General features: G+C 68.3%; 51 protein-coding genes (2 of these 51 running past the window's edge). 34 read left to right on the plus strand and 17 right to left on the minus strand.

Annotated elements, in window-relative coordinates; all coding sequences use genetic code 11:
- The 4 genes from AB4083_RS06920 to rph all read right to left on the minus strand — a co-directional run.
- A protein-coding gene (locus AB4083_RS06920) for a DUF1631 family protein (RefSeq protein ID WP_441607034.1) crosses the window boundary here: on the minus strand, positions 1–1,374 show its 5' portion. The gene continues 831 nt to the left of window position 1, outside the view; the window shows 1,374 of its 2,205 coding nt (coding positions 1–1,374); the start codon lies at positions 1,372–1,374; the stop codon falls past the left edge of the window.
- A 106-nt stretch (positions 1,375–1,480) separates the two neighbouring features.
- Positions 1,481–2,647 carry a radical SAM family heme chaperone HemW gene (hemW, locus tag AB4083_RS06925; protein WP_441607035.1) on the minus strand — a complete coding sequence of 389 codons (1,167 nt, stop codon included), beginning with the start codon at positions 2,645–2,647 and terminating at the stop codon, positions 1,481–1,483.
- A gap of 2 nt (positions 2,648–2,649) precedes the next feature.
- Positions 2,650–3,258, minus strand: coding sequence for an RdgB/HAM1 family non-canonical purine NTP pyrophosphatase (gene rdgB / locus AB4083_RS06930; protein ID WP_441607036.1), 609 nt, complete (start codon positions 3,256–3,258; stop codon positions 2,650–2,652).
- Between the two features lie 2 nt (positions 3,259–3,260).
- A complete protein-coding gene (rph, locus tag AB4083_RS06935) occupies positions 3,261–3,992 on the minus strand; it encodes a ribonuclease PH (RefSeq protein WP_441607037.1) in 732 nt (243 codons plus the stop codon).
- 92 nt (positions 3,993–4,084) lie between these two features.
- On the opposite strand from rph, the gene AB4083_RS06940 reads away from it, so the two are divergent.
- The 7 genes from AB4083_RS06940 to AB4083_RS06970 all read left to right on the plus strand — a co-directional run bounded on the left by AB4083_RS06940 (position 4,085) and on the right by AB4083_RS06970 (position 9,239).
- Positions 4,085–4,945 (plus strand): YicC/YloC family endoribonuclease, encoded by an 861-nt coding sequence (locus AB4083_RS06940; protein WP_441607038.1) that lies wholly within the window; start codon positions 4,085–4,087, stop codon positions 4,943–4,945.
- Entirely contained in the window at positions 4,942–5,595 is a 654-nt protein-coding gene (gene gmk, locus AB4083_RS06945) for a guanylate kinase (RefSeq protein WP_441607039.1), read from the plus strand. The genes AB4083_RS06940 and gmk overlap by 4 nt, the downstream gene beginning before the upstream one ends.
- A gap of 119 nt (positions 5,596–5,714) precedes the next feature.
- A complete protein-coding gene (locus tag AB4083_RS06950; RefSeq protein ID WP_441607040.1) occupies positions 5,715–6,548 on the plus strand; it encodes an ABC transporter ATP-binding protein in 834 nt (277 codons plus the stop codon).
- The gene (gene mlaE / locus AB4083_RS06955) at positions 6,545–7,312 is read left to right on the plus strand and encodes a lipid asymmetry maintenance ABC transporter permease subunit MlaE (protein ID WP_441607041.1); all 768 of its coding nucleotides are present in this window, start codon (positions 6,545–6,547) and stop codon (positions 7,310–7,312) included. Before AB4083_RS06950 ends, mlaE begins: the two co-directional genes overlap by 4 nt.
- A gap of 58 nt (positions 7,313–7,370) precedes the next feature.
- Positions 7,371–8,243, plus strand: a complete 873-nt coding sequence (gene mlaD / locus AB4083_RS06960) for an outer membrane lipid asymmetry maintenance protein MlaD (protein ID WP_441607042.1) — start codon at positions 7,371–7,373, stop codon at positions 8,241–8,243.
- A 34-nt stretch (positions 8,244–8,277) separates the two neighbouring features.
- Positions 8,278–8,946 (plus strand): MlaC/ttg2D family ABC transporter substrate-binding protein, encoded by a 669-nt coding sequence (locus AB4083_RS06965; protein WP_441607195.1) that lies wholly within the window; start codon positions 8,278–8,280, stop codon positions 8,944–8,946.
- A complete protein-coding gene (locus AB4083_RS06970; protein WP_441607043.1) occupies positions 8,943–9,239 on the plus strand; it encodes an STAS domain-containing protein in 297 nt (98 codons plus the stop codon). Before AB4083_RS06965 ends, AB4083_RS06970 begins: the two co-directional genes overlap by 4 nt.
- A 58-nt stretch (positions 9,240–9,297) precedes the next feature.
- On the opposite strand, the gene AB4083_RS06975 is transcribed toward AB4083_RS06970, so the two are convergent.
- Positions 9,298–10,143, minus strand: coding sequence for an MlaA family lipoprotein (locus AB4083_RS06975; protein ID WP_441607044.1), 846 nt, complete (start codon positions 10,141–10,143; stop codon positions 9,298–9,300).
- Positions 10,144–10,353: 210 nt separating this feature from the next.
- Between AB4083_RS06975 and rpoZ the strand changes: the two genes are divergently transcribed.
- The 7 genes from rpoZ (at position 10,354) to AB4083_RS07010 (ending at position 18,473) form a co-directional block, all read left to right on the plus strand.
- Positions 10,354–10,644: a DNA-directed RNA polymerase subunit omega gene (gene rpoZ / locus AB4083_RS06980; protein ID WP_441607045.1), complete on the plus strand. Its 291-nt coding sequence runs from the start codon at positions 10,354–10,356 to the stop codon at positions 10,642–10,644.
- Between the two features lie 130 nt (positions 10,645–10,774).
- Complete coding sequence (locus AB4083_RS06985; protein ID WP_441607196.1) at positions 10,775–12,961, plus strand: RelA/SpoT family protein; 2,187 nt, start codon at positions 10,775–10,777, stop codon at positions 12,959–12,961.
- 57 nt (positions 12,962–13,018) lie between these two features.
- Positions 13,019–13,402: a RidA family protein gene (locus AB4083_RS06990; RefSeq protein ID WP_441607046.1), complete on the plus strand. Its 384-nt coding sequence runs from the start codon at positions 13,019–13,021 to the stop codon at positions 13,400–13,402.
- Positions 13,403–13,483: 81 nt separating this feature from the next.
- Positions 13,484–15,586: an ATP-dependent DNA helicase RecG gene (recG, locus tag AB4083_RS06995; RefSeq protein ID WP_441607047.1), complete on the plus strand. Its 2,103-nt coding sequence runs from the start codon at positions 13,484–13,486 to the stop codon at positions 15,584–15,586.
- Positions 15,587–15,656: 70 nt separating this feature from the next.
- The gene (locus AB4083_RS07000) at positions 15,657–16,589 is read left to right on the plus strand and encodes a nucleoside hydrolase (RefSeq protein ID WP_441607048.1); all 933 of its coding nucleotides are present in this window, start codon (positions 15,657–15,659) and stop codon (positions 16,587–16,589) included.
- 92 nt (positions 16,590–16,681) lie between these two features.
- Positions 16,682–16,927 carry a type B 50S ribosomal protein L31 gene (locus AB4083_RS07005; protein WP_441607049.1) on the plus strand — a complete coding sequence of 82 codons (246 nt, stop codon included), beginning with the start codon at positions 16,682–16,684 and terminating at the stop codon, positions 16,925–16,927.
- Between the two features lie 250 nt (positions 16,928–17,177).
- A complete protein-coding gene (locus tag AB4083_RS07010) occupies positions 17,178–18,473 on the plus strand; it encodes a citrate synthase (protein ID WP_441607050.1) in 1,296 nt (431 codons plus the stop codon).
- A gap of 69 nt (positions 18,474–18,542) precedes the next feature.
- On the opposite strand, the gene AB4083_RS07015 is transcribed toward AB4083_RS07010, so the two are convergent.
- On the minus strand, positions 18,543–19,217 hold the full coding sequence (locus AB4083_RS07015) for a hypothetical protein (RefSeq protein ID WP_441607051.1): 675 nt from the start codon (positions 19,215–19,217) through the stop codon (positions 18,543–18,545).
- Between the two features lie 92 nt (positions 19,218–19,309).
- Positions 19,310–21,817, minus strand: coding sequence for a penicillin-binding protein 1A (locus tag AB4083_RS07020; protein WP_441607052.1), 2,508 nt, complete (start codon positions 21,815–21,817; stop codon positions 19,310–19,312).
- Between the two features lie 277 nt (positions 21,818–22,094).
- On the opposite strand from AB4083_RS07020, the gene AB4083_RS07025 reads away from it, so the two are divergent.
- The 11 genes from AB4083_RS07025 to AB4083_RS07075 all read left to right on the plus strand — a co-directional run bounded on the left by AB4083_RS07025 (position 22,095) and on the right by AB4083_RS07075 (position 34,603).
- Complete coding sequence (locus AB4083_RS07025; protein ID WP_441607053.1) at positions 22,095–23,153, plus strand: pilus assembly protein PilM; 1,059 nt, start codon at positions 22,095–22,097, stop codon at positions 23,151–23,153.
- Entirely contained in the window at positions 23,153–23,947 is a 795-nt protein-coding gene (locus AB4083_RS07030) for a PilN domain-containing protein (protein WP_441607054.1), read from the plus strand. Before AB4083_RS07025 ends, AB4083_RS07030 begins: the two co-directional genes overlap by 1 nt.
- Complete coding sequence (locus AB4083_RS07035; RefSeq protein ID WP_441607055.1) at positions 23,944–24,597, plus strand: type 4a pilus biogenesis protein PilO; 654 nt, start codon at positions 23,944–23,946, stop codon at positions 24,595–24,597. The genes AB4083_RS07030 and AB4083_RS07035 overlap by 4 nt, the downstream gene beginning before the upstream one ends.
- Positions 24,594–25,124 carry a pilus assembly protein PilP gene (locus AB4083_RS07040; protein ID WP_441607056.1) on the plus strand — a complete coding sequence of 177 codons (531 nt, stop codon included), beginning with the start codon at positions 24,594–24,596 and terminating at the stop codon, positions 25,122–25,124. The genes AB4083_RS07035 and AB4083_RS07040 overlap by 4 nt, the downstream gene beginning before the upstream one ends.
- Positions 25,125–25,180: 56 nt before the next feature.
- Positions 25,181–27,433, plus strand: a complete 2,253-nt coding sequence (gene pilQ / locus AB4083_RS07045) for a type IV pilus secretin PilQ (protein WP_441607057.1) — start codon at positions 25,181–25,183, stop codon at positions 27,431–27,433.
- A gap of 174 nt (positions 27,434–27,607) precedes the next feature.
- Positions 27,608–28,603, plus strand: a complete 996-nt coding sequence (locus tag AB4083_RS07050) for an AAA family ATPase (RefSeq protein ID WP_441607058.1) — start codon at positions 27,608–27,610, stop codon at positions 28,601–28,603.
- Entirely contained in the window at positions 28,600–29,538 is a 939-nt protein-coding gene (locus tag AB4083_RS07055; protein WP_441607059.1) for a DUF58 domain-containing protein, read from the plus strand. The genes AB4083_RS07050 and AB4083_RS07055 overlap by 4 nt, the downstream gene beginning before the upstream one ends.
- Positions 29,535–30,059 carry a DUF4381 family protein gene (locus AB4083_RS07060; protein WP_441607060.1) on the plus strand — a complete coding sequence of 175 codons (525 nt, stop codon included), beginning with the start codon at positions 29,535–29,537 and terminating at the stop codon, positions 30,057–30,059. Before AB4083_RS07055 ends, AB4083_RS07060 begins: the two co-directional genes overlap by 4 nt.
- Positions 30,052–31,038, plus strand: coding sequence for a VWA domain-containing protein (locus AB4083_RS07065; protein ID WP_441607061.1), 987 nt, complete (start codon positions 30,052–30,054; stop codon positions 31,036–31,038). The genes AB4083_RS07060 and AB4083_RS07065 overlap by 8 nt, the downstream gene beginning before the upstream one ends.
- On the plus strand, positions 31,035–32,921 hold the full coding sequence (locus AB4083_RS07070; RefSeq protein WP_441607062.1) for a tetratricopeptide repeat protein: 1,887 nt from the start codon (positions 31,035–31,037) through the stop codon (positions 32,919–32,921). The genes AB4083_RS07065 and AB4083_RS07070 overlap by 4 nt, the downstream gene beginning before the upstream one ends.
- The gene (locus AB4083_RS07075) at positions 32,921–34,603 is read left to right on the plus strand and encodes a BatD family protein (RefSeq protein WP_441607063.1); all 1,683 of its coding nucleotides are present in this window, start codon (positions 32,921–32,923) and stop codon (positions 34,601–34,603) included. Before AB4083_RS07070 ends, AB4083_RS07075 begins: the two co-directional genes overlap by 1 nt.
- Here AB4083_RS07075 and AB4083_RS07080 read toward each other — a convergent pair.
- On the minus strand, positions 34,590–35,111 hold the full coding sequence (locus tag AB4083_RS07080; protein ID WP_441607064.1) for an O-acetyl-ADP-ribose deacetylase: 522 nt from the start codon (positions 35,109–35,111) through the stop codon (positions 34,590–34,592). The two genes, AB4083_RS07075 and AB4083_RS07080, sit on opposite strands and share 14 nt — an antisense overlap.
- Before the next feature lie 108 nt (positions 35,112–35,219).
- On the opposite strand from AB4083_RS07080, the gene AB4083_RS07085 reads away from it, so the two are divergent.
- From AB4083_RS07085 to AB4083_RS07095, 3 genes are all read left to right on the plus strand, one after another.
- Complete coding sequence (locus tag AB4083_RS07085) at positions 35,220–35,684, plus strand: MarR family winged helix-turn-helix transcriptional regulator (RefSeq protein WP_441607065.1); 465 nt, start codon at positions 35,220–35,222, stop codon at positions 35,682–35,684.
- A 199-nt stretch (positions 35,685–35,883) separates the two neighbouring features.
- Complete coding sequence (locus AB4083_RS07090; protein ID WP_441607066.1) at positions 35,884–37,017, plus strand: efflux RND transporter periplasmic adaptor subunit; 1,134 nt, start codon at positions 35,884–35,886, stop codon at positions 37,015–37,017.
- Positions 37,018–37,021: 4 nt separating this feature from the next.
- On the plus strand, positions 37,022–40,117 hold the full coding sequence (locus AB4083_RS07095; RefSeq protein ID WP_441607067.1) for an efflux RND transporter permease subunit: 3,096 nt from the start codon (positions 37,022–37,024) through the stop codon (positions 40,115–40,117).
- 165 nt (positions 40,118–40,282) lie between these two features.
- Here AB4083_RS07095 and AB4083_RS07100 read toward each other — a convergent pair whose 3' ends face one another.
- The 3 genes from AB4083_RS07100 to AB4083_RS07110 all read right to left on the minus strand — a co-directional run bounded on the left by AB4083_RS07100 (position 40,283) and on the right by AB4083_RS07110 (position 43,123).
- Positions 40,283–41,725, minus strand: coding sequence for a M20/M25/M40 family metallo-hydrolase (locus tag AB4083_RS07100; protein ID WP_441607068.1), 1,443 nt, complete (start codon positions 41,723–41,725; stop codon positions 40,283–40,285).
- 194 nt (positions 41,726–41,919) lie between these two features.
- A complete protein-coding gene (gene mscL / locus AB4083_RS07105; RefSeq protein ID WP_441607069.1) occupies positions 41,920–42,333 on the minus strand; it encodes a large-conductance mechanosensitive channel protein MscL in 414 nt (137 codons plus the stop codon).
- A 103-nt stretch (positions 42,334–42,436) separates the two neighbouring features.
- Entirely contained in the window at positions 42,437–43,123 is a 687-nt protein-coding gene (locus tag AB4083_RS07110; RefSeq protein ID WP_441607070.1) for a fumarylacetoacetate hydrolase family protein, read from the minus strand.
- A gap of 267 nt (positions 43,124–43,390) precedes the next feature.
- Here AB4083_RS07110 and AB4083_RS07115 point away from each other — a divergent pair, with 267 nt between their 5' ends.
- The 4 genes from AB4083_RS07115 to AB4083_RS07130 all read left to right on the plus strand — a co-directional run bounded on the left by AB4083_RS07115 (position 43,391) and on the right by AB4083_RS07130 (position 47,933).
- The gene (locus AB4083_RS07115; RefSeq protein WP_441607071.1) at positions 43,391–44,632 is read left to right on the plus strand and encodes an efflux RND transporter periplasmic adaptor subunit; all 1,242 of its coding nucleotides are present in this window, start codon (positions 43,391–43,393) and stop codon (positions 44,630–44,632) included.
- Between the two features lie 92 nt (positions 44,633–44,724).
- Positions 44,725–45,414, plus strand: coding sequence for an ABC transporter ATP-binding protein (locus AB4083_RS07120; protein ID WP_441607197.1), 690 nt, complete (start codon positions 44,725–44,727; stop codon positions 45,412–45,414).
- An 11-nt stretch (positions 45,415–45,425) separates the two neighbouring features.
- Positions 45,426–46,589, plus strand: a complete 1,164-nt coding sequence (locus AB4083_RS07125; protein WP_441607072.1) for an ABC transporter permease — start codon at positions 45,426–45,428, stop codon at positions 46,587–46,589.
- Between the two features lie 12 nt (positions 46,590–46,601).
- Positions 46,602–47,933: an ABC transporter permease gene (locus AB4083_RS07130; protein ID WP_441607073.1), complete on the plus strand. Its 1,332-nt coding sequence runs from the start codon at positions 46,602–46,604 to the stop codon at positions 47,931–47,933.
- Between the two features lie 47 nt (positions 47,934–47,980).
- Here the strand turns inward: AB4083_RS07130 and AB4083_RS07135 are convergent, their stop codons facing one another.
- Complete coding sequence (locus tag AB4083_RS07135; protein ID WP_441607074.1) at positions 47,981–49,411, minus strand: MFS transporter; 1,431 nt, start codon at positions 49,409–49,411, stop codon at positions 47,981–47,983.
- A gap of 92 nt (positions 49,412–49,503) precedes the next feature.
- Here AB4083_RS07135 and AB4083_RS07140 point away from each other — a divergent pair, with 92 nt between their 5' ends.
- Positions 49,504–50,382: a LysR family transcriptional regulator gene (locus tag AB4083_RS07140; protein WP_441607075.1), complete on the plus strand. Its 879-nt coding sequence runs from the start codon at positions 49,504–49,506 to the stop codon at positions 50,380–50,382.
- 102 nt (positions 50,383–50,484) lie between these two features.
- On the opposite strand, the gene AB4083_RS07145 is transcribed toward AB4083_RS07140, so the two are convergent.
- The 4 genes from AB4083_RS07145 to AB4083_RS07160 all read right to left on the minus strand — a co-directional run bounded on the left by AB4083_RS07145 (position 50,485) and on the right by AB4083_RS07160 (position 54,407).
- Positions 50,485–51,900, minus strand: coding sequence for a short-chain fatty acid transporter (locus tag AB4083_RS07145; RefSeq protein WP_441607076.1), 1,416 nt, complete (start codon positions 51,898–51,900; stop codon positions 50,485–50,487).
- Positions 51,901–52,119: 219 nt separating this feature from the next.
- Entirely contained in the window at positions 52,120–53,040 is a 921-nt protein-coding gene (gene yedA, locus AB4083_RS07150) for a drug/metabolite exporter YedA (RefSeq protein ID WP_441607077.1), read from the minus strand.
- Positions 53,041–53,186: 146 nt separating this feature from the next.
- Complete coding sequence (locus AB4083_RS07155; RefSeq protein ID WP_441607078.1) at positions 53,187–54,044, minus strand: methylated-DNA--[protein]-cysteine S-methyltransferase; 858 nt, start codon at positions 54,042–54,044, stop codon at positions 53,187–53,189.
- A 78-nt stretch (positions 54,045–54,122) separates the two neighbouring features.
- Positions 54,123–54,407 (minus strand): hypothetical protein, encoded by a 285-nt coding sequence (locus AB4083_RS07160; protein WP_441607079.1) that lies wholly within the window; start codon positions 54,405–54,407, stop codon positions 54,123–54,125.
- Positions 54,408–54,485: 78 nt separating this feature from the next.
- Between AB4083_RS07160 and AB4083_RS07165 the strand changes: the two genes are divergently transcribed.
- Positions 54,486–54,827 (plus strand): Rieske (2Fe-2S) protein, encoded by a 342-nt coding sequence (locus AB4083_RS07165; RefSeq protein WP_441607080.1) that lies wholly within the window; start codon positions 54,486–54,488, stop codon positions 54,825–54,827.
- 1 nt (position 54,828) lies between these two features.
- Here the strand turns inward: AB4083_RS07165 and AB4083_RS07170 are convergent, their stop codons facing one another.
- Positions 54,829–56,602, minus strand: partial view of an SLC13 family permease gene (locus AB4083_RS07170; RefSeq protein ID WP_441607198.1) — the 3' portion only. The gene runs 44 nt beyond the window's last position; the window shows 1,774 of its 1,818 coding nt (coding positions 45–1,818); the start codon falls outside the window, past its right edge; its stop codon occupies positions 54,829–54,831.

A 56,602-nucleotide genomic window follows, 5' to 3' on the forward strand; every position in this document is an offset into this window, starting at 1 on the left:
ATGGTGTTCGATATCGGTCAACAGGCTGGCGTACAGCGTGGCGCTGGGCGGCTCGCGCTGCGCGCGCTCGGACAGTTGCGCCAGCTTGGTGGCGAGGGAGCGGTCGACTTCGTTGTCGCCGCCGTCCAGCCAGTCGTGCGCGGCCTCGGACATCGCCGCCAGCAGGCGGCGTGCGGGATGCTCGCGCTGGTCGAACACGTCGTGGTCGGCCAGCGCCATGCGCAGCAACGGCACTTCCCATTCGCCCAGCACGCGTTGGGCGTGGCTGCCGCGCTGCATGGTGCCGGCCATCTGGTCGAACAGCAGGGCCACCAGCTGCACGGTGTCGTCCTGCCGCGCGCTGAGCGACAGTTTCGGCGTGGCGTGCTCGGTGCCGGCATTGAGCAGGGCCAGCAATTGATCGCGCAGGCGCGTGGCCTGGCCTTCGGCGCTGACCTGCTGCGCCGCGTGGGCCAGCGGCAACTGCAGCGCCGCCAGCAGCTGCTGCAGCTGCTCGTCGCTCAGCGCCTGGCCCGCGGTTGCGGGCAGCGGCGCGACGGCGCGTTGCAACGACAGCAGTTCGCGCAGCATGTCGAGCATGTGCTCGCCCAGCTCCACCGGCGGCGCGCCCATCGCGGCGGGCATGCTGCCGGGCGTGGCGGGGGTGGGAATGCGCAGTCCGCGGCCGTCGCCCGGACGGGCCACGCGATAGGCGTGCAGGTGCGGCAGGATGCCTTCGCTGGCCAGGTGCTGGTTGACCGTCTCGTACAGCGAGGCCAGGTGGCGCACCACCATATGGTCGAACGCGTCCAGCAGCAGCAGGCGATGGCGCACCGGCAGTTCCCAGTCGCGCAGGGCGTCGAGGAAGGAGTGCGACAAGGCCTGTGCGCCCAGCGGCAGATCCTCGCCTTCCAGCGGCGGCAGGCTGCCGAGCGCGCCGTAGCGGTAGCTCAGTTCGAACAGCGCCGGCGCATGGCGCGCTTCGCTGCGCACGCCGGATTGCTCCAGCGCGGCGCGCTCGTCGTCCTCGCCGTCGTCCAGCAGCGACAGGGTCAGCGGCGCGCTGTCTTCGGGCTTCGGGCCGATCCGCTCGAAGCGCCTGGCGACTTCGGTGAAGAAGCGTTGTTCCAGCATCTCGCGGTGGCTTTGCAGCCGCTGGCGCACGCTCATGTGGACTTGCTGGTCCAGATGATTGCGGGCCTGCTCGGCCTGGGCGAACAGCTTGTGCTCGGCGTCGAGCAGGCAGGCGCGCAGCGGCGCTTCCAGCCAGCTGTCGCAAAGTGCATGGGTTTCCCCGATCAGCCGGCGCGCGCGCGGGCTCCAGGCCCCGTGGCCGTCAGTCTGGGCGCCCTGGCCGGGCGCAAGCGATTGGCGTCGACCCTGTTCGACATCCATGGCAGTTCCGCCGTTTTCCCCTGTGGACGGGGGGCAGTCTAGGCTCGCGGCGGCGGCCCTGCCATCGGCCGAAGGTGCAGGCCGGTCGCCCTAGGGACGCTTCTGATCAGTCCAGGAAGGCGGCGATCACGTCGTTGAGAAAGCGCTGGCCCAGCTCGGTGGTGCGCAGCAGGGCCGGATCGTCCACCAGCCAGCCGCGCTCGCGGCAGCGCGCCAGGGCGGGGGCGATCTGTTCGGCCGGCAGGCCGGTGCGCGAGGCGAAGTCGGCCATCGGCACGCCGTCGACCAGGCGCAGCGCATTGAGCATGTATTCGAACGGCAGCTCGGCCACGTCCACCGCCTGGTCGCCGCCGATGCGGCCGGGGCCGCCGGCCGCGTCCATCCAGGCGCGCGGGTGGCGCGTCTTCCAGCGGCGGCGCACCGCGCCGGCGGCGGTGTCGCTGAGCTTGCCGTGGGCGCCCGCGCCGATGCCCAGGTAATCGCCGAAGCGCCAGTAATTGAGGTTGTGCACGCAGCGCCGGCCAGGGCGCGCATAGGCCGAGATCTCGTACTGGCCGTAGCCGGCGGCGGCCAGCGCCTGCTCGCAGGCTTCCTGCATCGCCCAGGCGTGGTCGTCGTCCGGCAGCGGGGGCGGGTTGGCGGCGAAGGCGGTATTCGGCTCCAGCGTGAGCTGGTAGTGCGAGATATGCGTGGGCGCCAGGGCGACGGCGCGCGCCACGTCGGCGAGTGCGCCGTCAAGCGTCTGCTCGGGCAGCGCGTACATCAGGTCCAGGTTGATGTTGGCGTAGCCGGCGTCCTGCGCGGACTTCACCGCGGCCTCCGCTTCGGCGGCGGAATGGATGCGGCCCAGGCGGCGCAGCTTGTCGTCGTCGAAGCTCTGGATGCCGAACGACAAGCGATTGACGCCGGCGGCCAGATAGCCGTCGAAGCGGCCGTGTTCCACCGTGCCGGGATTGGTTTCCAGGGTGATTTCCGCGTCGTCCGCCAGCGGCAGCCGTTCGCGCACGCCGCCGAGGAAACGGTCGATCAGCTCCGGCGCGAACAGGCTGGGCGTGCCGCCGCCGAAGAAGATGCTGTGCACCGTGCGGCCGTGCAGCGCGGCGGCGAAATCCGCGCGGTCGGCGTCGAGATCGGCCAGCAGCAGATCCACATAGCGCTCGTACGGCGGCGGCTCGCCGCGCAGGCCGTGCGAGTTGAAGTCGCAGTACGGGCACTTCTTCACGCACCACGGCATGTGCACGTACAACGACAGCGGCGGCGCGAGCAGCGGCATGCTCAGGTCCGGTCGCGCTGCCAGTCGGCCAGGCGCGCGTGCAGCACGGCGAGCGCCTGGCCGCGGTGGCTGAGGCGGCTCTTGGTGGCCGCTTCCAGCTCGGCCGCGCCCTGCGTCATGCCATGCGGCAGGAACAGCGGGTCGTAGCCGAAGCCGCCGGTGCCGCGCGGCGCGGTGAGCACGCGGCCGTGCCAGCGGCCCTCGGCGATCAGCGGCGCCGGGTCTTCGGCGTGGCGCACCAGGGCCAGCACGCAGATGAAGAAGGCGCCGCGCTGTGCGTCGGGCAGGCCGTCCAGTTCGCGCAGCAGCTTGGCGTTGTTCGCGGCGTTGTCGCCGTGCGTGCCGCTGTAGCGCGCCGAATACAGGCCCGGCGCGCCGCGCAGGTGGTCCACGCAGATGCCGGAGTCGTCGGCCAGCGCCGGCAGCCCGGTCGCCGCGGCGGCGTTGCGCGCCTTCAGCAGCGCGTTCTCGACGAAGCTCAGGCCGGTCTCGTCCGCGTCGGCCACGCCCAGGCTGCCCTGGGTGACGACTTCCAGGCCGACGTCGGCGAACAGCCGGTTGAATTCGGCCAGCTTGCCGGGGTTGCTGCTGGCCAGGACGATGCGCTTCACGATCAGCCCTGTGCCAGCGCGGCGCGCTGCGCGGCGACCAGTTCGCCGATGCCCTTTTCGGCCAGCAGCAGCAGGCTGTCCATTTCCTCGCGGCGGAAGGCGTGACCCTCAGCGGTGCCCTGCACCTCGATAAAGCCGCCGCCGTCGTTCATCACCACGTTCATGTCGGTGTCGCAGTTGGAGTCCTCGGCGTAGTCGAGGTCCAGCACCGGCAAGCCCTGGTAGATGCCGACCGAGACCGCGGCGACCGCGCCGAACACCGGGTTGCGGCGCAGATTCTCGCGCTTCATCAGTACGTTGACCGCGTCCACCAGGGCCACGTAGGCGCCGGTGATGGCGGCGGTGCGGGTGCCGCCGTCGGCCTGGAGCACGTCGCAGTCCAGGGTGATCACGCGTTCGCCCAGGGCCTGGCGGTCCACGCAGGCGCGCAGGCTGCGGCCGATCAGGCGCTGGATTTCCTGGGTGCGCCCGCCCTGGCCGCCGCGGGCGGCCTCGCGCTGGGTGCGGCTGGTGGTGGCGCGGGGCAGCATGCCGTATTCGGCGGTGACCCAGCCCTCGCCCTTGCCGCGCAGCCACGGCGGCACACGGTCTTCGACGCTGGCGGTGCATAGCACGCGGGTGTCGCCGAAGCTGACCAGCACGGAACCTTCCGCGTGGCGGGTGAAGTGGCGTTCGATGGTGACGGTGCGCAGCTGGTCGCTGGCGCGGCCGCTCGGGCGGCTGACGGCATTCATGGGTAGCGGTGGCCTGATTGGGCAAGGCAGGGCAGTAGAGTTTACCATTGCGCCCTTTCCGGCCGCCCGCGGCTGCAGATAAGGCTCCTTCCATGATCCGCAGCATGACCGCCTACGCCTTTGCCGAGACCACCGGTCCGGTCGGCACCCTCAGCTGCGAGCTGCGCACGGTCAACCACCGCTACCTGGAACTGAGCCCGCGCCTGCCGGATGACCTGCGCGTGTTCGAAAGCGCCCTGCGCGAACGCATTGCCAACCGCCTGTCGCGCGGCAAGGTCGACCTCACCGTGCGCCTGCGCAGCGAAGCGCGCGGCGATGCGCTGCAGGTCAACCACGCCGTGCTGGGCAAGCTGTCCGAGCTCTCGATGGACCTGGAAGCGCGCTTCCCGCGCCTGCAGATCGAGTTCACCGAATTGCTGCGCTTCCCGGGCGTGCTGCAGCAGGCCGAGGTCGACCAGGACCAGTTGCAGGTCGCGCTGTACGGCGTGCTGGACGACGCCCTGGACGCGCTCACCGCCACCCGCGAACGCGAGGGCGCCAAGCTGGGTGAGATCCTGGGCGAGCGGCTGGACCAGATCGACCGCATCGTCGGCGAGGTGCGCGGCTGGATGCCGCAGATCCGCGCCGGCCTGCGCACGCGCCTGGAGCAGCGCCTGGCGGACCTCAAGCAGCCGGCCGATCCCGGCCGCCTGGAGCAGGAACTGGTGCTGCAGATCACCCGCGTCGACGTCGACGAGGAACTGGACCGCCTGGCCACGCATATCGCCGAAGTGCGCCGCGTGCTGGGCCTGAAGGAACCGGTCGGCCGCCGCCTCGATTTCCTGATGCAGGAATTCAATCGCGAGGCGAACACCCTTGGCTCCAAGTCGATCGACGCGCGCAGCACCAATGCGGCGGTGGAGCTGAAGGTGCTGATCGAGCAGATGCGCGAGCAGGTGCAGAACATCGAATGAGCACGAGCGACACCGCCAGCACACTGGAAAGCCCGCTCCTGGAGGGCACGCTGTTCGTGGTCGCCGCGCCTTCGGGCGCCGGCAAGTCGACCCTGGTCAATGCGCTGCTCGAGCGCGAGCCGGCGATCTCGCTGTCGGTCTCGCACACCACGCGGCCGCCGCGGCCGGGCGAGCAGTACGGGCGGCACTACTACTTCGTCGAGCGGGTGGAGTTCGAGCGCGAGATCGCCGAAGGCATCTTCCTGGAACACGCCGAAGTGCACGGCAATCTCTACGGCACCTCGCGCACCACGGTGTCCGACCTGCTGCGCCAGGGCCGCGACGTGCTGCTGGAGATCGACTGGCAGGGCGCGCGGCAGATCCGCAAGAGCAAACCCGATTGCGTCGGCGTGTTCATCCTGCCGCCGTCGCGGGTGGAACTGGAACGGCGCCTGCGCGGGCGTGCCTCGGACAGCGCGGAGGTGATCGAGCGCCGGCTGCACAATTCGCGCGAGGAAATCGCGCATGCCCACGAGTTCGACTACATCATCGTCAACGACAACTTCGACGATGCGCTGGGCGACCTGCAGTCGATCGTGCGCGCGGTGCGCCAGCGCAGCGAGCTGCAGTGGCGCCGGCACGAGACGCTGATCGCCGAACTGCTGGCATGAGGGCTGGGCTGGCGGCGCGCCTGAACGGCAGGCATCAAACCAAGGCGCGGCGCGGCTTCGCGTAGCCTTCATGGCCGTCTTCGGCTAATTTGGGCGTCTTTCCCCTGGCCACTTCGCCCATGACCGACTCCGTTCGCGCCAAGCCAGACGACAGCGCCATCGTGCGCGTCCGTGGCCTGACCACGGTGCTCAACGGCAAGACCATCTTCGATGCGATGGACCTGGACATCCCGCGCGGCAAGGTCACCGCCATCATGGGCCCCAGCGGCACCGGCAAGACCACCCTGCTCAAGCACATCACCGGCCAGATGCGCGGCCAGGCGGGCGAGGTGTGGGTCGACGGCCGCAACGTGTCGGCGCTGCGCCGCGACCAGCTGTTCGAGCTGCGCGAGCGCATCGGCTATCTGTTCCAGAATTCGGCCCTGCTGACCGACTTCGACGTGTTCGAGAACGTGGCGTTTCCGCTGCGCCAGCACACCGAACTGCCGGAAGTGCTGATCCGCAATATCGTCCTGACCAAACTGCAGGCGGTCGGCCTGCGCGGCGCCGCCAAGCTGATGCCGACCGAGCTTTCCGGCGGCATGGCCCGGCGCGTGGCGCTGGCGCGCGCGATCGTGTTCGACCCGATGCTGATCCTGTACGACGAGCCCTTCGTCGGCCTGGACCCGATCGCGCTGAACCAGGTGCTGAAGCTGATCCGCACGCTCAACCAGACGCTGGGCATCACCAGCGTGCTGGTGGCGCACGAGCTGGCGGCGGTGCAGCAGGTGGCCGACCACGTGTATCTGATCGCCAACGGCAAGGTGGTGGCGCAGGGCGATCCCAAGGCGATCGCCAGCGACGGCTCGCCGTGGACGCGGCAGTTCTTCGGCGGCGAGGCCGACGGCCCGGTGCCGTTCCAGTATCCGGCCGGCGATTACGCCGCGTCGCTCGGCTTCAAGGGGGGTGCATGAGCGCGCCACGCGACAATATCGTCACCCGCTCGCTGGCCCAGATCGGCGACTGCGGGCTGTTCCTGCTGCAGATCCTCGCGGCGATCCCGCGCAGCCTGCGCCACTCGCGCGAGACGGTGCGGCAGCTGTGGTTCGTCGGCGCGATGAGCCTGATCATCATCATGGTCTGCGGCCTGTTCGTCGGCATGGTGCTGGGGCTGCAGCTGTACGACGTGCTGTCGATCTTCGGCGGCACCTCGGCCACCGGCACGGTGGTGGCGATCGCCATCTACCGTGAACTGGGGCCAGTGGTGACGGCGCTGCTGTTCGCCGGCCGCGCGGGCACCTCGGTGACCGCGGAGATCGGCCTGATGCGCGCCACCGACCAGATCGCCGCGATGGAAATGATGGCGGTGGACCCGATCGCCTACGTCGCGGTGCCGCGTTTCCTCGCCGGCGTGATCGCCATGCCGCTGCTGTGCTGCGTGTTCTGCGCGCTGGGCATCTTCGGCGGGCACCTGGTCGGGGTGAACTGGCTGGGCATCGACAACGGCACGTTCTGGTCGAACATGACCGCCACCGTCGACCTGGTGAAGGACGTGGTCAACGGCGTGCTGTGGAAGAGCATGGCCTTCGGCGGCGTGGTGTCGCTGATCGCCGTGTTCCAGGGCTACACCACGCCGCCCACCAGCGAGGGCGTGGCCTATGCCACGACGCGCACCGTGGTGGCTTCGTCGATCGCCATCCTGGCGCTGGACTTCGTGCTCACCGCCTTCCTGATGTGACTCCCATGACTACGCCACTGACTGTTGCAACCATCCATTCGCCTGTGAGGATCGTGCCGTGAGCCAGAGACCGTCCTATGCCGTCGGCACCGGCCTGTTCATCGTGCTCGGCTTCGCCGCGCTCGGTTACCTCGCCACGCAGACCACGTCCGTAGCCAACACCAGCCGCGGGCCGAGCTACACGGTCGAAGCGCACTTCGCCAACATCGGCCAGCTCAAGGAGCGCGCGCCGGTGAAAGTGGCGGGGGTGCGCATCGGTCAGGTGCAGTCGATCGTGCTCGATCCGGGCAAGGAGACGGCCGACGTGAAGCTGGCCATCGAGCAGCGCTACGACAAGATCCCCGCCGACTCGGTGGCGACCATCTTCACCAGCGGCCTGCTCGGCGACCAGTACGTGGGCATCCAGTACGGCAGCTCAGGCAAGCCGCTGGCCAACGGCGGCACCCTGGCGCTGACGCGCCCGGCGCAACAGCTCGAGGAGATGCTCGGCAAGTTCTTCGGCGCCGGCGGCGCGGCCGACAACCTCGGCGGCAGCTATACCGTGAAGGCACGCTTCACCAACGTGGGTGCGCTGTCCGCCGGTGCGCCGGTGAAGATGGCCGGCGTTGCCATTGGCAGCGTCAAGTCGGTGCAGGCCGATCCGGTCAAGCTGGACGCCCTGGTGGAGCTGTCGATCGACAAGAAATACGGCCAGATTCCGGACGATTCCGCGGCTGCGGTATTCACCAGCGGTTTGATCGGCACGCAGTACGTTGCGATCCAGCCCGGCGGCTCGCCGGACGCGCTCAAGGAGGGCGACGAGCTGGTCCTGACCCAGTCGGCCCTGCAGCTCGAAGACCTGATCGGCAAGTTCCTGGTCAACGGCTCGGGCGACAAGAAACCGGATGGCGCCCCTGCTGCTTCCTCTTCCTCCCCGGCCGGCAAGCATTGAGCCGCCCGCCACTTCTTTCAGGAGTTTCACCATGATGCTGCGCAGTCTGGCCCTCGCCACCGCCATCGCATTCACCGGCGTCGTCGCCGCCCCGATCCACGCCCAGGCCGCCGCCCAGGCGCCGGCCGCCAGCCAGACGCCGCAGCAGGTCGCGCAGACTATCGTCGACCAGCTGGGCAAGGCCATCAATGGCCACCAGGCGGAGCTGAAGAAGGACAAGGAAAAGCTCATCTCGGTGATCGACGATGTGTTCCTGCCGCACTTCGACATCGACTACGCCTCGATCCTGGTGCTCGGCCAGCACGCCCGCGAGACCACGCCGGAGAAGCGCGCCGAGTTCGCCCGCGCGTTCTACAACTCGATCACCCACCGCTACGCCGAAGGCCTGCTCAGCTACACCCAGGGCCGCGTGAAGGTGTTGCCGTTCAGCGGCGACCTCAACGACAAGCGCACCGTGGTGCGCACCCAGGTGGTGCTGGACGACGGCAAGACGGTGTCGGTGGACTACGCATTCCGCAAGTCGCGCGAAGGCGACTGGAAGGCCTACGACGTGATCATCGAAGGCATCTCGTACATCACCAACTACCGCAACCAGGTCGACGCCGAGATCCGCAAGGGCGGTCTCGATAACCTGATCACCGACCTGAAGAACAAGGGCGCCGACGCGCTCAAGAACATGGACAAGGACGGCAAGCAGGGATGAGCGCCGCCACCTTCCAGGTGACGCGTGCCGCGCCGGATGCCGTGCAGGTATCCGGCGCGCTGACCTTCGCCACGGCGGCGCAGGCGTTGGCGGCGATCAATGCGGCGGCGGCCGAGGGCTGCCGCCAGGTCGACCTGGCCGGCGTCAGCCAGAGCGACAGCGCCGGGCTGGCCTGCGTGCTGGCGGTGCTGGCCGATGCGGTGGAACATGGCCGTCCGCTGGCGCTGCGCAACGTGCCCGAGGGCATGCGGGTGCTGGCCTCGGTGTGCGAAGTGGACACGCTGCTCGCCTGAGCCGGCGCGCCCGTATTGCGGCAAAGAGAAAGGGGCCTTGCGGCCCCTTTTCGTTGGATCAGTTCTGGCTGGGCTTCTGCGCCGCCGGCTGTTCCTGGGATTGCTTCTGTTCCCACTGGTGCTGCTCGTTGAGCAGTTCGTCCGGGTCGAAGTTCTTTTCCTTCAGGCCCTGCATCTGCTCGATCACGTCCGCCGGCGGGTTGCCGTCGTAGATCTGGTAGATGCGCTGCTGGCGGTAGGCGTCGCGCAGGAACACGTAGGGATCGTAGGCCGACTTCAGGAAGCTCTCGGCATCGATCGCGCGCGAGCGGATCGTCACCAGGTACAGCACCTGCGGGATGTAGTACTGGCCGTAATGGAACTGGTGGTTGCGCGAGAAATAGCTGAGCGGATCGAAGAAATAGCTGTCCACCGGCAGGCGCCAGACGTCGCGCACGGTGGTCGGGCCGACGAAGGGCAGCATCAGGAAGTCGCCTTCCGGTACGCCCCAGCGAGCCAGGGTGATGCCGAAATCGTTGTCTTCCAGCGGCAGGCCGAGCTGGCTGGCCGGGTCGAAGAAGCCGCCCACGCCCAGGGTGAGGTTGACCAGGAAGCGCCCCGTGCTGCGCGCGGCTTGCATCGGCCGGGCCTGAAGCAGGTCGTTGGCCACCGTGACCGGCATCTTGATGTTGGTGAAGAAGTCGCTCACCGCCCGGCGCACCGGCGGATTGGTAACCTTGCGGTAGCCGACGGCGACCGGGCGGATCACCGCCTGGTCCAGCGAGTCGTTGAACGCGTATACCTTGCGGTTGAACTGCTCGTGCGGGTCGTCCGTGCGCGGCTTGGCGATGCTGCAGCCGGCCAGTAGTGCGACCGCGGCCAGGGGGATCAGGCGCAGCAGAAGGAGTCGGAGGGGGGAAGACATCGGCGTCGGGGGTCCTGTCCGCTGCGGAAGTTAAGAAGCAACGATTAAGTGTACTGCCTGGTTTTTATATTGTGTACAGCGGGCGAGTCTCGCCGGTGGGCGCTGCAGGCTGGCTGAACCGGGCATGATACGACCATGCTGCATTGCCAGGAAAGCGCCCCCTGGCTACACTGGCGACCTATAAGTCGCTTTATTCCCTAAGGATTTCACATGGCACGCATTACCGTGGAAGACTGCCTCGAGGTAGTCGACAACCGTTTCGAGCTGGTGCTGATGGCGACCAAGCGCGCCCGCCAGCTGGCCAAGGGTGCCGAGCCGGCAGTCAATCCCGATCACGACAAGCCGACCGTGGTGGCCCTGCGCGAAATCGCCGACCGCCGCATCGACCAGACCACCATCGACGAGATCGACCGCGCCGAGCGCGAGCGCGCCGAGCGTGAAGCGCTGGAATGGGCCGCGGCCGAAGTCGACGACGACCTTTCCAAGGGCGGCGACGACTGATGGACGGCGCCGGCTGTAAACCTCGCCCCGCACGCGCCGGCTCCGCCGGTGCGCTGCGCGGCTGCGGGAAAGCCGGCGCATCGCTTCACCCCAGCTCGCTTGCTGCGAGCTGTTGTCGCGAGGTGGCTGCCTGAGCGGCGGCCAGCGCCCTGTGAGCGCGACTACGCATCCCGACTCCGCGGATACGTCGTCCTTGCCCCCCTACGTGCTGGCGCTCAAGGAGCGCATCGCCTATCTGCCGCCGGACCAGGTCGCGCGCGTGCTGCGCGCCTACGAGGTCGGCGCCCAGGCGCATGAAGGCCAGGCGCGCAAGAGCGGCGAGCCGTACATCACGCATCCCGTGGCGGTCGCCGGCATCCTGGCCGAGCTGGGCCTGGACGCCGAGACGATCATCGCGGCGATCCTGCACGACACGCTGGAAGACACCGCGCTCAGCCGCGCGGAGCTCGCCGGCGAGTTCGGCGAGACCGTGGCCGACCTGGTCGACGGCGTCACCAAGCTGGACAAGATGCGCTTCCGCAGCCGCCAGGAAGCGGATGCCGAAAGCTTCCGCAAGATGCTGCTGGCGATGGCGCGCGACCTGCGCGTGATCCTGATCAAGCTGGCCGACCGCCTGCACAACATGCGCACGCTCGGCGCCAAGGATGCCGAATCGCGCCGCCGCATCGCGCGCGAAACGCTGGAGATCTACGCGCCGATCGCGCAGCGCCTGGGCATGAACAAGTTCAAGGCCGAGCTGCAGGACCTGGGCTTCCGCGCCCTGCATCCGGACCGCTACCGCGTGATCAGCGAGCGCATCCGCGCCGCGCTGGGCAACCGCCGCGAAGCGATGGGCAAGATCGAGGCCGCGCTGTCCACGCGCCTGGCCGGCGAGCACCTCGCCTCGCGCGTGATCGGCCGCATCAAGTCGCCGTGGAGCATCTATTCGAAGATGCGCAACGAGCACAAGAGCTTCGCCCAGCTGATGGACGTCTACGGCTTCCGCGTGGTGGTGGACACCGCGATGAGCTGCTACGTCGCGCTGGGCGCGGTGCACTCGCTGTACAAGCCGGTCGACCGCCGCTTCAAGGATTTCATCGCGATCCCCAAGGCCAATGGCTACCAGTCGCTGCACACCGTGCTGCTGGGGCCGTTCGGCGCGCCGATCGAGGTGCAGATCCGCACCGCGGAAATGGACTCGGTGGCCGAGCGCGGCGTCGCCGCGCACTGGGCCTACAAGACCGACAGCGGCCCCGCCAACAGCGCGCAGGCGCGTGCGCGCGAGTGGTTGTCGTCGCTGGCGGACAGCCAGGCGAATACCGCTTCGTCGTCCGAGTTCATCGAGAACGTCAAGATCGACCTGTTCCCGGACGAGGTCTATCTGTTCACCCCGCGCGGCGACATCCTTTCGCTGCCGCGCAATGCCACGGCGCTGGATTTCGCCTACGCGGTGCATACCGACGTCGGCGACCACGCGGTGGCCGCGCGCGTCGACAAGAAGCTGCTGCCGCTGCGCACGCGGCTGGAATCCGGCCAGCTGGTGGAGATCATCACCGCGCCGTCGGCGGTGCCCAATCCCGCCTGGCTGGAATCGGTGGTCTCCGGCAAGGCGCGCACGGCGATCCGCCAGTACCTGAAGCATCTGCAGCACGAAGACGCGGTCGACTTCGGCCATCGCATGCTCGATCGCGCGCTCGACGCACAGGGCTCCAGCCTGGATGCGATTCCGGTCGCCGTGCTGGACCGTTTCCTCGACGCCGCCAAGCTCAAGCGCCTGGAAGAACTGCTCGCCGACATCGCCCTGGGCAACCGCATGCCGGACGTGGTCGCCGGCCAGCTGCTGGCCGCGCGCGGCAAGCAGAAGGGCGCCGCGACGCCGACGCAGCATGCGGTGGAAAAGATCCGCATCACCGGCGCCGAGCGCGGCGTGCTGAGCTTCGGCAACTGCTGCCATCCGCTGCCGGGCGACGAGATCATCGGTTATCTGTCGACCGGCAAGGGCATCGTGGTGCACCGGATCGAATGCCCGAACGTGGTCGAGCTGCGCAAGTCGCCCGAGCGCTGCGTCGCCATCGAGTGGGACCGCGACGTGCAGGGCGACTATCGCGCCGAGCTGCGCATCGAAGTCATCAACCGGCCGGGCGTGCTGGCCACGGTGGCGGCGGCGATCGCGGCGGCGAATTCGAATATCGAGAACGTGGAGTACGTCGAGCGCGACAGTTCCGCGGCAACCCTGCTGTTCGCGCTGGAAGTAAAGAACCGCAAGCACCTGGCCGATGTGATCCGCCGCGTGCGCCGCACCGGCGTGGTGAGCGGCGCGTACCGCTATCCGCTTTAAGCCCCCGGCGGGCGTTCCGTTTTACACTTCGGGCTTTCCCCGTCCGAGGTTCTCGCGATGTCCCGCAGCATCATTTCCACCGACCAGGCACCGGCTGCGATCGGCCCGTATTCGCAGGCCGTGCGCGCCGGCAACACCGTGTACTTCTCCGGACAGATCCCGCTGGACCCGGCAACCGGCAACCTGGTGCAGGGCGATATCGCACTGCAGACCCGCCGCGTGTTCGACAACCTCAAGGCGGTGGCCGAAGCGGCCGGCAGCTCGCTGTCGGCGATCGTCCGCATAGGCATCTACGTCACCGACCTGGCCAACTTCGCCACCGTCAACGCGGTGATGGCGGAATATTTCCAGGCACCGTATCCGGCGCGTTCCACCATCCAGGTCTCGGCCCTGCCCAAGGGCGCCGAGGTGGAAGTGGACGCGGTGCTGGTGATCGACTGACCTGGCAGCGAGGCGTGCGCCGACACGTCGTGTCGCCATCGCCGCTACGCGCCGGCGAACGCCTCCGCTAGGCTTGCGGTGATGTCAGCTGCGCCTGCTTCCACTGCCACCGCTCCCGGCCTCGCGCCGGTCTCGTCGCTGCCCGGCATCGGCCCGGCGCTGGCCGCGACGCTGGCCAGGCTGGGGCTGGAGCGTGTGCAGGACCTGTGGTTCCACCTGCCGCTGCGCTACGAGGACCGCACCCAGATCAGCACCATCGCCGACCTGCAGGTCGGCGAGCGCATCCAGGTCGAAGGCGTGGTGGAAGCGGTCGAGCGCGGCTTCCGCTACCGGCCGCAGCTGAAGGTGGCGATCAGCGACGATTCGCGCGAAACCCTGGTGCTGCGCTTCTTCCATTTCCATCGCGCGCAGGCCGAGCAGCTGCGGCCCGGCGTGCGCCTGCTGGTCTACGGCGAAGTGCGCCACGGCGCGCAGGGGCTGGAGATGGTGCATCCGCAATACCAGCGCCTGGAGGGTGTGGCGGAGCCCGCCGTGGAAGAGCGGCTGACCCCGGTCTATCCCACCACCGAAGGCCTGGGCACCAAGCGGCTGGCCGGGGTGATCGCCAAGGCGCTGGCCTTGTTGCCGCCCGACCGCGAGCTGGAACTGATTCCGCCCGCGCTGGGCGCCGGCCATGGCCTGACCTCGCTGCGCGAGGCGCTGCTCTACGTGCATCGCCCGCCGCCCGACGCGCATCTGGGCCAGCTCACCCAGGGGCGCCATCCCGCGCAGCAGCGCCTGGCCTTCGAGGAACTGCTGACCCAGCACCTCAGCCTCAAGCGCATGCGCGCCGCGGTGAAGCAGCGCCACGCGCCGGCGCTTGGTGGCGATGGCGTCATGCGCAAGCGCCTGCTGAAAGGGCTGCCGTTCCGCCTCACGGGTGCGCAGCAGCGCGTCAGCGAAGCGGTGGCCAAGGACATGGCGAAGACGCATCCGATGCTGCGGCTGGTGCAGGGCGACGTCGGCAGCGGCAAGACCGTGGTCGCGGCGCTGGCTGCGCTCGCCGCGGTGGAATCCGGCCACCAGGTAGCCCTGATGGCGCCCACCGAGCTGCTGGCGGAGCAGCATCTGCGCAACTTCAAGCATTGGCTGCAGCCGCTGGGGATCGAGGTCGAATGGCTGGCCGGCAAGGTCACCGGCAAGGCGCGCACGCGCGCGCTGGAACGGGTCGCGGCCGGTGCGCCGGTGGTGATCGGCACGCATGCGCTGATGCAGGAAGGCGTGGAGTTCGCGCGGCTGGGCCTGGTGATCGTCGACGAACAGCACCGCTTCGGCGTGCAGCAGCGCCTGGCCCTGCGCGACAAGGGCCTGGAGGGCGACCAGGTGCCGCACCAGCTGGTGCTCACCGCGACGCCGATCCCGCGCACGCTGGCGATGAGTGCCTACGCCGACCTGGACGTTTCCTCCATCGACGAACTGCCGCCGGGCCGCACGCCGGTGCAGACCATCGCCATCTCCAATGCGCGCCGGGTGGACGTGATCGAGCGCATCCATGCCGCCTGCCGCGAAGGGCGGCAGGTGTACTGGGTGTGCACCTTGATCGAGGAGACCGAACAACTGCGCGCGCAGGCCGCGGAAGTCGCGCATGCGGAACTGTCGGCCGCGCTGCAGGACTGCAAGGTGGGCCTGATCCACGGCCGCATGAAGCCGAAGGAAAAGCAGGCGGTGATGGACGCGTTCAAGGGCGGCGAACTCGCCGTGCTGGTGGCCACCACGGTGATCGAGGTGGGCGTGGACGTGCCCAATGCCAGCCTGATGGTGATCGAGAACAGCGAGCGGCTCGGCCTGGCCCAGCTGCACCAGCTGCGCGGCCGGGTGGGCCGCGGCGCGGTCGCCTCCAATTGCGTGCTGCTGTACCAGCCGCCGCTGGGCATGCTGGCGAAGGAGCGCCTGCAGGTGATGCGCGATACCAACGACGGCTTTCGCATCGCCGAAAAGGATCTCGAGCTGCGCGGCCCCGGCGAAGTGCTCGGCACGCGCCAGACCGGCCAGCTCAGCTTCCGCATCGCCGATCTCTCGCGCGACGCGCACCTGCTGCCGGCGGTGCAGGAAGTCGGCGCTGAGATGCTGCTCCACCACGCGGGACAGGCCGAGCGGCTGATCGAGCGCTGGATCGGCGGCGCGGCGCGCTATGCGCATGCGTGAGGGCAGGGTGCGGCGGCTTTTGCGTTCCGTGCTCGCGCCGTAAGCTAACCGGCTCATCCGAGGACAGCCCATGACCAAGCCCCAGCTCCTGATCGACACCGACCCCGGCGTGGACGACGCGCTCGCGATCCTGATGGCCCATGCGCACGCCGACATCGCCGGCCTGAGCATCGCCGCGGGCAACGTGGGCCTGGGGCACACCGTGCGCAATGCGCGCACGCTGGTCGATCTGGTCGGCGGCGGCGTGCCGGTGTTCGCCGGTTGCCCGACGCCGCTGGTGCGCGGGCCGGAAGAAGATGCGGCCTTCGTGCACGGCATGGACGGCCTGGGCGATGTCGGCTTCGCCGAGCCCGCCACGGCGGCAGAAGCGGAGCAGGCGGCCCTGGCGCTGCTGCGCTTGACCCGCGAGCGCCCCGGCGAGCTGACCCTGGTGGCGCTGGCCCCGCTGACCAATGTCGCGCTGGCGCTGCGCCTGGATCCGACCCTGCCGCAGCGGGTGCGGCGCCTGGTGGTGATGGGCGGTGCGGTCACGGGGCTGGGCAACACCGGCAAGGTGCCGGCGGAATTCAACATCGGCTTCGATCCCGAGGCCGCGCACGTGGTGTTCGAGGCCTTCCCGCAGTTCGACCTGGTCGACTGGGAAGCCACCCTGCGCCATGCCTTCGACGAGCAGGAGTTCGACCAATGGCTGGCCGCGGGTGACCAGCGCGCCGAGTTCTTCGGACGCGTGTTCCGCACCGCCCGCGCCTTCAATGCCAGCAGCAAGCGCCGCGGCATCATCGCGGCGGACGCACTGGCGATGGCGGTGGCGATCGACCCGTCCATCGTCACCCGCAGCGAGGAGCGCCACGTCGCCGTGGAACTGGACGGCCGCCTTACCCGCGGCGCCACGGTGGTGGACTGGGGCGGCCGCCTGGGCCATCCGGCCAATGCCCGCATCGTGCTGGAGGTGGACCAGGAGCGCTTCGTGGCCATGGTGAGACGCGCGCTGGGCGCGGCCTGAGCGGCTCCGCCGGGCAAGTGGCTGACATGCTTGCCCTTGGCGGAAGGAGGCCGCTATAATGCCGCTCTTTCGCCCACCGCTTTGAGTCCGTCATGAAGCCCGATATCCATCCGAATTACCGCCCGGTGGTGTTCCAGGACCTGTCGTCCGACTTCGCGTTTCTGACGCGTTCGACGATTGCCTCCAAGGAAACCGTCAAGTGGCAGGACGGCAACGAGTACCCGCTGATCAAGGTGGATATCTCGAGCCATTCGCACCCGTTCTACACCGGCAAGCAGAAGACCATCGAAACCGGTGGCCGCGTGGACAAGTTCCGCCGCCGCTACGCGCAGAAGTAATCGCGCGACCGGTCAGCCGCGTTAACGGCTGACGGCAACGGTAAAGCCAGGTACACGGCATGGGGCGAGCGCAAGCTCGCCCCATGCTTTTTCGCGTCCACCATCCGACCATTCGCCAAGGGATGTTCGTTGGGTGATGTGTGATAATGGACGGCGTTGCATCGCGCCATCCCCAGCGCGGTGCGCCTAATTCCCCCGCCTGGCGCACCACCCCCGGTGACCGGCGGCGACATTCGCGAAGGAGGTTTCCGTGTCCGATACCAAGACCGTCAAGCTGGTGGATGAGTCGAACAACCGCAGCAGCGAGCTGCCCTTGCTGAGCGGCACGCTTGGCCCGGCATGTGTCGACATCGGCAACCTGTACAAGGACACCGGCCACTTCACCTACGATCCGGGCTACGGCAGCACTGCCAGCACCAAGAGCGCCATCACCTATATCGACGGCGACCAGGGCGTGCTGCTGTATCGCGGCTACCCGATCGAGCAGCTGGCCGAGAAGTCGAGCTTCCTCGAGACGGCCTACCTGCTGCTCAACGGCGAACTGCCGAGCAAGGGCGAGTTCGCCAAGTTCGAAGACGACATCACGCATCACACGATGATGCACGAGTCGCTCAAGGACTTCTTCAAGGGCTTCCACCACGACGCGCATCCGATGGCCATGCTGGCCGCTTCGGTTGCCTCGCTGTCGGCCTTCTATCACGACGACATCGACGTCGATAACGCCGACGACCGCAAGCTGGCCGCGATCCGCCTCATCGCCAAGATGCCGACCATCGCCGCCGCGTGCTTCCGCTATTCGATCGGCTGGCCGTTCCGCTATCCGCGCAACAACCTCGAATACGTCGACCGCTTCCTGCACATGATGTTCGAAGTGCCGAGCGAGCCGCTGACGCTGAGCCCGGTCGCCGCCAAGGCGCTGGACCTGCTGTTCATCCTGCACGCCGACCACGAACAGAACGCTTCCACCTCCACCGTTCGCCTGGTCGGTTCGACCGGCGCCAACCCGTACGCCTCCATCGCTGCGGGTATCACTGCGCTGTGGGGTCCGGCGCACGGCGGCGCGAACGAAGCGGTGCTGAAGATGCTCGAGGAGATCGGCACTGCCGACAAGGTCGAGTCCGCGGTCAAGCGCGCGAAGGACAAGAACGACAACTTCCGCCTGATGGGCTTCGGCCACCGCGTGTACAAGAACTTCGACCCGCGCGCCAAGATCATCCGCGAGATGACCCACAAGGTGCTGGGCGAGCTGGGCGTCAACGACCCGCTGCTGGAAGTGGCGCTGAAGCTGGAAGAGGCGGCGCTGAAGGACGACTACTTCGTCGAGCGCAAGCTGTACCCGAACGTCGATTTCTACTCGGGCATCATCTACAAGGCGCTCAACATCCCGACCGAGATGTTCACCGTGATGTTCGCCATCGCCCGCACCGCCGGCTGGATCGCCCACTGGATCGAGCAGCACGAAACCCCCGGTGCGCGCATCGGCCGTCCGCGCCAGATCTACACCGGCGCCGACGTGCGCAACTACGTGGCCGCCGACAAGCGCTGAGCGCTTAAGGCAAGCTACACGAAAACGCCCGGCTTGCCGGGCGTTTTCTTTTTTGCAGGAACGGAAAGGTCAGCGCAGCGCCGCCGTCAGCTTGCGTTCGAAATCGCTGTTGTCATCGCCCTCGGCGACCAGGGCTTCCACGGTGGGCAGCGAGGCTCGCTGCATGGGTTTTTCGTCGATGCGGTCCAGCGGCGGCTGGCGCAACGAATCGACCGGCAGCACGGTGAGGTCGAACGGCAGTTCGTCGGCAGCGAACAGCAGCACCGAGTATTCGGCCTGTTCGTCGCGGCTGAGGCGCAGGCGGCGCGTCTGCGTTTCCACCGGCACGCCGTGTTCGCGCAGACGCAGGATGACCGCTTCGGGATCGTCGCTGAATACGTGCAGGCACACGGCCGAATGGCTGTCCGCGGTGCCGTCCAGCACCGCACCGACCAGGCGCGGCTCGTAGTCGCCGAGGAAGCGCATGGCTTCCACGGCCGCCTCGCGGCGTTGCTGCAATAGCTGTGGCTGGCTGTGTGCCTGGAAGATGCGCTGGTGCTCGCGCAATGCCTCTTCGATCTCGTTGTTGCGCGGCAGGGCCTGGGTGTCGAAGATGCCAAGCCGCTCGGCGGCCTTGAGTTTGGCGTGATGAAAATCGCGGATGCCGTGCTCGCTCATGAGGCGCGCGGCCTCCTGGGCGATACGCAGGCGGTTGCGCTGGACGCGGTCCTGCGCGTGGATGCGGTGATGCTCGCCTCGAGCCATGATCCTGGTCCCTCCTGGTCGTAGGTTGGAGGTGCGGCCGTTCTGACGGCCTCGCGGCGAAGCGGGTGGACCGGGGCCACCCGCCTGTCGCGTCAGAAGATGTCGTACGCGTGCTGCTGGTCGGGATCCTCCTGCTGCTGGCTGGCCTGCTGGCGCAGGCGGTCCACGTCTTCCACCTTGAACATTTCCGGCATGGCATTCGGATTGCCGGGTTCCGACGGCAAACCGCTGGAGCGGTCGATCTGTACCGTAGTGACACCCGGCGGCATCGACAAGGTGGCGGAGGGGCGGTCTTTCAGCGCCGCACCCATGTAGTCCATCCAGATCGGCAACGCCGCCTTGGCGCCGAATTCGCCACGGCCGAGCGAGCCGAAGTCGTCGAAGCCTACCCACACGGCCGTGGAGAGGTCGCCATTGAAGCCGACGAACCAGGCGTCGCGGTGCTCGTTGGTCGAACCCGTCTTGCCGGCCAGGTCGTCGCGCCCCAGTGCCATCGCCGCTGCGCCGGTGCCGCGCCGGATCACGTCCTTCATCAGCGAGGTGACCAGGAAGTCGTTGCGCACATCGATCACCTGCGGCGCCAGCACCGGCGGGTGGGCGCCTTCATGCGCATCCGCCGGCAGCACCGCGCCGCCCACGCTGCCGGCGCCAGCCGGGGTGACGGCGGCGACCGAGTTGGCCGGCGCAGCCGCGCTGGAGGAGGGCGGGCCCGGCGGGCGGGTGTCGAGCAGGCGCTCCTGGCAGGTGCGGCAGGCGCGCGCCGGGTTTGCCAGGTAGATCGGCTTGCCGTCGCGGTCGTCGATCTCGCTGATGAAGTACGGCGTCACCAGGTAGCCGCCATTGGCGAACACCGCATAGCCGCGCGCCATGCCCATCGGCGAGACGGAGGCGGTGCCCAGCGCCATCGAAAGGTTCGGCGGCAGGGCGTCGGGCGAGAAGCCGAAGCGGGTCACGTAGTCGCGCGCATAGCGCACGCCGATCGCATCGAGCAGGCGCACCGAGACCAGGTTCTTCGACTTCACCAGCGCTTCGCGCAGGCGGATCGGGCCGTCGAACTTGTCATCGTCGTTGGAGGGCGTCCACAGCCCGTCCGGGCGCGACGGGTCGGGCAGGGCCAGCGGCGCGTCGTTGACGATCGAGGCCGGGGTGAAGCCGCGATCGAAGGCCGCGGAGTAGATGTAGGGCTTGAAGCTGGAGCCAGGCTGACGGGCGGCCATCACCGCGCGGTTGAATTTGCTGCGCAGGAAGTTGAAGCCGCCGACCAGCGCCTGCAGCGAGCCGTCCTCCGGGTTCACCGAGGCCAGCGCGCCCTGCACCTTCGGGATCTGCGTCAGCTCCCACTCGCCCTTGGCGTTGCGCGCCACGCGGATGATGTCGCCGCGCTTGAGCACCGCGGCCACGTTCTTCGGCGGGGCGCCGACGCGGGTTTCGTTGACGTAGGGGCGGGCCCAGCCCACCGCGTCCTGGCCCAGCTGCACCTGCTCGTGGCTGGACAGGTAGACCATCGCCTCGCTGGCGCCCACGCTGCTGACCACGCCCGGGCGCATGCCGGCGATGTCGGTGTAGCTGGACAGGATGCGGTCGAAGTCCTCGTTGCCGGCGTTGTCGGCCAGTTCCTGGTGGTCCTCGGGGCCGCGCCAGCCGTGGCGGTGGTCGTAGTCGATCAGGCCGGCCCGCATGGCGTCGACCGCGGACTGCTGGCGGGCGCTCTGCACGGTGGTCTTGATCACATAGCCTTCGGTGAGGGCGTCGTTGCCCAGCCGGTCCAGCGCCTGCAGGCGGACCATCTCGGCCAGGTAGGGGGCGTCGACCTCGATCGGCGGCTCGTGCGGGAACGCGTTGCTCGGCTCCGCCAAGGCCTGCTGGTACTCGGCCTGGGTGATGTAGCGGTTCTGCAGCATCTGCCCCAGCACCCAGTTGCGCCGGGCGAGGCCGCGCTTGGGGTTGTTGATGGGATTGACCACCGAGGGCAGCTGGAAGGTCGAGGCGATCATCGCGCACTCGGCCACGCTCAGCTGGTCCAGGGTCTTGCCGTAGTAGTACGAGGCGGCCGCCGCCACGCCATAGGAGCGGTGGCCGAGGAACATCTTGTTCAGATAGAGCTCGAGGATCTGGTCCTTGCTCAGCTCATTCTCCATGCGCAGGGCGATGAAGATTTCGGTGAGCTTGCGCGAATACAACTTCTCGGGGCTGAGGAAGAAGTTTCGCGCTACCTGTTGGGTGATGGTCGAGCCGCCGGGGCCCTTGTCGCCGCCGGAGACGATCACGTGCCAGCCCGCGCGGGCGATGCCGTGCCAGTCGACGCCGGGGTGGCGGTAGAAATCGCCGTCCTCGGCCGACAGCACGGCATGCTTCAGGCGATCGGGCACGGCGGCGATGCCGACGGGGATGCGCCGGGTTTCACCGAAAGTGGCGATCAGCTTGCCGTCCGCGGTCAGGACGCGCAGCGGCACCTGCATGTGATAGTCCTTCAGGACCGCCACCGAGGGGATGCGCGGCGAGACCAGCCAATACGCCACACCGACCGCGGCAACCGCCAGCAGTAGCCCGGTGAAAGCAAGGATCAGCACCCAGCGCAGCAGACGCTTGAGAATTTGCATGGTGTGGATATTGCGAGACCTGAGTCAAAACACGGCACAGTATAGATGTAGCACCATTTGCTTAACGGTACCGGCTGGCAGATTCCCACCTGCGGGTCACTGTTACGTCACAAAAAAGGCCGGGACGTGATTAGCGCTAATTGTGGATGCCGTCACGTCAAAACAGTCGAGATAGTTCGTGTAGGCCGTTGCCAATACGTTAATTTTTGGATTTAATGCCGTCGCGCACTCACCACACTAAAGACGGTGCAGGCGTCCAGGGGCAAGGGGGAAAATCGTGGGGCTCTTTACACCCAAGAAGCCGCCGCTGATTGGCGTCGACATCAGTTCGACCGCCGTCAAGCTGCTGCAGCTCAGCCAGGCCGGTGGCCGCTATCGCGTGGAGCATTACGCGGTGGAGCCGCTGCCCCCCAATGCCGTGGTCGAAAAGAACATCGTCGAAGTCGAGGCGGTGGGCGAAGCGATCCGGCGCGCGGTGGCCCGTTCGGGCACCAAGTTCAAACACGCCGCCGCGGCCGTCGCCGGTTCCGCGGTGATCACGCGCATCATCCCGATGTCCAGTGACCTGTCCGAGGAAGATCTCGAAGGACAGATCCAGGTCGAGGCCAACCAGTACATCCCGTATCCGATCGAGGAAGTCAGCCTCGATTTCGAGGTGCTGGGCCCGGTGCGCGACAACCCCGAAATGAACAACGTGCTGCTCGCCGCATCGCGCACGGAGAACGTCGACATGCGCGTCGCCGCGCTGGATCTCGGCGGCATCAGCGCCAAGGTGGTCGACGTCGAAGCCTTCGCGATGGAGAACGCCTTCGCGATGGTGGCCGACCAGCTCAACGTCGGTCGCGATGCGCTCGTCGCGGTGATCGACATCGGCGCGACCATGACCACGCTGTCGGTGCTGCGCAACCAACGCACCATCTACTCGCGCGAGCAGGTGTTCGGCGGCAAGCAGCTCACCGACGAGATCATGCGCCGCTACGGCCTGTCCTACGAGGAAGCCGGCCGCGCCAAGCGCAAGGGTGGCCTGCCGGAGTCCTACGAGTCCGAGGCGCTGGAGCCGTTCAAGGAGTCGCTGATCCAACAGATCAGCCGCCTGCTGCAGTTCTTCTTCGCAGGCAGCGAATACAGCAAGGTCGACCAGGTGGTGCTCGCCGGTGGCTGTGCCTCCATCGAAGGCCTGTGCCCGATGCTCGAAGAGCAGCTGGGCGTGTCCTGCGTGGTCGCCAATCCGCTGGCGCGCATGTCGCTGTCGCCGCGCGTGCAGGCGCAGCAGCTGGCCCAGGATGCGCCGGCGCTGATGATCGCGGTCGGCCTCGCCATGAGGAGCTTCGACTGATGGCACGCATCAACCTACTGCCCTGGCGCGCCGAGCGTCGCAAGCAACGCGAGCGCGAGTTCTTCATGCAGCTCGGCGCGGCGATCGTCGCGGCGATCCTGTTCATACTGGTGTGGATGACCTGGATGGACCAGCGCATCGGCAACCAGAACGAGCGCAACGACTACCTGCAGGGCGAGATCAAGCAGCTCGACGAACGCATCGCCAAGATCAAGGATCTGGAGAAAGTGCGCGAGCGCCTGCTGGCCCGCAAGCAGATCATCGAGCAGTTGCAGGCCAACCGCTCGCAGATGGTCCATCTGTTCGACGAACTGGTGAAGACGATCCCCGCCAGCGCGCGCCTCAGTGGCCTGAAGCAGAATGCCGAGTCGATGGCTCTCGACGGCGTGGCCCAGTCCAATGCCAGCGTCGCCGAATACATGCGCAACCTCGAAGCCTCGCCGTGGATGGGGCACGCGGACCTGCGCAAGACCGAGAACACCCACGGCGATTCGCGCATGCCCTATGTGTTTGGCCTCGATGTCGCGCTCAGCAAGCCCAGGCCCGAGGAGGGCGCGGACGCCGAGCACGCACCGGTGCAGCCGGCCGGCGCCGCCAGCGCCGCGACTCCCGCCGCTCCGGCAGCGGCCGGCAGCGCAGCCCGCCAGGCCCTCGGCTCGGCAGCGCAGGCGCTGACCGCTCCGCCGGCCAAGCCCGCCCAGCAGCCACCCCAGCAACCCAGCGCTGCACCGCAGGCGCCCAAGCCGGCGAACGCGCCGACCAGTGCACCTGCCAACGGGGGGGGCAAGCCATGAGTTTTCTGAGCGATCTGCGCAACCTCGACCGCAACAACATCGGCGGCTGGCCGAAGTCGGCCAAGATCACCTTCATCGTGGTGCTGTTCGCCCTGGTCAGCTTTATCGGCTGGTACGCCATCATCAGCAACCAGCAGGACGAGCTGACCCAGCTCGCCGGCAAGGAAGAACAGTTCAAGCAGGAATTTGCCCAGAAGCAGGCCAAGGCGGTCAACCTCGAAGCGCTGCAGCAGCAGCTCGACGAGATGCAGGACATGCTGCGCCAGCTGCTGCGCCAGCTGCCCAGCCGGACCGAGATGCCTGAACTGCTGGTCGACATTTCCCAGACGGCGTTGTCGGCTGGCCTGGAGACCGAGCTGTTCCAGCCGGGCGCCGAGATACCCAAGGACTTCTACGCCGAGAAGCCGATCCAGCTGCGCATGGTGGGCAACTACCACCAGTTCGGCACCTTCATCAGCGGCGTGGCCTCGCTGCCGCGGGTGGTGATCCTGACCCTGCACGACGTCTCGCTCACGCCCAAGGACAAGGGCGGCACGCTGGTCCTGCAAGGCACGGTCAAGACCTATCGCTATCTGGAAGACGACGAGAGCGCCGAAGCCAAGGCAGCCAATGCCAAATCGGCCGGCGCCAAGACCGGGGGGCAGAAATGAGCAACATCACAGCCCTCCGCGCTGCCCGCATCGCGCTGGTCATCGGTGCCGTAATGATGCTGGCCGGCTGCACGCGCGGCATGTCGGACCTGCGTGACTGGGTCTCGCAGGAGAAGCAGAAGAAGGGCGCGCCGATTCCGCCGCTGCCCGTCATCAAGACCTTCGAGACCTTCCTCTACAACGACCAGGACCGCCGCGACCCGTTCAGCCCCAGCACCGCTGAGCTGGACAACGGCGCCTCCAACGGCCCGCGCCCGGACCAGGACCGCACCAAGGAGCCGCTGGAAGCGTTCGCGCTGGACAGCCTCAAGATGGTCGGCACGGTCGGTACCGCCAGCGGCATGGAAGTGCTGATCAAGGATCCCACCGGGGTGATCCACCGGATCCACCGTGGGGAATACCTGGGCCAGAACTACGGACACGTCACCGCCATCGCCGAAGACCATCTCGAAATGGTCGAACTGGTGCCTAACGGCAACGGCGGCTGGATGGAACGCTCAGCCAGCATCGCGCTTGGCGAGAAATAAGAATCACAGGGGCTGATGCAATGACGAACCTCAATCAACCAGTCCAGGGCCGTGTCATGCGCCATGCGAGTCGTCGCTTGTTCACCGCACTGCTGATCGCCGGCCTCGCCTGGTCTGGTATCGCGGCCGCCGCGACCAACACCCTGCGCGAGATCAGCTACGACACCCTGCCCGGCGGCAAGGTCGAGCTGCATCTGAACTTCGCCCAGGGCCCGGTGCCCGAGCCGAAGATCTTCACCACCGGCAACCCGCCACGCATCGCCATCGACCTGCCCGACACCGAGAACTCGGCCGCGCGCCATCTCGATATCGGCAAGGGCTCGACCATGGGCGTCTCGGCGATCGCTGCCGGCGGACGCACCCGCGTGGTGGTCGAACTGGTGCGCGACTCCTCGTATCGCTCGCGCGTCGAAGGCAACAGCCTGGTCTTCACAGTCAACAACGGCACCGACGCGCAGACCACCACTACCGCCTCCAACATCGACCCGTCCAAGGCGCTGCCGTCCTCGGCCGCCGGTCCGGCGGTGTCGAACATCGACTTCCGCCGCGGCCCCAACGGCGAAGGCCGCGTGCTGATCAACTTCAGCGGCGCTGGCGCCAATGCGGACATGAAGCGCGAAGGCGACAAGGTGGTGGTCAACCTCGACCACGTGAACCTGCCCGCCAACCTCGCGCAGCGCCTGGACGTGCTGGACTTCGCCACGCCGGTGCAGTCCGTCACCACCAAGGCTGGCACGCGCGGCGGCGCCCGCATGGAGATCGCGGTCAAGGGCAACGTGGAGACCTCGGCCTACCAGACCGGCGACCAGTACGTGGTCGAAGTCGCGCAGAAGAAGGTCGCCCCGGGCACCGGTCCGGACGGCAAGCCGCTGCGCGGCCAGGAGCCGACCTACAACGGCAACCGCGTCACCTTCAACTTCCAGGACATCCCGGTCCGCTCGGTGCTGCAGCTGATCGCCGACATGTCCGGCCAGAACCTGGTGGCCTCCGATACCGTCGGCGGCGCGATCACCCTGCGCCTCGTCAACGTGCCGTGGGACCAGGCGCTGGACGTGGTGCTGCGTGCCAAGGGCCTGGACAAGCGCCGTAACGGCAACGTGATCTGGATCGCCCCGCAGGATGAGCTGGCCAAGTATGAGCAGGGTGTGGCCGAGGCCCGCCTGAAGGCCGAGGACACCGCCGAGCTGGTCACCGACTACCTGCCGATCAGCTACGGCAAGGCGCAGGACATCGCCAAGCTGCTGACCCAGGGCAGCATGGCCGGCGGTGGCAGCGGCGGTGGTGGTGGCGGCGGTGGCGGTCGCGGCTTCTTGTCCTCACGCGGCAGCGTCTCTTTCGACGAGCGCACCAACACCCTGCTGATCAACGACAGCCCGCAGAAGATCCGCGAGCTGCGCGAACTGATCGCGGTGCTCGATCGCCCGGTGCAGCAGGTGCTGATCGAGTCGCGCATCGTGGTCGCCACCGACACCTTCACCCGCGAGCTCGGCGTGAAATGGGGCGTGCAGGCCACGCACACCACCGACAGCGGCAATGTCATCTCGACCAGCCCCACCGGCGACAATTCGGCAGGCCTGGGCATCAACACCAGCAACGTGCGCAACCAGTACGCCTACGATCTGCAGAACTGGATCGCTGGCGGCCGCGTCGGCAACCCGCCGAAGCCGGGCACCATCACCTATCAGACCGGTGGCAACAGCGGCTACAACGTCAACCTGCCGGTGGCCAACCCGGCCGGCCAGTTGGGCCTGGCGATCCTGGGCCGTAACTACCTGGTCGACCTGGAACTCTCGGCCGCCCAGACCGAAGGCCGTGGCGAAGTGATCTCCAGCCCGCGCGTCATCACCGCCAACCAGCAGGAAGCGGTGATCCGCCAGGGTCAGGAAATCGGCTACGTCACCTATCAGAACTCCGGCAGCACGGGCGGCGCATCGCCAACCGCCTCCGTGCAGTTCAAGGACGCCGTGCTGGAACTGAAGGTCACCCCGACCATCACCGCCGACAACCGCGTCTACCTCGCGATCAACGTGAAGAAGGATGCGCTGGCGGCATTCGTCGACACGCCGAACGGCAAGGTGCCGCAGATCGATACCCGCGAGATCAACACCTCCGTGCTGGTGGACAACGGCCAGACCGTGGTGCTCGGCGGCATCTACGAGATCACCAAGCAGAACACCGTCACCAAGGTGCCTGGCCTCGGCGACATCCCGGGCATCGGCGTGCTGTTCCGCAAGACCTCGCGCCAGAACGACAAGGCCGAGCTGCTGATCTTCGTGACCCCGCGCATCCTGAGCGACAGCCTGCGCTGAGCGGAGCACACGAGCGAACGGAAAAGGGCGGCCACGAGCCGCCCTTTTTCTTTGTGCGGACCACCAGGCATCGGCCGAGCTGTGCCATCAGTCGCGCCCCCGCCATCGCGCCGGCTCGCTAAACTTCCGGCAAGTGCCGCTGTCTGAAGGCGGATCAAGCCGGATGGAAACCTGATGGATATGCCCGAGAGTCAACCGTCGTCGCGGCTGCAGCAGGCCTTCGCGCAGCTGCGCGAGCAACTGCAGCAGAGCATCATCGGCCAGCCGCATCTGATCGATTGCCTGCTCATCGCGCTGCTTGCCGACGGCCACCTGCTGGTGGAAGGCGCGCCGGGCCTGGCCAAGACCACCGCGGTGAAGGCGCTGGCGGGGCGGGTCGAGGCGGATTTCCACCGCGTGCAGTTCACCCCGGACCTGCTGCCGGCCGATCTCACCGGCACCGACATTTTCCGTCCGCAGTCGGGCAGCTTCGAATTCGAGCGCGGCCCGCTGTTCCACAACATCGTGCTGGCCGACGAGATCAACCGCGCCCCGGCCAAGGTCCAGTCCGCCTTGCTCGAAGCGATGGCCGAGCGCCAGATCACCGTCGGCCGCAGCACCTGGCGGCTGCCCGAGTTGTTCATGGTGATGGCCACGCAGAATCCGATCGAACAGGAAGGCACCTTCGCGCTGCCCGAAGCGCAGCTCGACCGCTTCGTGATGCACGTGACCATCGGTTATCCGGACGCCGCCTCGGAGCTGGCGATCCTGCGCCTCGCGCGCGAACAGGCGCGGCGCAGCCTGCATCCGCAGCCCGAGCCGCCGCCGACGCTGAGCCAGTCCGACGTATTCGCCGCGCGCGACGCCGTACTGGCGGTGCATATGGCGCCTGCGCTGGAGTCGTACATCGCGCAGCTGGTGCTGGCCAGCCGCGACGCTGGTGCCTACGGGCCGCAGCTCAAGCGCTGGATCGCCTGGGGCGGCAGCCCGCGCGCGACCATCGCGCTGGACCGCTGCGCACGCGCGCACGCCTGGCTGGCCGGCCGCGACTACGTGCTGCCGGAAGACGTGCATGCGCTTGCCCACGACGTGCTGCGCCATCGCATCCTGCTCAGTTACGAAGCCGAGGCGGAAGGCATCCGCAGCGACCAGGTGGTGACGCGCCTGCTGGAGCTCGTGCCGTTGCCGTGAGCGCCGTGTTGCCACCCACCGCGGACGGCGACGGACGCGCCAGCGTCGCCCTGGCCGAACTGCTCGCCTTGCGCGCCCGTGCGGCGCGCAAGCCCTTGTCGCCGCGCCGCAGCCACGCCGCGCCGGCCGGTCCGCAGGCCAGCCGCGTGCATGGCCGCGGCATGGACTACGCCGAATCGCGCGCCTACCAGCCTGGCGACGACGTGCGCCGGCTCGACTGGCGGCTCACCGCGCGCAGCGGAAAACTGCATACCAAGCTGTTCCAGGAAGAACGCGAAGGACGCTTGCTGGTGCTGCTCGACACGCACAGCAGCATGCGCTTCGGCACCCGCGTCCGCTTCAAGTCGGTGCAGGCGGCGCGCGCCGCGGCGCTGGCCGGATGGCTGGCCGTGCGCGCCGGCGAGCGCGTCGGCGCGCTGGCTTTCGGCGAACGCCGGCATCAACTGCGTCCGCAGGGCAGCACGCGCGGTGCGCTCGCGCTGTGCGGCGCGCTGGCCTCGTGGGATGCGGAACGTGGTCCGGCCTCCGCTGCCGAGCCCCTGTCCGAAGCGCTGCTGCGCGCCGGCCGGCTGATGCACGGCGCCAGCCGCGTGCTGCTGATCAGCGACGGGCTCAGCACCGACGAGGCCGCCAAGGGCCGCCTGATCGACCTGGCACGCCACACCGACGTTGCCGTGCTGATCGTCGGCGACGTGCTGGAGCTGGCTTCCGCGCCGCCCGGCCGCTACCCGCTCGAACACGCCGGCCTGCGCCGCGAAGTGGTGCTGGTGGGCGATCGCCAGCGCCGCGATTTCCAGCAGGCACTCGGTGCCGGGCAGGCCAGGCTCGCCGCGCTGGCGCGCTCGCTCGGCCTGCCGCATCGCGTGATCGATACCACCGTCGATCCGCTCGACACCGTCGCCGCGCTGCTGGCCGGCGTCAAGGCGGGCGCATGATGCCCGCCGCCACGCCGCCGCCGGATGGCCCGGTCCTGCGCGATATCCATCTGCCGCCAGCGCCGCCGTTGTGGCCGCCGGCACCCGGCTGGTGGGTGCTCGCGGTGCTGCTGCTGGCGGCGTTCGCGCTGGGCTGGTGGCTGCTGCGCAAGCGCCGGTTGCGGCGCGAACGCATCGCCGCCGCGCTGGCCGGCATCGATGCGCTCGAACAGGCCCATGCGGATCGACCCCAGCGACTGGCGGCGGAACTGCACCAGCTGCTGCGGCGCGCGGCGCGCGTCTACGATCCGGCTGCTACGCATCATCGCGGCGAAGCATGGCGTCAATGCCTTGCCCGCGTGCCGGTGGATGCCGCCACGCTGGATCGATTGACGACGCTGGAAGACGCCATGTTCCGTCCCGCCACGCCCCATGCGGAGGTCGCCGAGGCGGCCGCCGCCACGCGTCGCTGGCTGGCGCTGGCGTTGCAGCCGCGGCGTACGAAACGGCCGCTGGTGGTGCAGGAGGCCGCTCATGCTTGAAGTGGCCTGGCCGTGGATCGCCTTGCTGTTGCCGCTGCCGTGGCTGCTGTGGCGCTGGCTGCGTCCGGCCGCGCCGGGCCAGGCGCTGCATCTGCCGCATCCGCAGCTGCGCCTGGCGGCCGTGGCGCAGAACGCCGGCCAGGGCGGCCGCATCTGGTGGCTGGTGCTGGCCTGGATCTGCCTGGTCGGCGCCGCGATGCGGCCGCAATGGGTGGGGCCGCCACAGGCGCAGCAGCGCAGCGGGCGCGCGATGATGCTGGCGGTGGATCTGTCCGGCAGCATGCGGCTGGAAGACATGAAACTCGCCGGCCAGTCGGTCAGCCGCTTCGGCGCGGTAGAGGCAATCGCCACCGACTTCATCGCACGCCGCAGCGGCGACGAAATGGGCTTGATCCTGTTCGGCACGCGCGCCTTCCTGGTCACGCCGATCACCTACGACCTCGGCGCGGTCAGCGCGCAACTGCAGGGTTCGATGGTGGGCCTGGCCGGCACCGAGACGGCCATCGGCGATGCCGTGGCGGTTGCGGTCAAGCGACTGTCGGCCCTGCCGGAACAGGCCCGCGTGCTGGTGCTGCTCACCGACGGCGTCAACAACGCCGGCAGCATCGCGCCGCTCGATGCGGCACGCGCCGCCAGGGCGGCGGGCGTGCGCGTGTACACCATCGGCATCGGCGCCACTGAAATGCGCGTGCCGGATTTCTTCGGATCGCGCGTGGTGAATCCGTCGGCGGACCTGGACGAAGGCATGTTGCGCACGATGGCCACGCAGACCGGCGGCCGCTATTTCCGCGCCACCGATACCAGCGAGCTGGCCGCCGCCTATCACGCGATCGACACGCTGGAGCCGATGCCGCAGCACGGCCCGGAACTGCGCCCGCGCTACGAACTGTTCGGCCGGCCGCTGCTCGCCGGCATGCTGTGCTTCCTGTTTGCCGTCGTCATCCCGGCGCGCCGGCGCAGTGCGGGGGCGGCGCCATGATGGCCTGGTGGCACGACTTCCACTTCCTGCATCCGTGGTGGCTGCTCGGCCTGCTGCTGGCGCCGCTGGCGTATGCGCTGGCCGCGCGCGGCGGACAGGAGCGGCGCGAGCTGGCGCGGCTGGTCGATCCGGAACTGCTGCCGCATGTGCTGTACGGGCAGGGCGGGCACAGCCGCTGGCCGGCGCTCTTGCTGGCGCTCGGCGCGGTGCTGGGTTTCCTGGCGTTGGCCGGCCCCGCCTGGGACCGCGTGGCCTCGCCGCTGTACGCCAATCGCGCGGCGCAGGTGGTGGCGGTCTCGCTGTCGCGGCACATGCTGGCCAAGGACGTCGCGCCCAGCCGCATCGACCGTGCGCGCTACAAGGCGCGCGATCTGCTCGCGGCGAACCGTAGCGGCCTCAATGGATTGGTCGCCTATGCCGGCGAATCCTTCAGCGTCGCTCCGCTGACCTCGGACGCGAATGCGCTGGACGACCTGCTCGACTCGCTCGCGACCGACACCATGCCCACCGACGGCAACGACGCCGCCTCGGCGATCGAACGCGCCGCCACGCAGATCCGCGCCGCCAAGGCCGGCACCGGCCAGATCGTGCTGATCACCGACAGCGCCGACGCCTCGGCGCAGGAAGCCGCGCGCAAGGTGCGCGCCGAAGGCATCCGCGTTTCCATCCTCGGCGTCGGCACGCCGCAGGGCAGCCCGGTGCCGGACGGCGACGGCGGATTGCTGCGCGATGCGCACGGCGACGTGGTGGTGACACGCCGCGACGACGACGCACTGCGCGCGCTGGCCGAAGCCGGCGGCGGCCGCTACGTGCCGATGAGCGACGACAACAGCGACGTCGCCGCGCTCAAGCCGCGCGGCGATGCCGGGCAGGACATCGTGCGCGCCGACGGCGAACACGGCGACGAATGGCAGGACCGCGGCCCCTGGCTGCTGCTGCCGCTGCTGGTGGTGCTCGCACTCGCGTTCCGCCGCGGCTGGCTGCTGCTGGTGCCGCTGGTCTTGCTGCCGCTGCTGCCGTCGACCGCGCAGGCCGGCAGTTGGAGCGACCTGTGGCGCCGCCCCGACCAGCAGGCCGATGCCGCGCTGCGCCAGGGCGACGCCAAGCGCGCCCAGGCATTGGCCCGCGATCCGTCGCTGCGCGCTGCCGCGGCCTACCGCACGGGCGACTTCGCCGGCGCGGCGACGGGCTGGCAGGACCGGCCGGGCGCCGAGGCGGCCTACAACCTTGGCAATGCGCTGGCCAGGCAGGGCAACTACAAGGAAGCCATCGAAGCCTACGACCGCGCGCTGAAAGCCGATCCCGCCCACGCGGATGCCAAGGCGAACCGCGACGCCGTCGAGGACTGGCTGCGCAAGCACCCGCCACAGGACCAGCCCAAGCAGCAGGACAAGCAAAAGAAGCACGGCGACGGCAAGGGCGGCGACAAGGACCAGGCCGGCAAGGGCGACGACCGGCCGGACGAGAAAAAAGAAGGCGAGCAGAAGTCCGGCCAGAACGAATCGAAAGACGGCGGCGGCCCCGATTCCAAGCGCGATGCCTCCGGCCAGTCCAAGCAGGACGGCAAGGCGCCCGAGAAACCGGGCCAGGGCGAAGCCAAGCCGCCTTCCGCCGAAGAACAGGCCGAGCAGCAGGCGCGCGCCGAACAGGCCAGGAAGGCGCTGAGCGCGCAGATGGACCAGGCCCTGCGCGAAGGCAAGCAAGGCGACCACGACGGCACCCACGAGTTGGGTGCGATGTCGCCCGACGATCCGCAGGCCAAGCTCCCCGCCGACGTGCGCCGCGCCCTGCAGCGCGTGCCCGACGACCCCGGCGCGCTGCTGCGCCGCAAATTCGAACTCGAATACCGGCGCCGCCATGGCGGCGCCGGGGAGGAAGATTGATGGCTTCGTCGCGCCTGCGCTGGTGGCTGTGCCTGTTGCTGTACTGCTCGCTGCCTGCGCTGGCCTGGGCCGCGCCGGTACGCGCGGTGCTCGATCGCGACACGGTGCAGCTCGGCGAGACGGTCACGCTGAACCTGAAAGTCGAGGGCGGCTCGGTCGGCACGCCGGATCTCTCCGTGCTCGATGGCGATTTCGAAGTGCTGGGCACGTCGAGCAATTCCAGCCTGAGCATCGTCAACGGCAAGCGCACCTCCGAATTCACCTATGGCATCGCGCTGCGGCCCAGGCATGTCGGCCGCTTGACCATTCCCGCGATCGCGCTTGCCGGCGGCACCACCGCGCCGGTGCAACTGGAAGTGACGGCGCCCGATCAGCAGGCCGCGGCGGGCGCAGGCAAGGATGTCTTCGTCGAAGCGGTGGCCGAGCCGCGCAACGCTTACGTCGGCCAGCAGATGTCCTACGTGGTGCGCCTGTATTTCGCCGCCAGCCTCAGCAACGGCGCGATGGACGAACCGCAGGCCGAGGGCGCGGAACTGAGCAAGCTCGGCGACGACAGCAACTACCAGGCCGAGCGCGGCGGCCGCCGCTACAACGTGATCGAGCGCCGCTATGCGCTGATCCCGCAGCGTCCCGGGCAGCTCCAGGTCGGTCCCGTCTCGTTCCAGGGCGAGCTGATCGACATGGCCGACCCGAACAGTTTCTTCGGCAGCACGCGGGCGATGTCGGCCGCGTCGGCGCCGGTGTCCGTCGACGTGCGCGCCGTTCCCGCCGCCGCGGGCAAGACCACCTGGCTGCCCGCGCGCGCCTTGTCGCTGGCGATGGAAGCGCCGCCCGAGCCCGGCCAGCTGCGCGCCGGCCAGCCGCTCAATCTCACCATGACGGTGCAGGCCACCGGCCTGCCGTACGAATCGCTGCCGGCGCTGAGCCTGCCGGCGATCGACGGCGCCACGGTGTATCCGGACAAGCCGGTCAACGGTACGCGCGTGGATGGCGCCTGGCTGGCGGGACGGCGGCAGCAGTCGTTCGCGGTGGTGCCGAGCAAGCCGGGCGAACTGGTGATTCCCGCGACCACGCTCACCTGGTGGAACGTGCAGACCGACAAGCCCGAGGTCGCACGCATTCCCGAGCGCCGCTACACCGTGCTGCCGGCGGTGGGCGCACCGGCGACGGCGGCTTCGGCCGCGGCGCCGGCAGTGACGGAGACGCCGGTCGCAGCGACTTCGACGGCGGGTGCCACGCCTTGGCGCTGGATCGCCCTGGGCAGCATCGGTCTATGGCTGATCACCATGCTGGGCTGGTGGGCGCTGCGTCGTGCGAAACCGGCCGCACGCCGGCCCGCGGCGAAACCCGCAGCCACCAGCGACCGCCAGCGCCGCGCCGCCTTTCTTGCCGCCGCGCGCGGCAATGACGCGGCCGCACAGGCGCACAGCTTGCTGGCATGGGCGCAGACCGAGCGTCCGGGCCTGGTGAACCTCGGCGCGCTCGCCCAAGCACTCGCCTCGGCACCCCAGCGCGAGGCCATCGCGGCGCTGCAGAAGCGGTTGTACGCGACCGATGGCGCCGCACCGTCCGGCGCAGCGCTGGCCGCCGCCTTCCGCGACGGCTTCCAGTGGCGCACGGCAGCGGCGCCGCCGGCCAACCCATCCGGCTTGCCGCCGCTTTATCCGTTCAAGCTGGACTGAGCGCCGCGCGGTACACCGCCGCCATGCGCGCGTCGAAACAGCACAGCAGCACGCGCAGGTCGCCGTGGTCGCGCAGGTCGTCGCGCAGCGCGGCGATCGCCACCGTTGCGGCCCGTTCCGGCGGATAGCCGTAGACGCCGCAGCTGATGGCGGGGAACGCGATGCTGGCGACGCCGCGTGAGCGGGCCAGTCGCAGGCTCTCCCGATAGCAACTGGCCAGCAGCCCGGCTTCGTCCTCGCTGCCGCCATGCCACACCGGTCCCACGGTATGGATCACGTAGCGTGCGGGCAGGGCGAAGCCCGAGGTGATGCGCGCCGCGCCGGTCGGGCAGCGCACGCCCGGCGTCACCTGCGGCAGTGCCCGGCAGGCTTCCAGCAGGGCGGGGCCGGCGGCACGATGGATCGCGCCATCCACGCCGCCGCCGCCGAGCAGGCCGGGGTTGGCAGCATTCACGATGGCATCTACATCGAGCTGGGTGATATCGGCGATGATGATTTCGATAGCCATGGCAATAAGCGTTATGTCGTGATGTCGTGGTTGGCGTGGTTTCGCAGGTTTTTGCGCCGTATGCTTGCCGCCGGGGCGCCCCGGAGGGGCGGAGGGTTCGGGAAACACATGAAGACTGAAGACATCTCGTTCGGCTATCTGCTCAACGACGTCACCTTGCTGTTCCGCAAGCATTTCGACCGGCGCGCAGTGAAGTTCGGCCTGACCCGCGCGCAGTGGCGCGCGACCAAGGTGCTCTACCACCGCGAAGGCCTGCGCCAGACCGAGCTGGCGGAGTTCCTCGAAATGGAACCGATCGCCGTGGGCCGCGTGATCGACCGCCTGCAGGCCGCCGGTTTCGTCGAGCGCCGCGCCGATCCGCGCGACCGCCGCGCCTGGCGCCTGTATGTCACCGAGCAGGCGCGCGGCGTGATCGCCGACATGGAGCTGATCGGCCGCGGCCTGCGCAAGGACGCCACCAAGGGCATCGAACTGCATGAAATGCAGCAGGCCATGGACGTGCTCAACCGCATCAAGGACAACCTGCAGGCGCTCGACCAGCCCGGCGATACGGAAGATCCTGCGGCCGCCTAACCTTACGCCATGCTTACGAGAACCATGCCAGTGCCATTGGTCCTTGTGAGACTTAAGGAATTCTCCCGGCATAGTACGGGTCTTTTTGGCGTGCACGATGCTGCCGTTCCTATAGTCCCGGCGAAGGATCGCGGGTTGGCACGCGCCGCGATTCCTGTGGAGGGAGCGCGCGCCGGCCGAACAAGCCTGAGAATCCCCCATGCCTTGGAAGAAACTGCTCCTGATCGTGCTGGCGCTGGCGCTGCTGGGCGTCGCCATGATCGTGTTCCGCGGCCGCCAGGAGGCCACGCCTGCGCTGGGCAAGGGCGGTAGCGGCCAGGGCGGCGAAGTGCCGGTCCAGGTCGCCACTTCCACCCGCAGCGACGTCGATCTCAGCCTGAAGCTGGTGGGCCGCGCCGAGGCGTTCTCCACGGTGACTTTGCGCTCGCGCGTATCCGGCCAGTTGCAGACGCTGGCGTTCAAGCCCGGCGCGCAGGTGAAGAAGGGCGACCTGCTGATCCAGCTCGACCCCAGCCTGTTGAAGGCGCAACTGGATCAGACGCGTGGCACGGTGGCGCGCGACCAGGCGCAACTGGTGAAGGCCCAGGCTGACCAGCAACGCTACAGCGACATGCTCGCCAAGGGCTTCGTGTCGAAGGCCGACTTCGACACCTTCCAGGCTAACCTGGGCATCGCCAAGGCGACGCTGCAGAGCGATCAGGCCGCGCAGGAAACCGCGCAGACCCAGCTCGACTACGCGCGCATCGCCGCGCCGTTCGATGGCGTGATCGGCTCGCCGCTGGTGTGGCCCGGCGCGCAGGTCACCGCGGACAGCACCGACCTCGTGGTGCTCAACCAGATCGAACCGATGCGCATCGCTTTCAGCATCCCCGAGGAAAGCCTCGCCGCACTGCGCGCCGCGCAGGCGCGCGAGCAGGTCGCGGTGCAGGCGGTCATTCCCGGCGACAAGGGCCAGCCGCTCGCCGGCGCGCTGGAATTCATCGACAACGCGGTGGACGCCACCACCGGTACCATCGTGGTGAAGGGCCGCTTCGAGAACACCGACCACCGCCTCACCGCCGGCCAGTACGTGCAGGTGACCTTGCCGACAACGCGCATCGCCAACGCGGTAAGCGTGCCGGTGGAAGCGCTGCAGAGTTCGGCCAAGGGCAGCTTCGTGTTCGTGCTCGGCCACGACGGCAAGGTGCAGCAGCGCTTCGTCACGCCGGGCCCGACCGCCGGCCCGCGGCTGGTGATCGACAAGGGCCTGGAGGTGGGTGAGCAGGTGGTGACCGAAGGCCAGATGCTGCTGGTCGACGGCGCGCGCGCCAAGGTCAAGGCGGGAGGCGGCTGACGCCATGAACCTGCCCGAGCTGTGTATCCGCCGCCCGGTGATGACCACGCTGCTGATGGCGGCGCTGCTGGTGTTCGGCATCGCCGCGTATCCGCGGCTGGCGGTGAACGAACTGCCGAACGTGGATTTCCCCACCATCAGCATCAGCGCCAGCTTGCCGGGCGCTTCGCCGGAGACCATGGCTTCGGCGGTGGCGACGCCGCTGGAAGCGCAGCTGTCGACCATCGCCGGCATCAGTTCGATGAGTTCGACCAGCGCGCTGGGTTCCACCAGCATCACGCTCACCTTCGAGCTGGACCGCAATATCGATGGCGCCGCGCAGGACGTGCAGTCCGCCATTTCCGCCGCGCAGCGCCAGCTGCCGAAGGAGATGACCACGCCGCCGACCTTCCGCAAGGTCAACCCGGCCGACGCGCCGATCCTGTTCCTCACCATGACCTCGTCGACCTTGCCGATGTCGCAGGTGGACGAATACGCCGAGACCGAACTGGCGCAGCGCCTGTCGATGGTCGACGGCGTGGCGCAGGTGAACGTGTACGGCTCGCAGAAATACGCCGTGCGCGTGAGCGTGGACCCGGCGCGCCTGGTCGGCACCGGCGTGGGCATCGACCAGGTGCAGGCGGCGATCGCCGCGGCCAACGTCAACCAGGCCACCGGTTCCCTGTACGGCACGCGCCAGCAGTTGCCGATCCGCAGCGAAGGCCAGCTGATGCGCGCGGACGCCTATAACGATGTGGTGGTGGCGTATCGCAACGGCGCGCCGGTGCGCATCCGCGACCTGGGCCGCGCCTTCGACAGCGTGCAGAACGACCTGGCCGCGAGCTGGTACAACGGCGAGCGCGCCATCGTGCTGGCGATCCAGCGCCAGCCCGGCGCCAACACGGTGGACACCGTGGACCGCATCAAGGCGCTGCTGCCGGGCTTCACCGCCGGCCTGCCGCCGTCGGTCAAGCTCAACACGCTGTACGACCGCTCGGTTTCGATCCGCGCCTCGGTCGACGACGTGCAGTTCACCCTGGTGCTGGCCGGCGTGCTGGTGGTGCTGGTGATCTACCTGTTCCTGGGCAATCTCTCGGCCACGCTGATTCCCGCCATCGCGCTGCCGATCTCGGTGATCGGCACCTTCGGCGTGATGTTCGGGCTGGGCTACAGCCTGGACAACCTCTCGCTGCTGGCGCTCACGCTCGCGGTCGGCTTCGTGGTGGACGACGCCATCGTGATGCTGGAAAACATCGTGCGCCACATGGAAGCCGGCCTGTCGCCGTACGAAGCTTCGCTGAAGGGCGCCGGCGAGATCGGCTTCACCATCTTCTCGATGACGCTGTCGCTGATTGCGGTGTTTATCCCGGTGATGTTCATGGGCGGCATCGTGGGGCGCCTGTTCCACGAGTTCGCGGTGACCATCAGCGTGGCGATCCTGATCTCCGGCGTGGTGGCGATCACCTTGACGCCGATGCTGTGCAGCCGGTTTATCCGCGCGCACGACCACGAGAACAAGAACTGGCTGATCGCCGGCTTCGACCGCGGCTTCAACGCCGTGCAGCGCGGCTATGCCGGCAGCCTGCGCTGGTGCATGGACCGTCCGCTGCTGGTGGTCGCCGGCTTCGTGCTGAGCCTGGCCGCGACGGCGCTGCTGTTCTACGTGACGCCGAAGGACTTCATCCCCGCCGGCGACACCGGCCAGCTGCGCGTCACCACCGAAGGCCCGCAGGACGTCTCATTCGACAGCATGGTGGCGCGCCAGCAGAAACTGGCCGAGATCGTCGCCGACGATCCGAACATCGCCGGCTACATGTCCAGCGTCGGCGCGGGCGGCCCGCGCAGCACGGTCAACAACGGTTCGCTGCTGTTGCTGTTGAAGCCCGCGCACGATCGCGAGCTGGGGCCCGATGGCATCATCCAGGAGCTGCGCAAGAAATTCGCGCAGGTGCCGGGCATCCGCACCTATATCCAGAACCCGCCGTCGATCCAGGTCGGCGGCCGCCAGTCCAAGGCGCAGTACCAGTACACGCTGCAGTCGATCGATCTGCCGCTGCTGTACGACTGGAGCGGGCGCATCACCCAGGCCTTCACCCTGCTCGACGGTTTCCAGGACGTTACCAACGATCTGGATCTCAACAGCCCGTCGATCATGGTCGACGTCAACCGCGACAAGCTCGCCACGCTGGGCCTGACCATGGCCCAGGTGCAGTCCGCGCTGGGTTCGGCCTTCGGCCAGAACCAGATCTCCACCATCTACGGCGCCGCCACCCAGTACTGGGTGATCCTGCAGGTGTCGCGCACCTTGCAGAACGACCCGGACGTGCTGTCGCGCCTCTACGTCACCTCCGCCAGCGGCACCCTGGTGCCGCTCGACACGGTGGCCACGTTCCGGCGCCAGCCGCAGGTGCTGACGGTGAATCATCAGGGCCAGCTGCCGGCGGTGACGGTGTCGTTCAATCTCGCGCCGGGCGTCAGCCTCAGCCAGGCGGTGCAGCGCATCGACGCAGCGATGGCGCGGATGGGCCTGCCCCCGACCATCAGTGGCAGCGTGCAGGGCACCGCGCAGGCGTTCCAGGATTCGATGCACGGCATGGGCCTGCTGCTGTTGCTGGCGGTGTTCGTGATCTACCTGGTGCTGGGCATTCTGTACGAGAGCTTCATCCACCCGCTGACCATCCTGTCAGGCCTGCCGGCCGCGGCGGTGGGTGCGCTGCTCACGCTGGTGATCTTCAACGCGTCGCTGGACCTGTTCGCCTTCGTTGGCATCGTGATGCTGATCGGCATCGTGAAGAAGAACGCGATCATGATGATCGACTTCGCGCTGGAGCGTCAGCGCGAGGAAGGCATGGCGCCGGCCGAAGCGATCTACGAAGCCTGCAAGGTGCGTTTCCGCCCGATCATGATGACCACCATGGCGGCGTTCGCCGGCACCTTGCCGATCGCGCTGGGCATCGGCGCCGGCGCGGAGACGCGGCGGCCGCTGGGCCTGGCCGTGGTCGGCGGCCTGGCGGTATCGCAGGTGCTGACCTTGTATCTGACGCCGGTGATCTATCTGTATCTGGACCGGGTGCAGACGCGGTTCTCGAAGAAGAAACCGGGGCCCATCGGGGCAACTTGAGAACGCTGGCGTAGGTTGGGGTGAGCCGCAGGCGAACCCCAACACGAGCACGCGCCGGCGCATCGATGTTGGGGTTCGCTGCGCTCACCCCAACCTACGCCCACGCCGATGCGGCGGCGAAAAAAAGCGGCCCGGAGGCCGCTTTTTTTGCCATGAAGCGAACGCTCAGTCGCGCGCGCCGTCGTTCTTGAACGCGTCCGGCGCCGAACCGAAGTCCCCATCGGCCTGTGCCGCCATGTACGAGAACGCGGCATACACCGCCACATTCTGCGCCAGCTCGCGCGGGTCGATCTTGTCCAGCGTGTCGTTGGCGGTGTGGTGGTAGTCGAAGTAGTCGGTGCCGTCCTGGGTCAGGGTCAGCGCGGCCATGCCCTTGGCGTGCATCTGCGACAGGTCCGAACCGCCGCCGCCCGGATGCTGCGGGTCGTAGGCCACGCCGACCGGCTCGATCACCTTGGCGATCTGCTCGATGGCGCCGCGCGCCGACGGCTTCACGCTGGCGGTCATGCGCCAGATCTTGCGCGCGCCGAAGTCGGACTCGGTGCCGAGCTGGTGCTTGGCCACTTCCGCGGCGTGCTTGTCGGCATACGCGCGACCGCCGAACAGGCCCATTTCCTCGTTGGCGAAGGCGATCACGCGGATGGTGCGGTCAGGCCGCTGCGGCAGGCTGAGGATCATCTTGCCCGCGGCCATGGCGATCGCCACGCCGGCGCCGTCGTCGATCGCGCCCGTACCCGGGTCCCACGAATCCAGATGACCGCCGATCGGCACGATCTGGTCGGGGTACTTCTTGCCGGTGATCTCGCCGATCACGTTGGCGCCGGTGTAGGTGCCGGTGATGCCGCAGTCCAGCTCGAGCTTGATGCTTACCGGCTTGCCGTAGGCGAGCACGCGGTCGAGCTGGTCCGCATCCGGCAGCGACAGCGCGGCGGCGGGAATGGCTTCCTTCGGATCGCGGAAGCCGGTGACGCCGGTGTGCGGCGTGCGGCTGTGCTCGTCGGTGCCGGCCGAACGCAGCAGGAAGCCGGCGGCGCCCATCTTCGAGGCGATCACCGGGCCGCCGGTGCGCACGCCGGAACCGATGCCGTAGTCGTGGCCGTCCTTGTGGCGCTGCATCTTGGCGTCGACGAAGACGATCTTGCCCTTGACGCTGGCCGGATCGGCCTTCTTCAGCGCGTCGAGGCTGTCGAACTTCACCACCTCGGCGGTGATGCCGCCCTTGGGCGTGCCGGCGGAATAGCCCAGCGCGATCACCGTCAGCGGCTGCGGGAACGGGCCGACGATGGCGGCATGCTCGCTGTGGCGCTCCCACAACGGGTAGGTGACGGTCTCGGTGTAGACCTTGTCGTAACCCAGCTCCTTGAACTTGGCCACGGCCCACTCGCGGCCGCGCTGGTCGTTCGGGCCGCCGGCGATGCGCGGGCCGATTTCGGTGGTGAGCGATTCGACGATCTTGTAGCCGGTGTCGTCGGCCATGGCCTTGTCGCGCAGCTGTTCGGCCGTCTTTACGGCGGACTGCGGAATGGTGGTGGCCTTGTCGGCGGCGCTGGCAGCGCCGACGGCGAGAGCAAGGCTGGCGGCGAGCAGGGTAAGAGGCAGGCGGCGCATCGGGGACTCCTCGGTGTAAACCCCGATTATCGCGCCGGCCCGCCGCGCCGCTTAGGCCAGAAGTCACGAGTGCGCTGCGCAACAGGCGCGAAATTCGCGCGTTTTCGTTGCGGCCGGCGCGGCCTGTCCGCATAGGCCCTGATTGCGGCCACAAAAAAGGGGAACCGCGGCTGCGGTTCCCCGGCCGGGCAGATTTACGGCTGCTGCTTCTTCAGCAGGTCGCGGATCTCGGTCAGCAGCGTCTCAGTCGGCGGCGGCGGGGCCGGCGCGGCTTCCTCGCGGCGGGTCAGGCGGTTGATCGCCTTGACCACCAGGAAGATGGCGAACGCGATGATCACGAACTGGATCAGCACGTTGATGAAGGCGCCGTACTGGATCGCGACCTCGGCGATCTTGTGTTTCGGATCGCTGTCGTCGCCGGGCTTGAGCACCCACTTCATGGCGGAGAAGTCGACGCCGCCAGTGAGCACGCCGATCGGCGGCATGATGATCTGGTCGACCAGCGAGGTGACGATCTTGCCGAACGCGCCGCCGATCACGACACCGACCGCCAGGTCGACGACGTTGCCGCGCATGGCGAAGTCCTTGAACTCTTTCAGCATGCCCATTGCTGCTCTCCCTCTTGCTTGATGTAGGTATTGCCCCCTGGGACGGGCGAGGCGCCGGCCGTTCCACGTACCGAGCTTGCCGCCGCCGATGTAGCGATGCCGTTTACACGATGCGGCCGTCCAACGTGGCGATGCCATCGAGCGAGGCGTGGAAGCTGTCGCCACGCTGTAGGGCGGCCACACCGGCTGGCGTGCCGGTAAAGATCAGGTCGCCGGCTTTCAGTTCGAACAAGCTCGACAGGATGGCGATGATGCCGGGCACGTCATGCACCATCTCGGCCAGCGTGGTCTGCTGGCGCAGGTTGCCGTTGATGGCCAGGCTCAGGCCGGTCGTCGCCGCAAGGCGCGCCTCGGCCGCCGGACGCAGCGCCGACACCGGCGCGGAATGATCGAAGCCCTTGGCTACATCCCAGGGATGGCTCTTGGCCTTGGCCAGCGCCTGCAGGTCGCGGCGGGTCAGGTCCAGGCCCACGCCATAGCCCCAGACCAGGTCGGCGGCGCGCTCGGCGGGGATCTCGCGTCCGCCGGCGCCCAGTGCCACCACCATCTCCACTTCGTGGTGCAGGTCCGTGGTGGCCTGCGGGTAGGGCACGTCGGCGCCGTCGGTGACGATGGCGTCGGCCGGCTTGCAGAAGAACAGCGGTGTGTCTTTTTCCACCGTGGCGCCCATCTCGCGGGCGTGCTCGGCGTAGTTGCGCCCGATGCAGAACACGCGGCGCACGGGAAAACGCAGGTCGCTGCCGTACACCGGCAGGCTGGGCTGGAGCGGGGCGGGGATCACATAGGCCATGCACGGAAGGGTAGCAGCTAGCCGGGGTGGCCCGGCAGGGATACGTGCCGTGTCAGCTATCGCCGTCCTGCGGACAGCGCTATACCCCTGTCGATTTCGGGCGGCGTCGTTCGACGTAAGGGAGAGAGCGGTCGCGCGGGGCCTCGTTGGCCCCGGATGACAGCTGTCATTGCCATCGGCTGATGAGGCGTTCTGCAATGTTTTGCGGCCATGCCTCATCGTGCCGGCCATCGGTAGCCGGTGGGAACCGGCTTTTGGGGAGCAGGTGTGAAGAACGCGGAATTGCTGAAGGAACTGCGCATCGAGCGGCATGAGCGCGAGGACCATGGTCAAGGTCCCGGGCGCTGGCCGTGGATCGTCGGCGGCGTGGTCGTGCTGTTGCTGGCGGCCGGCGCCGGCGGCTGGATGCTGTGGGGTCACCCCACCTTGGAAGTGAAAACCGCCGCCGCGGTCGCGCCCAGCGCGGCGGCCGGCCCCGGCGCCGTGCTGCAGGCCACCGGCTACATCACCGCGCGCCGCCAGGCCACGGTGTCGGCGCAGATCACCGGCACGCTGACCGAGGTGCTGATCGAAGAAGGCGACCGGGTGCAGAAGGACCAGGTGCTCGCGCGCCTGGACGACAATGCCTATCGCGCCGGACTCGATGCCGCCGAAGCCAGTGCGCGCGCCACCGAGGCGCAGGTGCAGCAACTGCAGGCCCAGCTCGACCAGGCCCAGCGCGACGCCGTGCGTGCCCACACGCTGGCCACCAGCGGCCTGGTGCCCAAGCAGCAGGACGAACAGGCGCGCACCCTGGTCAACACCACCGCGGCCCAGCTCAATTCGCAGCGCAAGCTCGCGCTCGCGGCGCAGGCGCAGGCGAAGCAGGCCAAGGTGAACTTTGACTACACCGTGGTGCGCGCGCCGTTCACCGGCGTGATCACGGTGAAGGCGGCCCAGGTCGGCGAAATCATCTCGCCGCTGTCCGCCGGCGGCGGCTTCACCCGTACCGGCGTGGGCACCATCGTCGACATGGATTCGCTCGAAATCGACGTCGACGTCAACGAGGCCTATATCGGCCGCGTGAAGTCGGCGATGCCGGCCGAGGCCGTGCTCGACGCCTACCCGGACTGGAAGATCCCCGCTCATGTGATCGCCATCGTGCCCGCCGCCGACCGCGGCAAGGCCACGGTGAAGGTGCGCGTGGCGCTGGATCAGAAGGACCCGCGCATCGTGCCGGACATGGGCGTGCGCGTGTCCTTCCTGGAGCAGGCCGCGCCGAAGCAGGCCGCCGAGGCGCCGAAGGGCGTGCTGGTGCCGGCCGCTGCGATCGCGCAGCGCGACGGCCACGACACGGTGTTCGTGGTCAGCGGCGACACCGCCCGCGAACACACCGTGCAGCCGGCGCCGCAGGCTTATGGCGAGATGCGCCTGCTGCCTGCGGGCGTGCAGGCGGGCGACACGGTGGTGCTGTCGCCGCCGGCGGAACTGAAAGACGGCATGCGCGTGAAGAGCGCAGCGAATCCCTGAAACGAATCCCTTTAAAAAACCGCTTGAGCGCGGCTGAGCCGCGCCACGACAACCTCGAAGGTCAACGCAGTTTCTGGAGAACAGGCATGAGCATGGGCACGCTGATCGAAGTCCGCGATCTTTCCAAGGTGTACGAGCGCGGCAAGCAGAAAGTGGAAGTGCTGCACCACATCAACCTCAATATCGCCGAGGGCGACTTCCTCGCGCTGATGGGCCCGTCCGGCTCGGGCAAGACCACCTTGCTCAACCTGATCGGCGGCCTGGATTCGCCGACCGGCGGCAGCATCGGCGTCGGCGGCCAGCGCATCGACCAGCTCGGCGCCGGCGCGCTGGCCAAGTGGCGCGCGGCCAATGTCGGCTTCGTGTTCCAGTTCTACAACCTGATGCCGATGCTGACCGCGCAGCGCAACGTGGAACTGCCGCTGCTGCTGACCAAGCTGTCGGCCGCGCAGCGCCGCAAGAACGCCGCCATCGCCTTGCAGCTGGTGGGCCTGGATGAGCGCTCCTCGCACAAGCCCAGCGAACTCTCGGGCGGCCAGCAGCAGCGCGTGGCGATCGCACGCGCGATCGTGTCCGACCCGACCCTGCTGGTCTGCGACGAGCCGACCGGCGACCTGGACCGCCAGTCCGCCGAGGACGTGCTGGGCCTGCTGCGCACGCTCAACCGCGAGCACGGCAAGACCATCGTGATGGTCACCCACGATCCCAAGGCGGCCGAGTACGCCAACCACACGCTGCACCTCGACAAGGGCACCCTGGTCGAGCAGCAGGCGCTGGCCTGAGGGATGCCGCGATGAAATATCTCCATCTCATCTGGGCCGCGCTGTTCCGGCGCAAGACCCGCACCATCCTCACCCTGGTCTCGATCGTCACCGCGTTCCTGCTGTTCGGCATGCTCGACGCGGTGCGCACTTCGTTCGACCAGGCCGGCCAGAGCGCGAACGGCGCGCAGCGGCTGCAGACCGGCTCGCGCCTGTCCTTCATCCAGACCCTGCCGTCCGGCCTCAACAGCCAGATCTCGCAGGTGCCGGGGGTGAAGTCGGTGGCGTATGCCAACTGGTTCGGCGGCGCCTATCAGGACCCGCACAACCAGGTCTTCAGCTTCGCCGTCAGCGACAACTATCTGGACCAGTATCCGGAAGTGGAAGCCAGCCCCGAAGCACGCAAGGCGTTCGAGAACTCGCGCACCGGCATCCTGGTGGGCGAGAAGCTGGCGCAGCGCTTCGGCTGGAAGGTGGGCGACAAGATCCCGCTGCAGTCGACCATCTTCCCGCTGCATGACGGCAGCAAGAACTGGAGCTTCGACATCGTCGGTACGCTCAAGGCCAAGGAAGCCAGCGCGGGTTGGTACGACCAGATCGTGCTGATGCACTGGAAGTACTTCGACGAAGGCACCGCGTACAACCGTGGCATGGTCGGCTGGTATGTCACGCGCGTCAGCGACGTGAACCAGGCCGATCGCGTGGCCAAGGCGATCGATGCGATCTCCGCCAACTCCGACCACGAGACGCGCACGCAGACCGAACAGGCCGCCACCGCCGCGTGGATGAAGCAGCTGGCCGATATCGGCCTGATCGTCGGCGCGATCATGGGCGCGGTGTTCTTCACCCTGCTGCTGCTGTCGGGCAACACCATGATGCAGGCGGTGCGCGAGCGCACCTCCGAGCTGGCGGTGCTGAAGACGATCGGTTTCACCAGTCCCTCGGTGCTGATGATGGTGCTGGCCGAATCGGTGTTGCTGTTGTTGATTGGCGGCGTGATCGGGCTGGGCCTTGCCTCGCTGCTGATCCCGGTGGTGGCCAAGGGCAGCGGCGGCATGCTCAACCTGCCCGGCGTGACCGGCGGCAGCTGGGTGCTCGGCCTGGGGATCATGGTGCTGATCGGATTGCTGGTGGGTGCGTTGCCGGCTGTCCGTGCGATGCGCCTGAATATTGTCGATGCACTGGCAGGACGCTGAGGAGCCGACGCCATGTCCAAATCCAAGAATTTCCTGTTCGGCTTCGGCCTGTTCGTACTGGTGATCGTCTGCCTGGCGGTGTGGATCAACCTGCCGCTGTGGATCGTCGGGGTACTGGTGCTGCTGTTTGCGCTGTGGATGGTTTTCACGCGGCGCGGCCAGCAAGCCGCCTCGGTGACCGGCGTGGGCATCAGCACGCTGCGCGGCCGGCTCGGTTCCTCCGCGGTGGTGGTGATCGGTATCGCCGGCGTGGTCGGCGTGCTGGTGGCACTGCTGGCGATGGGCGAGGGCTATGCGGAAACGCTGCGCAAGACCGGCAGCGCCGACACCGCCATCGTGATGCGCGGCGGTTCGGCCAGCGAAGTGATGTCGGTGCTCGACCGCGACAGCGTGGTGGTGATCCCGCAGATCGCCGGCATCGCGCGCAATGCCAAGGGCGAGCCGATCGCTTCGTCCGAAATCGTGGTGGCCGCGAACCTGCCGGTGAAGGGCGGCAAGGGCGCCGACGACGAAGGCAGCGTGCAGCTGCGCGGCGTGGGCGAGCATGCCTGGGAGCTGCGGCCCAACCTGAAGATCGTCGCCGGCCGCAAGTTCAATCCCGGCATGCGCGAGCTGGTGGTAGGCAAGGGTGCGCAGCGCCAGTTCGCCGGGCTGGAGCCGGGTCGCGAGATCAAGCTCGGCAGCCAGCAGTGGACGGTGGTCGGCGTGTTCGCCAGCGACGATGCGCTGGAATCGGAAGTGTGGGGCGATGCCCCGGTGGTGGCCGATACCTATCGCCGTGGCGGCAGCCGTGCCTCGGTGACGGTGAAGCTGGCCGATCCGAACGGCTTCAAGGCATTCGAATCCACCCTGGCCGCCGACCCGCGCCTGAAGGTCGACAGCAGCACCACGCTGGACTACTTCAGCAAGCAGTCCGAAGGCACCAGCAAGGTGATCCGCATCATCGGCATCACGGTGGGCCTGATCATGGCGATCGGCGCGATCTTCGGTGCGCTCAACACCATGTTCGCCGCGGTGGCCTCGCGTGCCCGCGAAATCGCCACCTTGCGTGCGATCGGTTTCCGCGGCCTGCCGGTGGTGGTGGCGATCATGCTGGAGACCATGCTGCTGGCCTTGCTGGGCGGCTTGATCGGCGGTGCGCTGGCCTGGCTGATCTTCAACGGCTATACCGCGTCCACGCTGGCGCAGGGCTCGGTGGGGCAGCTCACCTTCGAGTTCCACGTATCGCCGGCGCTGCTGTGGACCGGCGTGAAGTGGGCGCTGGCGATCGGCTTCGTCGGCGGCTTGTTCCCGGCGGTACGCGCGGCGCGCCTGCCGGTGACGACGGCCTTGCGCGAGCTGTGACGAGCGTTTGGTGATCGGAAAAAAGGGCCGCTTACGCGGCCCTTTTTTTATGCCTCCGGCGCGACCTGCACCGCTGCATTCGCTACGCCATGGCGGCCGAGCAGGCTCGACAGCAGGGCAATGACCGCCAGCGCGACGACGTTGCAACCGAGCCCGGTGGCGAAGGCATATGCATACGCCGCCGGATCGCGCGCCGCGCCGAGCGTGCTGTAGAACACGCCGCCGATCACCGCCACGCCGAGCGCGGCGCTGATCTGCAAGGCGGTGATCACCATGCCGGAGGCGAGGCCGGCGTGGCGCGCGTCCACGCTGCCGAGCACGGCGCGCATCAGCGACGGGAAGGCAAAGGCAAAGCCGAAGCCGATGCCGGAGACGATCAGTCCGGCCTCCAGCATGGTGGATGGCGCTTTGATGCCGCCGATGATCAAGGCGAAGCCGATCGCCTGCGCTGCCAGCGACAATGGCAACACCGCGCGACCGAGGCGTTGCATCACCGGCGCGGCTGTTACTGACGCGAACAGATAGCCCAGCGTGAACGGTAGCGTTGCGAGGCCGGTGTGCAGCGCATCGCGGCCGAGCCCTTGCAGGTAAGCCGCATAAGTGAACATGAAAGCGGAAGTCAGATAGAAACCCAGCGTGATCACGATGCCGAGCATGAATTCGCCATGGCGCAGCAGGCTCACGTCGACCAGCGGTGCGCCGCCGCGACGCGCGAGCCGTGCTTCGAAACGCAGGAACAGCACGAACAGCGCCAATGAGCCGCCGAGCATCGCCCACGTCCACAGCGGCCAGCCTTGTTCGCGACCTTCCACCAGCGGATAGACCAGCGCGGCGAGCGCGAGCGAGAGCAGCGCCATGCCGCCGAGATCGAGCTTCTTCGCGTGCGCCTCGCGCGATTCGCGCAGCAACAGCAGGCCGCCGGCGAACGCCGCGATGCCCACCGGCAGATTCACCAGGAAGATCCACTGCCAGCTCATGCCCCACCAGCCGGCCGCGATCAGCACGCCGCCTAGCACCTGGCCCAGCGTCGCGGCGAGGCCGAACGTCGCCGCGTACAAGGCCAGGGCGCGCGGTTGTTCGGCGCTGGGGAACATCACGCGGATCGAGGCGAGCACCTGCGGCGCCAACGCGGCGGCGGCCAGTCCCTGCAGCAGGCGTCCGACCAGCAGCGCATCCGCCGACCAGGCCAGGCCGCACAGCAGCGAGGCCAGCACGAAACCGGCGATGCCGATCAGGAACAGCCGGCGCCGGCCGAACAGGTCGCCCAGGCGGCCGCCGGTGATCAGGCACACGGCGTAGATCGCCGCATAGGCGGAAATCACGAACTGCGTCTGCGCGGCGCTGGCGTGCAGCGCGCCGCGGATCGAGGGCAGCGCCACGTTGACGATGAAGAAATCCAGCGGCGGCAGGAAGGCGCCGGTCAGCAGCACGGGCAATGCCAGCCAACGCCGCGGGTCGCCCGCGTCGGTCGGGGTCATGGCGGTCTCCTCGGAGGGGAAGGAGGTGGGGAATGACGTGGATGCTAGTCCGGGTCTAAGATAAGGAAAACTGATTGACGGATATTTCAATCATGACAATCGAAAATGGTTCGCCGATCCGGCCGCTGGACCTGGATGCGGTGCAGGCCTTCGTACTGGTGGCCGATCTGAGCAGCTTCACCCGCGCGGCCGAGGCGCTGGATACCACCCAATCGGCGGTCAGCCTCAAGCTGAAGCGACTGGAGGAACGGCTCGGGCGCCGCCTGCTGGAGCGCACGCCGCGGCGCGTGCGGCTGTCGCAGGAGGGCGCCGCGTTTCTCGATGCGGCACGCGATCTGCTGGAGGCGCATGAGCGGGCCCTGCACGGCCGCAGCGAGGCGCGCTTGAGCTTGCGCGTGGGGATCAGCGATCAATCGGCGGGCACCGAGCTGCCGCATCTGCTGGCAAAGGTCGGCGCCTATGATCGCTCGCTGCGCATCGAGGTGCGCATCGGATCTTCCGCCAGCCTGATGACCGCTTATGACAGCGACGAACTCGACGCGGCCATCGTCTGCGCTGCCGATGGCCGCCCGGGTGGCGAGTTGCTGTTTACCGAGCCCTACGCCTGGTACGCGCTGCCGGACTGGAAGCAGCCGTCCGGCGAGCCCTTGCGTCTGGCTGCACTGGCTGCGCCTTGCGCGGTGCGCGCGATGGCCTTGAAGACGCTGGACGATGCAGGCGTGGCGTGGACCGAGGTGTTCGTCGGCGGCGGTCTGCCGGCAGTAGTCGCGGCGACTTGTGCGGGTCTGGCGGTGGCGCCGTTGCCGCGGCGCGTGTGTCCGCCTTCGATCGTCGACGTGGGCGAGCAATTGGGTTTGCCGCGCATGCCATTGACGCGGATCGTGCTGCACCAGCGTGCCGCCGATCCGCGTACGCGCGAGGCGGTGCGCATTCTTGCTGCGGCCCTCAAAGCCAGCGTCAACGCAGCCTGATGCGTAGGTTGGAGTGAGCCGTAGGCGAACTCCAACGTGGCGCCCGGGTACATCGGGACATCCGTTGGGGTTCGCTGCGCTCACCCCAACCTGCGCTGCGCGTTATGGCATCACCGGGGGCACATAAGTCAGGGTCATGCCCAGCAGCCACAGCAGGCCCAGCACCAGCGGCACGTGCACCACCAGCTGGATGAAGGTGAAGCCCACGATGTCGCGCGCCTTCAATCCCAGCACACCCAGCAGCGGCAGCATCCAGAACGGATTGATCAGGTTGGGCAGCGCCTCGGCGGCGTTGTAGACCTGCACCGCCCAGCCCAGATGCACGTGCAGGTCGTTGGCCGCCTGCATCACGTACGGCGCTTCCACCAGCCACTTGCCGCCGCCGGAAGGCACGAAGAAGCCGAGGATCGCCGAGTACGCACCCATCACCAGGGTGAAGCTGTCGGTGGAAGCGACATGCACGAACAGCCCGGACAGGCGATGCGCCAGCGTATCGCCGCCCATGCCTGGCGCATGCGTCAGCAGTGCGGCGATGCCGCCATACAGCGGGAACTGGATCAGCACGCCGGCCGTGCTCGGCACCGCGCGCGCCACCGCGTTGAGAAAACTGCGCGGACGCCAGTGCAGCAGCAGGCCCACGGTGAGGAACAGGAAGTTGTAGGTGTTGAGATTGGCGATGGCCGTCACCGCCGGCTTGCTGGCGAATTCATAGCCGAGCCAGCCCAGCCCGAGCAGGCCGATCAGCAGCGACAGCAGCGGGCTGTATTCCAGCCATTCGCCGGGCCGCGTGCGCGGCGGCAGCGGCGCGGTGGCGGTGGTTTCGCTCACGCCGAAATCTTCCGCGGTGCGCGCGCTCGCGCCGGAGGGCGCGGTGAACCAGCAGATCACCAGCGACACCGCGATCAGCACGCCGGTCAGCACGATCGACTGCCACAGCAAGATGGTCTGGCTGAAAGGCAGCACGCCGGTGATGTTGAGCAGCCCGGGCGGCATGCTCTTGGGGTTGGCCTGCAATTGCGCGGCCGACGAGGAAAGCCCCATCGCCCACACCGCACCCAGCCCCAGATACGCCGCTGCGCCGGCGGCGCGATAGTCCATGCGCAGATCGGTGCGCCGCGCCAGCGCACGCACCAGCAAGCCGCCGAACACCAGCGAAAAACCCCAGGACAGCAGCGAGGCCAGCATGCTGACCAGGCCCACGTAGCACACCGCGCCGCGGCCGCTGCGCGGCGCGCGCGCCAGCAGGTCGATAAAGCGCGCGACCACCGGCGCGGTGGCGACGACATAGCCGCCGATCACCACGAAGGCCATCTGCATGGTGAAGGGAATCAGGCTCCAGAAGCCGTCGCCGAAGGCGTTGACGGTGACGGTGGGCGTGGCGCCGAAAGCGAGTGCGGCAGCGGCGACCAGGATCACGCCCAGCGCGGCGAACACCCAGGCATCGGGAAACCAGCGTTCGGCCCAGGCCGAACTGCGCAGGGCCGCGCGGGCCAGGGCACCTTCGTTGGTGTTTTGCATCGACGTTTCTCCCCGCGATGACGTGAGCCCCTCTCCCTCTGGGAGAGGGGTTGGGGTGAGGGTACGGGCGGAGTGAAACGTTGCACTCCGGCCGAACCCTCATCCGGCTGCCGCCACCTTCTCCCGGAGGGAGAAGGGTTCCTCCGTGAAGGTTGAGGTCAAGTCCAAACGCGAGGATGGTGAATCAGTGCCGGAGCAGCGGCAATACGATCTTGGTCGTCAGCCCTTCGCGCGCTGCTTGAACAGCGTGATGATCGCCACGCCGAGCAGGATCACCGCCATGCCGGCGATGTCGTACGGGCCGACGTGCTCGCCGGCCAGCAGCACGCCGAACAGCACCGCCACCGGCGGATTGACGTAGGCGTAGCTGGTGGCCACCGCCGGGCGCGCATGCTTGAGCACATAGAGATAGGCGCTGAACGCGATCAGCGAGCCGAACACCACCAGGTAACCGACCGCCAGCGTGGCGTGCAGGGTGGGATGCGCCGGCAGCCGCTCGCCGGTGCCGAAGCCGACCAGCAGCAGGGCCACGCTGGCGCACAGCATCTGCGCGGCGGTGTTCATCGGGCCGGCGGGCATGTCCTGGCGCTTGCTCCAGATCGAACCGAAGGCCCAGCTGGCGGCGGCCACGATCAGCGCGATCGCGCCGATGCGCGAAGCCGACAGGCTGCTGCCCAGGTTGAGCACCACCACGCCGGCGAAGCCAATCACCAGGCCGATGCTTTCGCGCCCGCTCGGCCATTGTCCGTACAGGCCGGAGAACAGCGCGGCGAACAGCGGCAGGCTGGCCACCGCCACCGCGGCGATGCCGGAGCTCACGCTCTGTTCGGCGAAGCACACCAGGCCATTGCCGAAGCCCAGCAGCAACACGCCGGTGATGGCGGCATTGCGCCATTGCCGCGCGCTGGGCATGGCCACGCCGCGCAGGCGCAGGAAGCCGAACAGCAGCACGCCGGCGCACAGGAAGCGGATGCCGGCGAGCAGGAACGGCGGATAGCTCGCCAGCGCGTAGCGAATGCCGAGATAGGTGGAGCCCCAGATGATGTACAGCGCGAACAGCGCGAGTGGAATCATCACGCGCGCGTCGGCGAATGGGCTTTGCGCCGCGGGAGCGGCGTTGGAGACGGACTGGTCGGTCATGGCGGGGAATGGCGCGAGAGAGTGGGCGCGGCAATCAGTCTACCGGCCCAGCAAGATAATGCGTGGCCCGGACGACGAGTAGCGAGCGGTTTGCAAGGCTAGCTTGAGCAGCGGTCAAGCCGGACCTGGATTTACCCGGTTCAGGCTCAGGCCGAAGCCCGCCGCCGTTCCTGCACCAGCAGCTCGCGCTTGCGCTCCACGCCCCAGCGCCAGCCGCCCACCGAGCCGTCCTCGCGCACTACGCGATGGCAGGGCACGATCAGGGCCACCCGGTTGTTGCCGCAGGCCTGGCCGACCGCGCGTGCTGCCTTGGGCATGCCCAGTTCCGCGGCGATCTCGCCATAGCTGCGCGTGCTGCCGGCGGGGATGCGGGTGAGGGCGTCCCACACGCGCCACTGGAAGGCGGTGGCGGCGATGTCCAGCGGCGGCAGCGCGGGGGCGGCGGCATCGGTCCAGCCGAGTTCGGTGGCGATGCGGGCGATCACCGCGTCCAGCCATTCCTCGCGGCCGGCATCGACCCGTTCCAGTTCGGCCTGCGGGAATTCGTCGCGCAGGCGGTGCTGCAGGTCCGCATCGTCGTCGCCCAGCGTCACCGAGCAGATCCCGCGCGCGGTGGTCGCCACCAGCAGGCGGCCGAGCGGGGTGTCGGTGGTGGTGTAGCGGATGCTGGCGCCCAGGCCGCCGGCACGATAGCTGGCCGGGGTCATGCCGAGCAGGCGGTTGCTGTGCTCGTAGACGCGGCTGCCGGAGCCGAAGCCAGCGTCGTAGACGGCATCGGTGACGGCCGCGCCGTCGCGCAGCGAGGCCTTGAGCTGGCCGAAGCGGCGCGCGCGGTGGTATTCGGCCGGGCTCATGCCGTAGCGGCGGCGGAACGCGCGCTGCAGATAGGTGGGGCTGAGTCCGGCGGCCTCGGCCAGGGCTTCCAGGCTGGGTGCCTGCTCGGCGTGCTCGATCAGGTCGCGGACGCGTTCGAGCGCGGCCTCGGTGCCTTGGCGGTGATTCATGGGAGCGGTGCGGATGTCCATGCCATCAGGCTAGCCATCCGGGGCGGGCGGGACTATCCGCTTCTTGCGCGGCGTCGCTCAGCGGGCCACGTGGTGGTGGGTCTGGTGCAGCACCACGAACTCGCCTTCCAGCACTTCCGGCTGGCGCGCATCCGCGGCGGCGCGCGGCGCGCCGGCGGAGGCATTACTCTTGCGGGTCCACTGGCGCAGGGCCAGCCACAGGCCGCCACCGACCAGCAACACGCCGGCCACGACCAGACCGAACACCAGCAACACGCCCACCAGCGCCACGCCGATCAACAGCGACAAGGCACGCACCAGCGGGTGGCGGGAACGACGCGGAGACGGCAGCGTGAAGCGCATGTGTTAAAAATCCGTGTGGTAAAATCAATGACTTACGTCCGTAACGATGCGGCTTTCACCCGCCAGAGACAAGTGCCGATGGATACAGCCACCCCCGCCCCGCCGCTCTGCCGCCTGGACGACATCCCCGACGGCGAAGCGATCGCCGTGGATGCCGCGCTGCCGGAAGGGGAGGAAAGCCTGATCGTGGTCCGCCACGGCGCCGCCGCGCATGCCTATCTCAATGTTTGCCCCCATGCGGGCCGGCGGCTGGACTGGGCGCCGGGCAAGTTCCTGGTCCGCGACGGCGTGCTGGTCTGCGCCGCGCACGGCGCCAGTTTCAACACCGCGGACGGCCTGTGCATCGGCGGCCCCTGCCGCGGCGAGCATCTGCGCGCGGTGGCGGTCGAAGTGGTCGAAGGCGACGTGCGGCTGGGTTGAATCAGCGGAACATCAGGTTGATCGCCACCAGGGTGATCAACAGCACCATCGCGGTCAGCGGCAGGCCCACGCGCAGGAAGTCCTTGCCGCGGTAGCCGCCGGGGCCGGCCACCATCATCAGGGCGGGATGGCCGGAACTGAGCAGGAAGGTGTTGGACGACGACACCGCCACGATCAGCGCATACGCCGAAGGGTTGCCGCCGGTGGCCACCGCCACGCTGATCGCGATCGGCACCATCATCACCGTCGCGCCCACGTTGGACATCACCTGCGAGAACAGCAGGGTGAGGACCGCCAGGCACAGCTGCAGCACGTACGGCGAGGCATTGCCCAGATGCTGCAGCACCTGTTGCGCCAGCCACGCAGCGGTGCCGGTGGCGTCCATCGACCAGCCCAGCGGAATCAGGCAGGCGGTGACGAAGATGGTCTTCCAGTTGATCGCCTTGTAGGCCTCGTCCATGTTCAGCACGCCGGTGAGCAGCATGCCGATGGCGCCGGTCATCATCGCCACCGAGAGGTCCAGGTGGGTGAACAGGGCCAGGCACTTGGCCAGCACGAAGAAGCCCACCGCCTGCCAGATCTTGCCGGGGCGCTGTTCCTCTTTCGGGATGTCGGTGACTACCACCAGGTCCTTGTCCTCGGAGGCGAGCCCCAGGTCGCGCCAGCTGCTGTGCAGTACCAGGGTGTCGCCGGCGCGCAGGCTGACCGCGCGCACGTCGTCGCGGAACACCTGGTCGCCGCGGTTCACCGCCAGCACCGAGATGCCGTAGCGCTTGCGCAGGCGCAGCTCGGCGACACTCTGCTTGATGAAGCGCGAGCTGGGCGGGATCACCGCCTCCGAAATGCCGGCGCGGCTGGAGTTGAACAGTTCGCCGAGCTGGCGCATGCGCGGCGACAGCTTGCACAGCTGGTTGTTGGCGAACTGGCTCAACTGGTCGCGCGGGCCGAGCACACCCAGCACCGAACCCACCCAGATCACATGGTCCACCGGCGGCGCCATGCGCGCCTCGGTGCCGCTCTTGATCGCCAGGATCAGCGGCGCGCCGTACAACTGTTCCACTTCGCCGATGCTCATGCCGACCAGCGGGCTTTCCGCGGTGACGGTGAGCTCGGCGGTCTCGCCGCCGATGCCATAGGTGTCGGCGAAGTAGCTCTCGGTGCGGCCCGGCGTCACCTTCAGGCGCTCGTCCTCGCGCTCGGGCAGCAGCTTGCGCGTGAACAGATAGAAGAACAGCACGCCGAACAGCGCCAGCGCGAGGCCCACCGGAGTCACGCTGAACAAGCCGAACTTCGGAATGGTGTGCGCGCCCGGCGGCAGGTTGGCGTTGGCGCTGGCGATCAGGTCGTTGAGCACGATCAGCGGCGAGTTGGCGATCAGCGTGGTGTTGGTCGCGGTCAGGATGCAGAACGCCATCGGCAGCAGCAGGCGCGACAGCGGCACGCCGGTGCGCGCGGACAGGCGGCTGGTGACCGGGATCATCAGCGCGGCCAGCGCCTGGCTGGGGATCACCGCGCTGAACAGGCTGGTGACCAGGTTGATCACCACGCCCAGGCGCGATTCCACGCCGCGCGCCATGCGCATCACGAAGTTGGCGGTGAGGCCGAGCACGCCGGCGCGGTCGAGCCCTGCGCCCATGATCATGATCGCGATGATCGCGATCACCGCGTTGCCGGCGAAGCCGTTGAATACGCGCTCGGAAGGAATCAGGCCGGTGAGGCCGATCACCACCACCACCAGCAGCGCCACCATGTCGGCGCGGATCCACTCCAGCACC

It is taken from the genome of Dyella sp. 2RAB6 (genome assembly GCF_052115385.1).
GTDB lineage: Bacteria > Pseudomonadota > Gammaproteobacteria > Xanthomonadales > Rhodanobacteraceae > Dyella_D.

Coding starts and splice junctions, on each gene's coding strand:
- rph (WP_441607037.1), bottom strand. CDS start 3,992: ATGAATGCCGTCAGCCGCCCGAGCGGCCGCGCCAGCGACCAGCTGCGC.
- AB4083_RS07070 (WP_441607062.1), top strand. CDS start 31,035: ATGATGGCCTGGTGGCACGACTTCCACTTCCTGCATCCGTGGTGGCTG.
- pilQ (WP_441607057.1), top strand. CDS start 25,181: ATGCGCCATGCGAGTCGTCGCTTGTTCACCGCACTGCTGATCGCCGGC.
- AB4083_RS07060 (WP_441607060.1), top strand. CDS start 29,535: ATGATGCCCGCCGCCACGCCGCCGCCGGATGGCCCGGTCCTGCGCGAT.
- AB4083_RS07100 (WP_441607068.1), bottom strand. CDS start 41,725: ATGCGCCGCCTGCCTCTTACCCTGCTCGCCGCCAGCCTTGCTCTCGCC.
- recG (WP_441607047.1), top strand. CDS start 13,484: ATGTCAGCTGCGCCTGCTTCCACTGCCACCGCTCCCGGCCTCGCGCCG.
- AB4083_RS07065 (WP_441607061.1), top strand. CDS start 30,052: ATGCTTGAAGTGGCCTGGCCGTGGATCGCCTTGCTGTTGCCGCTGCCG.
- AB4083_RS06940 (WP_441607038.1), top strand. CDS start 4,085: ATGATCCGCAGCATGACCGCCTACGCCTTTGCCGAGACCACCGGTCCG.
- AB4083_RS07160 (WP_441607079.1), bottom strand. CDS start 54,407: ATGCGCTTCACGCTGCCGTCTCCGCGTCGTTCCCGCCACCCGCTGGTG.
- AB4083_RS07000 (WP_441607048.1), top strand. CDS start 15,657: ATGACCAAGCCCCAGCTCCTGATCGACACCGACCCCGGCGTGGACGAC.
- rpoZ (WP_441607045.1), top strand. CDS start 10,354: ATGGCACGCATTACCGTGGAAGACTGCCTCGAGGTAGTCGACAACCGT.
- AB4083_RS07090 (WP_441607066.1), top strand. CDS start 35,884: ATGCCTTGGAAGAAACTGCTCCTGATCGTGCTGGCGCTGGCGCTGCTG.
- AB4083_RS07030 (WP_441607054.1), top strand. CDS start 23,153: ATGGCACGCATCAACCTACTGCCCTGGCGCGCCGAGCGTCGCAAGCAA.
- AB4083_RS07165 (WP_441607080.1), top strand. CDS start 54,486: ATGGATACAGCCACCCCCGCCCCGCCGCTCTGCCGCCTGGACGACATC.
- AB4083_RS07130 (WP_441607073.1), top strand. CDS start 46,602: ATGTCCAAATCCAAGAATTTCCTGTTCGGCTTCGGCCTGTTCGTACTG.
- AB4083_RS07125 (WP_441607072.1), top strand. CDS start 45,426: ATGAAATATCTCCATCTCATCTGGGCCGCGCTGTTCCGGCGCAAGACC.
- AB4083_RS07020 (WP_441607052.1), bottom strand. CDS start 21,817: ATGCAAATTCTCAAGCGTCTGCTGCGCTGGGTGCTGATCCTTGCTTTC.
- AB4083_RS07110 (WP_441607070.1), bottom strand. CDS start 43,123: ATGGCCTATGTGATCCCCGCCCCGCTCCAGCCCAGCCTGCCGGTGTAC.
- AB4083_RS07075 (WP_441607063.1), top strand. CDS start 32,921: ATGGCTTCGTCGCGCCTGCGCTGGTGGCTGTGCCTGTTGCTGTACTGC.
- AB4083_RS06975 (WP_441607044.1), bottom strand. CDS start 10,143: ATGTCTTCCCCCCTCCGACTCCTTCTGCTGCGCCTGATCCCCCTGGCC.
- AB4083_RS07155 (WP_441607078.1), bottom strand. CDS start 54,044: ATGAATCACCGCCAAGGCACCGAGGCCGCGCTCGAACGCGTCCGCGAC.
- AB4083_RS06950 (WP_441607040.1), top strand. CDS start 5,715: ATGACCGACTCCGTTCGCGCCAAGCCAGACGACAGCGCCATCGTGCGC.
- AB4083_RS07145 (WP_441607076.1), bottom strand. CDS start 51,900: ATGCAAAACACCAACGAAGGTGCCCTGGCCCGCGCGGCCCTGCGCAGT.
- mscL (WP_441607069.1), bottom strand. CDS start 42,333: ATGGGCATGCTGAAAGAGTTCAAGGACTTCGCCATGCGCGGCAACGTC.
- AB4083_RS07050 (WP_441607058.1), top strand. CDS start 27,608: ATGGATATGCCCGAGAGTCAACCGTCGTCGCGGCTGCAGCAGGCCTTC.
- AB4083_RS06965 (WP_441607195.1), top strand. CDS start 8,278: ATGCTGCGCAGTCTGGCCCTCGCCACCGCCATCGCATTCACCGGCGTC.
- AB4083_RS07040 (WP_441607056.1), top strand. CDS start 24,594: ATGAGCAACATCACAGCCCTCCGCGCTGCCCGCATCGCGCTGGTCATC.
- AB4083_RS07080 (WP_441607064.1), bottom strand. CDS start 35,111: ATGGCTATCGAAATCATCATCGCCGATATCACCCAGCTCGATGTAGAT.
- AB4083_RS07005 (WP_441607049.1), top strand. CDS start 16,682: ATGAAGCCCGATATCCATCCGAATTACCGCCCGGTGGTGTTCCAGGAC.
- AB4083_RS07015 (WP_441607051.1), bottom strand. CDS start 19,217: ATGGCTCGAGGCGAGCATCACCGCATCCACGCGCAGGACCGCGTCCAG.
- AB4083_RS06990 (WP_441607046.1), top strand. CDS start 13,019: ATGTCCCGCAGCATCATTTCCACCGACCAGGCACCGGCTGCGATCGGC.
- gmk (WP_441607039.1), top strand. CDS start 4,942: ATGAGCACGAGCGACACCGCCAGCACACTGGAAAGCCCGCTCCTGGAG.
- hemW (WP_441607035.1), bottom strand. CDS start 2,647: ATGCCGCTGCTCGCGCCGCCGCTGTCGTTGTACGTGCACATGCCGTGG.
- yedA (WP_441607077.1), bottom strand. CDS start 53,040: ATGACCGACCAGTCCGTCTCCAACGCCGCTCCCGCGGCGCAAAGCCCA.
- AB4083_RS07095 (WP_441607067.1), top strand. CDS start 37,022: ATGAACCTGCCCGAGCTGTGTATCCGCCGCCCGGTGATGACCACGCTG.
- AB4083_RS07085 (WP_441607065.1), top strand. CDS start 35,220: ATGAAGACTGAAGACATCTCGTTCGGCTATCTGCTCAACGACGTCACC.
- AB4083_RS07140 (WP_441607075.1), top strand. CDS start 49,504: ATGACAATCGAAAATGGTTCGCCGATCCGGCCGCTGGACCTGGATGCG.
- AB4083_RS07120 (WP_441607197.1), top strand. CDS start 44,725: ATGGGCACGCTGATCGAAGTCCGCGATCTTTCCAAGGTGTACGAGCGC.
- AB4083_RS07135 (WP_441607074.1), bottom strand. CDS start 49,411: ATGACCCCGACCGACGCGGGCGACCCGCGGCGTTGGCTGGCATTGCCC.
- AB4083_RS07035 (WP_441607055.1), top strand. CDS start 23,944: ATGAGTTTTCTGAGCGATCTGCGCAACCTCGACCGCAACAACATCGGC.
- mlaE (WP_441607041.1), top strand. CDS start 6,545: ATGAGCGCGCCACGCGACAATATCGTCACCCGCTCGCTGGCCCAGATC.
- AB4083_RS06970 (WP_441607043.1), top strand. CDS start 8,943: ATGAGCGCCGCCACCTTCCAGGTGACGCGTGCCGCGCCGGATGCCGTG.